Source organism: Agrobacterium sp. rho-13.3, assembly GCF_033957765.2.
Lineage (GTDB): Bacteria > Pseudomonadota > Alphaproteobacteria > Rhizobiales > Rhizobiaceae > Agrobacterium.
The window spans coordinates 843562-897880 of sequence record NZ_CP192774.1; the positions used below are offsets into that span (position 1 = coordinate 843562).

Consider the following 54319-nt stretch of genomic DNA (forward strand, 5'->3'; position numbering starts at 1 on the left):
CAATGTCGGCGATTGCGCGGGCATGGCGGCGGACCTGTTCGAGACCTACGCAGTCTCGGTGGTCGCAACCATGGTTCTGGCAGCCATCTTTTTCGCCGGTGCGCCGGTTCTCGAAAACGCCATGCTCTATCCCCTGGCTATTTGCGGTGTCTGCATTCTGACGTCGATTGCCGGAACGTTTTTCGTGAAGCTCGGCACCAACAACTCCATCATGGGCGCGCTCTATAAAGGGCTGATTGCCACAGGGCTGTTCTCGGTCGCGGGTATTGCCGTTGCCACATCCTTGACCGTCGGCTGGGGTTCCATCGGCACGGTTGCGGGCATGAACATCACCGGCACCAACCTGTTTTTCTGCGGCCTTGTCGGCCTTCTCGTTACGGCGCTGATCGTGGTGATTACGGAATATTACACCGGCACCAACAAACGCCCGGTCAATTCCATCGCGCAGGCCTCCGTCACCGGCCACGGCACCAACGTCATTCAGGGGCTTGCCGTCTCGCTGGAATCGACAGCACTGCCCGCCATCGTCATCGTCGGCGGCATTATTTCCACCTATCAGCTTGCGGGCCTGTTCGGCACCGGCATCGCGGTTACCGCCATGCTCGGTCTTGCGGGTATGATTGTGGCGCTGGACGCCTTCGGTCCTGTTACGGACAATGCGGGCGGCATTGCGGAAATGGCCGGTCTCGCCCCCGAAGTGCGTAAAGCCACGGATGCGCTGGACGCGGTGGGCAACACCACCAAAGCCGTTACCAAGGGCTATGCCATCGGCTCGGCTGGCCTCGGCGCGCTGGTGCTGTTTGCGGCTTATTCCAACGACCTGGCCTATTTCGCGGCCAATGGGGATACCTATCCCTACTTCAAGGACATAGGCGAGATTTCCTTCAGCCTGTCCAACCCTTACGTGGTCGCCGGTCTGATCTTCGGTGGCCTGATACCCTACCTGTTCAGCGGCATCGCCATGACGGCGGTGGGCAAGGCCGCGAGCTCCATCGTCGAAGAAGTCCGTCGTCAGTTCCGCGAAAAGCCGGGCATCATGCTCGGCACGGAAAAACCGGATTATGGCCGCGCCGTGGACCTTTTGACCAAAGCCGCGATCAAGGAAATGATTATTCCATCGCTGCTGCCGGTGCTGGCGCCCATCGTCGTTTATTTCGGCGTTTTGCTGATTTCAGGCTCCAAGGCATCCGCCTTCGCGGCGCTCGGAGCATCGCTGCTCGGCGTCATCATCAATGGCCTCTTCGTCGCCATTTCCATGACGTCTGGCGGTGGCGCTTGGGATAACGCCAAGAAAAGCTTTGAAGATGGGTTCATCGACAAGGACGGCGTCAAACACGTCAAGGGATCGGAAGCCCACAAGGCATCCGTCACCGGCGATACGGTCGGTGATCCTTACAAGGACACCGCCGGCCCCGCCGTCAACCCGGCCATCAAGATCACCAATATCGTGGCGCTGTTGCTGCTGGCGATTTTGGCTCAGTAAACTGGCCCCGCTACCGTCACCCCGGACTTGATCCGGGGTCCAGTCAACCCAAGTCCTTGGGTTGAAAGACTCGTTTGCACCGCAGACGCGGCGCTGCTGGATGCCGGATCAAGCCCGGCATGACGACAATGTGAAACAAAAAAGCCCGCGAGACACTCGCGGGCTTTTTGAATTGTCTGTCGGCTGTATCAGAAGCCGTTGCCGCCGCCGCCGCCGCCGGCGCTCTGGCCCAGAATGCTCTTGGCGATGCCTGCACCGGCTGTGCCGCCGGACAGAAGCTGCTGCAAGAAGGTGAGGTCTTTGCCGCCGGTTGGTGTGGTGCGCGAAATCGAATCGAACACCTTGCCGTCCTGAAGCGTGTAATTCGCCTTTTGCGAAACGACACCGTTCTTGTCGAAATAGATCGCCAGAATGGTCTGCTCAACCAGTACGGGTTTCAGGAAGGCGGCTTTGCGCACGCGCTTCTGGGAAATGTAGTAGAAAACTTCGTTGCCGAATGTCGCGGTGGTGGAGGGCGTTCCCATCGTCAGCAATACCTGTTCGCGGCTGGAGCCGACCGGGATGAGCTGGAGGGACTGTTCATCGGCCACATAACCATTGTGGAAAACATCGGTGGTGCTGGTGCAGGCCGTCAGCAGGCTGGATGCGATGACGATTGCAACGGCAGTCTTGCTCAGAAACTTGGTCTGCGTTCCGGACTTCTGCTTGCTCACCTGCGTTTCCCCGACTGCGATCATGAATGGCACCTTCCGGCATTGCGTGTTGTACCGCTTCTGTACACACGATTATGTCAATCCGGGGACAGGAATTCCCCGTTTCACAAAGGATTGCAACAGGTTTTCGAAAACATCACCTGCTGCGATGATTGCTCTCGACTGTTTCAGCCCGACAATGAACGTGACTTCAACGGCATTGCAATTCTTGGATGCTTCGGTAAACCAGCTTTCGCAATCATGCAACAAGTGCGATGGGCGAGACGTGATTTCGTCGGTCAATATTTGGAAGTTTCGATGGTGTTTGGGCTTTTCAGGAAGAAAAACAACAATCGCGCCATCGTCGACAGGCAATATGCCACGCTGACCTCTGCTGCCCGCCAGCCGGATTTCTATCTGCATCTGGGTGTGCCGGACACGGTCATGGGCCGTTTCGAGCTGCTGTCCGTGGTGATGATTCTGTATTTCCGCCGCACGAAATCCTCCGCCACCAGCGGGCAGGAGATTGCGCAGGAGATTGTCGACGCCTTTTTTCAAGACCTGGATCACTCCATGCGCGAACTGGGTGTCGGCGACCAGAGCGTGCCGAAACGCATGAAGAAATTCGCGGGTATGTTCTACGGCCGGCTGGAATCCTATGCCGCCGCTCTGGATGCGGCAGACGGGCAAGCCCTTGCGGCAGCCCTGTTGCGCAATATATACCCGCAAACAGAAGCGTCCGCGCCGGATATGCGCGGGCTTGCCAATTGGATGATGACGGCGGCGCAAGCATTGTCCGCGCAATCGGAAGACCTGATTGCGACGGGACATGTCACGCTGCCCATCCCGGACTTGAGAGGCTCCAATGAATTCGACTAACGCGGCCAATGACGACGTACCTTTTTCCTATCCCGTGAAGGTAGGCCATATTTCCGCCAATCCCGTGAGGATTGGTCTCGTCGCAAGCGCGGACGAGTTGAATGCGCTGGCGAAATTATGGAATGTTTTGTCCGTCGAGTACCTGAAAAGTGAATTGCAGGTCACACGGTGGAAACGAGATGGGATTAAGGTTGCAGGCACTGTCAACGCCGCTCTCACACAGGCATGTGTGGTAACGCTGGAGCCGGTGCCGAGCGTCATAGCCGAGACCATCGAGCATATTTTTGTGCCCGAAGGCTCAAAGCTGGCGCGTTTGATGACCAATGACGACGGTGAGATCGTGCTGGACCCGGATGGACCGGATACGCCCGATCATTTTACCGGCGATACCATCGATGTCGGTGTCGTCGTGGCGGAGTTTGCAGCCCTCGCCATTGATCCATACCCCCGCAAGCCGGACGTGGATTTTGCCGGTTACGGAGAGGAAAAGGCTGAGGCCGATAAAAAGCCATCGCCTTTTGCGGTGTTGAAAGACTGGAAAAAAGACTGAATGTGGTTGGTAAATACCAACAATTCAGTTGTAAGCCTGCGCGGAAACGGTATTTTCGCGCAAAATTCCACCGCAAAGCGGTAAGAAGGATCAGGGACGAGTGATCAGAATAGCAATTGACGTCATGGGTGGAGACTTCGGCCCTGATGTTGCCATACCCGGCGCTGCCAAGGCACTGGAACGGCATAACGATGTGACCTTCCTGCTTTACGGGCAGAAGAGCAGATGCGAACCTATTCTGGCGCAATACCCGAAGCTTCGCGAAAAATCGGAGTTTTTCGATTGTGAAGTTTCCGTCGCCATGGACGAGAAGCCCAGCCAGGCGCTGCGCCGTGGCCGTTATGTTTCCAGCATGTGGCGTGCCCTTGAGGCGGTGAAGGTGGGCGAGGCGGATGTTGCCGTTTCCGCCGGCAACACCGGCGCGCTGATGGCAATGGCGAAATTCTGCCTGCGCACCATGGCGCGCATCGAGCGTCCAGCGATTGCCGGCATATGGCCTACGCTGAAAGGCGAAAGCATCGTTCTGGACGTCGGCGCAACCATTGGCGCAGATTCGCAGCAGCTTCTGGATTTTGCGATCATGGGCGGTGCCATGGCCCGCGCGCTTTTCGATATTGATCGTCCGACGGTCGGGCTTCTCAATGTCGGCGTTGAAGAGGTAAAGGGCCAGGAAGAGGTCCGCGAAGCAGGCCGTCTCATCCGCGAGGCTGACCTTGCCACGATCCACTATCATGGCTTTGTGGAAGGCGACGATATCGGCAAGGGCACGGTTGACGTCGTTGTCACCGAAGGTTTCACCGGCAACATCGCGCTCAAAGCTGCGGAAGGCACGGCAAAACAGATCACCACGCTTCTGCGTGAGGCGATTTCCCGCAGTTTCATTGCCAAGATCGGCTACATTCTGGCGAAAAGCGCGTTCGACGTGCTGCGTGAGAAGATGGACCCGCGCAAGGTCAATGGCGGCGTGTTTCTCGGCCTGAACGGCATTGTCATCAAAAGCCACGGCGGCACAGACGCCATGGGCTTCGCCTCTGCGGTCGATGTCGGCTACGACATGGCGCATAATGGCCTGACAGCCAAAATAGAAAACGATTTGAAAGCTTACCACGCAAGACGGCTTCCGCCTCCGGAACCCGAGGCGCTTGTGGCTGATGAGGAATAACAGATGATCCGCTCTATTGTACGCGGTTTCGGGGCAGCGCTTCCGAAGCGGGTGATGACGAACCAGGACATCGAAGGCGTCGTTGAGACCTCGGACGAATGGATCGTGCAGCGCACCGGCATCAAGCAGCGCTATATTGCCGGTGAGGGTGAAACGACAGCCTCTCTGGGCGAAGCCGCAGCGCGCGCCGCGTTGGAAAACGCAGGCATCAAGCCGGAAGACATCGATCTCATCATCGTGGCCACGTCCACGCCGGACAACACGTTTCCGGCCACCGCCGTCAACATTCAAAACCGCCTCGGTATTACCGGTGGTTTCGCGTTCGACGTGCAGGCCGTCTGTTCCGGCTTCGTTTATGCCATGGCAACCGCTGATCTTTATATTCGTGGCGGCATGGCCAAGCGTGTTCTCGTCATCGGCGCGGAAACCTTCTCGCGCATTCTGGACTGGACCGACCGCACCACCTGCGTTCTTTTTGGCGATGGCGCTGGCGCTATCGTGCTGGAAGCGGGCGAGGGCGAGGGCACGACCTCGGATCGCGGCATTCTGACATCCAACCTGCGTTCGGATGGTTCGCACAAGGACAAGCTTTATGTGGACGGCGGGCCGTCCACCACAGGTACGGTCGGGCATTTGCGCATGGAAGGCCGTGAAGTTTTCAAGCACGCCGTTGGCATGATTACGGATGTGATCGAAGCCGCGTTCGAAGCAACCGGCACGACCGCAGACGATCTGGACTGGCTGGTGCCGCATCAGGCGAACCGCCGTATTATCGATGGTTCTGCCAAAAAACTCGGCATTCCGGGTGACAAGGTTGTCATCACGGTTGACCAGCACGGCAACACATCCGCAGCTTCTATTCCGCTCGCTCTTGCCGTTGCCGCCTCCGATGGCCGCATCAAGAAGGGCGATTTGATAATGCTGGAAGCGATGGGTGGTGGCTTTACCTGGGGCGCTGTTATGCTGCGTTGGTAAAATTTGCTTTATGATCATGTGTAACCCATTGTCACCATTGCCGGAAATCCGTAAATGATTCTGGAAACGGTGCTTGACCGGTCGCTCCAAGGGCAATAACCTTGGATGTCTTCAAGAACACAAAAGAGAGCGGTGCGGGGAAACATGACCGGGAAAACAGTGACACGTGCGGATCTAGCCGAGTCTGTGTTTCGTAAAGTGGGTTTGTCCCGAACTGAATCCGCTGAACTGGTCGAAACCGTCATCGACGAAATTTGCAACGCCATTACGCGTGGCGAGGTCGTGAAGCTTTCGTCTTTTGCGACGTTCCAGATACGCGAAAAGAACGAGCGCATTGGCCGCAACCCGAAGACGGGTGAAGAAGTTCCGATTTCTCCCCGCCGCGTCATGACGTTCAAGGCGTCCAACGTTCTGAAACAGCGCATTCTGAAAGCGCATTCGGCGCGCAAGGCAAAGCAGAAAAACCAGAAAGCAATTTCCTGAAACCCACCTGTGGGTGGGATTCATCTGGTTTCTGCACGCGGCAATTCCCTATCTCTTGTGAACATGCTTGAATTTCAACTGGCAAGCCGTTGAAACACAGGCGATTCGCATCATACCTTCTCATATATTTTGGAATCCTGCTTTAGAGCATTGGATCGAAAAGTGCGGAGCGATTTCGGGTCATCCGATGCTTCAAAAAGTAAGAGCGGTGGCACCAAGTCTGTTTTGCTACTGCTCTAGAGCATTTCCGCATTTCTCCGAAACGCGAAAACGCTCTATCTCTTTGTTTTAACGCATTATCCGGACGCAAAACCGCTGCGCACTTTTGCTGGAAATGCTCTAAGCCTTGGATGGGAGTTGAAAGTTGGATAAAAGCCCAGACGCCTTTCGAACGATCAGTGAAGTGGCAGACGATCTCGATCTGCCGCAGCATGTGCTGCGTTTCTGGGAAACACGCTTTCCGCAAATCAAGCCGATGAAGCGCGGCGGCGGGCGCCGCTATTATCGCCCGGACGACGTTGATCTGCTGAAAGGCATTCGCCACCTTCTGTATGACCACGGTTATACGATCAAGGGCGTGCAGAAACTGCTCAAAACCAACGGCAACCGCTTCGTTTCCGCCATCGCCTCCGGCGATCTTGCCACCATGGAAGCCATCATGGCCTCCAGCGGTGAGAAGGAAATAGCAGAACCCCGCATCGCAAACGCCGAAGAAGACGAAGTCGTCGGTCGTCCCAAAGCCAAACCCAGCGGTCGATTCTTCGGTTTCGGTGGCGGCTCCTCAGACGACACCCCGGAAATCTCCATCGGCAAATCCAGCATCAGCAAGGACGACCGCGCGCTTTTGCAGGAAGCGCTGTTTGATCTGTTGGAGTGCAAGCGGTTGCTGGATCAGGTGCGGTAAGTTCGCGAGTCATCGAACGGTGTTGGACGGTCGCAGATTCATGGCGTCAGCCAAATTTGGACGAGATACCTCGCACCAACCTCCGTCACCCCGGACTTGATCCGGGGTCCAGTGCGATCAAGTCCTTGATCGCAAAAGACTCTTCTCGCCGCAGACGCGGCGAACTGGATTGCGGCTCAAGGCCGGAATGACGGAAGGCGTGCTGCCAGACTTTTCAGTGCAAACTGCGCATTTATTTCAAATGCCAACCTTTCAGAAACTCCTTGGACCGATAATGCGATCCGTAAAAGGAGACGCCCCGTGCCGAAGAGAAAACCCACAAGCCGCCGTTCATCCTCAAAATCCAGTGGCTCAGGTGTATGGTCCTGGTTGCTGATGCTCGGTGTGGCTGTTGGCGGTATTCAGGTTTATGAGCATCGCGACAGCCTCCTGCCGCAGTTGAAAAGCACCGTCGCTTCGGTCTCCAGACCAGCGCCATCGCAGCCCAAACCGGCGACACGCGACGTCGCTGCCGAAAAATCTAGGACGACCCCAACGCAGACCGTGGCGCTTCCCGCCAGCGGCGCGCCTGTACCGCCGCGTTCCATCGCCATGCCTGTCGGTGGCACGTCCATGCAGACGGCGTCCGCCACCCTGCCTTCGCCACGACCCGACGTGCAAAACGTGTCGCTCGGCGCAAAGCCTGGCACATTCGCGTTCTGCGGACGCTCCGGCCTCAACAATTGTGTCGCAGATGGCAACACATTCTGGATGAAGGGCGTGAAGATGAAACTCGCCGGAATTCAGGTTCCGCAGACAGACAATGCCCGCTGCATGGAAGAACGTCAAAAAGGCTTTTCCGCCAAGGTCCGCCTGCGCGACATGCTGAACGCCGGTGGCTTTCAGGTGGCGTCTGCCGGTGACGCTTCCACACTCACAAAATCCGGCGTGTCCTTTTCTGACCAGTTGGTGCGGGAAGGGCTGGCCTTTCCGGCAGGCTCTACCAACCGCTCATGGTGCGGTTAATTCCCTCAACGGCCAATGCTTTGGTGTCATGTTAGGCGGGCAATTTATTCTGATGGAGTATTTGGTGCGGACGGCGGGACTTGAACCCGCAAGACCAAAGGTCGGCAGATTTTAAGTCTGCTGCGTATACCGATTCCGCCACGTCCGCTTGCAATTTCATCTACACAGTGCGAGCGGCTGCGGTCAACTATAAGATTTCCCCGCAACCAAAATCATGCTTTAGCTCTTCCAGAACAACGGCATCAACAGCACCAGAACCGTCAGGATTTCCAGACGGCCGAGCAGCATCATAAGCGATAGCAGGTAGAGTGCCGGGTCGCTGATGGTGGAGAAATTGCCGGCTGGGCCGATGATGGGGCCGACACCGGGGCCGACATTGGCCAGCGATGTGGCGACGGCTGAGGTGGCGGTGAGGAAATCATAGCCCATGGCGCTCATGATGAGGCTGCCGCCGATCCACAGTGTGATGAAACAGCTGAGGAAAAGGAAAACGTTGCGGATGGTTTCTGCGTCCACGACCTGATTGCCATAACGCACGGAATAGACCGCATCGGGATAGAGCAGCTTCTTCAGCCCGGTTTTCACGACGTTATAGACGATGACGAAGCGGTACGCCTTGATGCCGCCTGCGGTGGAGCCGGAACAGCCGCCCATGAAAGTCGCGAAAAAAGCGACGACCACCACGAACGGTCCCCACAGCGTATAATCATCGCTGGCAAAGCCGCCGGTCGAGAGAATGGACGTCATGTTGAAGAAGGAATGGCTGAGCGCGATATTGAGCGGCACACCGTTCGTCATGTGGTGATAAATGCCGACTGCCAGCGAGATTGCGCAGAGATATCCGATAAACACCCGGATTTGCGGGTCGTAGACAATGTCCAGCCGACCACGCAGCGCCAGCAGGATCATGACCGAGAAGGGCAGGCTTCCGAGAATGAGGAAAAAAGTGGCAATCCACAGCAGCGCGACATTATCTCCGAAAAACGCAAAGGATGCATCATGGGTGGAAAAGCCGCCGGTCGCGACCGTGGACATGGCGTGGTTCAGCGCATCGAAATGCGTCATGCCGGCAAAGTCGAAAGCGATGGTGCATGCGATCGTCATCACCACGTAAATGCCGACGAAGGCTTTGGTGAAGCTGGCCAGCCGCGCAAACGGGCGGTCATTGGCGGTGTCGGATGATTCCATGCGGAAAAACGTCATGCCGCCAACCCGCAACAGCGGCAGGATGAAAAGGCCGAGCGCCACGATACCGATACCGCCGAGCCAGCACAGCAGCGAGCGCCAGATGAGAATACCCTGCGGCGCCTGATCCAGCCCGAAAATGGCGGTGGAGCCGGTGGTGGTGATGGCTGACACCGATTCGAACAGGGCCTGCCCGAAGCTCAGTTTCAGTTCGGAGAGATAAAGCGGCACGGCGCCAATCAGCGAGAACACCATCCACAGCACGTTGACCAACAGAAAGCCGAACCTCTTGTTGAATGTCGGCATGGGTGCGCGGGTCGCAAAGGCGCAGGCCAGCGCCAGCCCGCCGCACATGAAGCCGGATGCCGCAAACACCACCCAGTCATTGTTTCCATAATACAGATCGGCCATGGCGGGAATGAACATGGCCGTTGCCATATAAAGCCCGAATACCGAGGCAATGTAGAGGACTGCGCGCAGAAGGTTGGCGTTCAATAAATGGAACCTTGATTGATTAGAGAGTCTTTCCAACCCGGAAAGACTCCAAGGCGTACCGAAGTTGCGCAAAGAGTCTTTGTGTCCAGCGTTTTCATATGGCATAGCGGGTGCCATCGTGAATTTCAATGGATTGAAAATCGTGGACAAATTGCTTGTAGAAGCCGCACGGCGTGAAGTTCGGGAATTGTTTCCCGAAACACCTTTGCAGTTGAATGAACATCTTAGCCGTCGTTACGGCGCCGAGATTTGGTTGAAGCGTGAAGACCTCACGCCTGTTCGTTCCTACAAGATTAGAGGCGCGTTTAATTTTCTCCGCAAGGCCGTGGCCCACTCGGGCAAGGACAAGGTTTTCATCTGCGCATCCGCTGGCAACCACGCACAGGGCTTCGCCTTCGCGTGCCGCCATTTTGGTGTGCATGGCGTGGTGTTCATGCCGGTGACGACGCCGCAGCAGAAAATCGAGAAGACCCGCATTTTTGGTGGGGAGTTCATCAAGATCAAGCTGATCGGTGATATTTTCGACCAGTGTTATGCGGCGGCCCGCAAGCATGTGGAAGAGACGAACGGCTATATGGTCTCGCCGTTCGACCACAAGGACATCATTGAGGGCCAGGCGACTGTCGCAGCCGAAATCGTCGATCAATTGCCGGACCATGATGCGCCGGATCTGGTCATCATGCCGGTTGGCGGTGGCGGTCTTTCGGCTGGCCTGACGGGCTTTCTTGCTGGAAAAGTGGCCAGCGAGAACTTCATCTTCTGCGAACCTGTCGGCGCGCCAAGCCTCAAGAAAAGCCTTGAGGCGGGCAAGCCGGTGACGCTGACCAACGTTGATAATTTCGTGGATGGTGCCGCCGTGGCGCGCATCGGCGATCTGAATTTCGAGGCGTTGCAGCATTTTCCGCCCGAACAGGTCGAACTGATTGCCGAAAACGCCATCTGCGTGACGATCATCGAAATGCTCAATCTCGAAGGCGTTGTGCTGGAGCCTGCCGGTGCGCTGTCGATTGCGGCGCTGGAGAAGCTCGGGCGCGAGAGGCTGGAAGGCAAACGCGTCATCTGCGTGGTGTCCGGCGGCAATTTCGATTTCGAGCGTCTGCCGGATGTCAAGGAACGCGCCATGCGTTACACGGGCGTGAAGAAATACTTCATTCTGCGCCTGCCGCAGCGCCCCGGTGCTCTGCGTGATTTCCTTGATCTGCTGGGGCCTGACGACGACGTTGCGCGTTTCGAATATCTGAAAAAATCCGCCCGCAACTTCGGTTCGATCCTGATTGGTATCGAAACCAATGACCGGGAAAATTTCACCGGCCTGTTCCAGCGCATTGAAGCCGCGGGTCTTGGTTATGAGGATATAACCGAAAACGAAATTCTCGCGAACCTGATCATCTGATCGGAATGATGACCGGGCAGGGCGGCTTTGCATCGCCCTGCGAAAAGACAACTGGCCGAGCGGGAGGGGTAACCCTCTTGCGAAAAGACAACTGGAGGGTAACACCATGGCTTCGTTCTTCTCGAAACTCTTTTCCGCTTTCGGCTCGGGTCAGTCGGATGCCGCGCCGACGAAGGCGGAAAGCGCAGAAGCGCATCCCTACAAGGATTGCCTGATTTATGCGACACCGCTGAAAGAGGGCGGGCAATATCGCCTTGCGGGCCGCATTGAAAAGCAGGTGGCTGAGGAAACTTTGGTGCACGAATTCGTGCGCGCCGATGTTTTCACCAGCCTCGACGATGCGGTGGAATGCACGGTGCGCAAGGCGCAGCTGATCATCGACCAGAACGGCCCATCGCTGTTTTCCGACAAAAAATAACGGCCGCGAGAAGGCTCGCAGCCGTTACAAAAGCTCTTGAAAGCGGCGTCGCAAAACGCCGCTTTTTTGTTGGCATTAGGCAGCCTTGGCCAGTTCTTCAACCTTGGCAGTGGCGGCAGCAATTGCCTTTTCGGCAGCTTCCGGGCCGAATGCCAGACCTTCGATGCGGATCACTTCAACGTCCGTCAGGCCAATGAAGCCGAGAACGGTCTTGAGGTAAGGCACAGCGTGGTCGAGTGGTGCAGCAGGGCCTTCGGAGTAAACGCCAGCGGACGACAGAACGATGTAAACCTTCTTGCCTGTCGCAAGGCCAACCGGACCGGATGCAGTGTAGGTGAAGGTCAGGCCAGCGCGGGCAACGTTATCGATCCAGGACTTGAGGCCGGAATAGATGCTGAAGTTGATGAGGCCCGTGCCGATGACGATGGTGTCTGCATCCAGAAGTTCAGCAACGCGCTTGTCGGAATATTCGGCAGCAGCAGCTTCCTGCGCATCGCGCTGGTCTGCGGATTTGCGGATGGCCGACGTTGTGATTGTGTCCAGATGCGGGATCGGGTTTTCGCCGAGGTCGAGGTGCGTGATCGAGCCGTTGGTCTGGGACTTCAGCTTGTCTGCGAGTTCGCCGGCGAACTTGTTGGACAGCGATTCATCGCCGCGTGGGCTGGAGGTAACCAGAAGAATCTTCGACATCTAAAATATCCTTGTTTTACGTAATGGAGGTCAAACAGGGCAGGGATACCCGGTCGTTGCCCCCTATATCGCCCAATGTTCTTATCTAGGAAACTGTGATAATATGGAAGCCACCTATCGATGAAATGGATGGAACATGGACGCCAACCCCACTCTGGACCAGTTGCAAGTGTTTTTGGCCGTTGCCGAGACCGGCAGCTTTTCTGCGGCCTCTCGCGCACTCAACCGTGCGCAGTCCGTTGTCAGCTACACCATCGCCAACCTTGAAGCGCAGCTGGAAGTGACGCTGTTTGAGCGAAACGGCGTGCGCCAGCCGAAGCTGACGGACGAAGGTGCGGCGATGCTGGAACATGCACGCCGCATCGTTGCCGGTCTTCAGGACATGCGCGCCCGTGCCAAGGGGCTGCGACAGGGGCTTGAGGCGGAAGTCTCGCTCGCCATCAGCACCATGGTTCCGGCAGAGGCGGTGGTGAACGTGCTGCGTGATTTCCGCGTCGAGTTTCCCACCGTTGGGCTCAACCTCAATGTGGGGGAACTGGGCATGGTCATGGAAATGGTGCTGAACCGCAAGACAGGCATCGGCATTGGCGGGGCCATGTTCCATCAGGACGATGGCCTTGTCATTGAGAGGATCGGCCATTCCTTCATGGTGCCGGTGGCCGCTGTCGACCACCCACTCGTCCTGCTGAACCGCCCTTTGACGCTGGCCGATGTGCGTGAAGAGGTGCAGCTTGTGGTGACGGATACATCGGGGCTGACCAAGGGCAGGGACTTCAACGTTCTGTCCTACAAAAAATGGCGCGTCAGCGATATCGCCACCAAATATCAATTGATCAAAGGCGGCCTCGGCTGGGGCGGCCTTCCGGCATCGCTGGTGCGCAATGATATCATCACAGGGGATTTGAAGGTGCTGGAACTCGATGCGTATGAGGGCGGCGAATATCCGCTTTATGCGCTTCGCAAGGCCGACACCCCGGCTGGCCCGGCCGCAAAGTGGTTGATGGATGCGTTTCAGCACCGGCTGTCTCAGTGCCCGAACACCAAGAGCTTTCTTGAGGCGATGACGTCGATGACTGCGGACGGGGTCAGGGACGCTGCGGAGTAGGGTGGGTGGTGTGTTGCTGGAGCATCTTTGGCTCCGGAGCAAGCTCGCCCCCCTCTGCCCTGCCGGGCATCTCCCCCACAGGTGGGGAGATTAGCAGGATGCACGCTCTTCGCTTCATTCGCAGCGTTCAAGATGTTTGAAAGGCCGCCTCTAGCCAATCTCCCGACCTGTGGGGGAGATGCCCGGCAGGGCAGAGGGGTGTAAGCCACAGCCTCCATCGTTCAACGTTGCACGTCCCGCCACACCCTCCACCCTCATGCTGAGGTGGGAGCGAAGCGACCCTCGAAGCATCCGGCCACGCATTCTGCCCGCACGTCCCGTAACCCCCGTCCTTCGAGGCCCCTGCGGGGCACCTCTCCTTCGACAAGCTCAGGATGATGGATGAGGCTTACTACTGTCGCGCCCTTATCCACATCCGTTGCCGTTGCGTTGCACCCCTGCCACACCCTCCACCCTCATGCTGAGCAACCATGAGACAAAGTTTGTCTGTCATTGGGGAATTTCGGTCCACGGCTTGCGTCTTGCGAGGACAGCGTTTGCGAAGTGGACGAGCTTTCTGGCGCAGGCAATCACGGCGACCTTGTGGCTCTTGCCGGCATCGATGAGGCGCCTGTAAAGAATGCGCAGGGCCGGATTGTGTTTCTGGCTGCCGGAGAAGGCGGCCATGAAGACGACCTTGCGCAGCCGCACGCGCCCTCCGGCAATATGCCTGTCGGACGAGGACGCGCCGCTGTCCTTGTTGTAGGGCGCAACGCCGACAAGGGCTGCAGCCTCGGCTCGGCTGAGATGGCCGAGCTCGGGCATGCGGATGATGAAGGTCACCGCCGTTGCCGGTCCGATCGTGGGGATGCTTTGCAGCAGGTCCAGCTTTTCAGCCAGATCGGGATGGGCTTTCAGCCGTTTGGTCAGGTGCGCCATCCGCTTGACCTTGAGCTTGACCAGCCGCTTGATATTGTCATCGATGAGCTGCAGATTGGCCTTTGCACTGTAACGCTCGCGCCGTGTTTTGAGACGGCAAATATCCTCGGCAATCTGCTCGATCATGGTCAGATCCTCTGCAAACGACGGCATGCGCGGGTCCGGTGCCTGACGGTCGGGAGCCAGGAGGCTGACGGCAGCCAGAATGAGCTGGGCATCGATTCGGTCGGTCTTGGCCTTGCCATTGCGGAATTTGCGAAAGCCGTGGATCTGGCGCGGATCAAGGACAAGCACGGTAAAGCCCGCCCTTCGCAGGGCAGCAACAGCCGCTGCCTCATAATTGCCGCTGGCCTCAAGGCCGATGCGTGTGACGCCTTCGCTGGCGAAACGGTCAATCAGCCGCTGGTGACCGGCACTGTCATTGCTCTCGCTCAACACCGCTTTCATGCCTTCGATTGCAATATCCAGTCTGTTCTTGGAAACGTCGATACCAGAATGTTTCATGATCATGCGATCCTCTCCGTCGACCCCGCCTTGCGTTCATGCGAACCTAAAGTTCAGACAACCATTCGGGTCCTGTGGGAAAAGGCCAGTCCGATCCGGCTCAGCAACAGCCCTGAAGGCTAAGGTGGCAACGATCCGAAACCAGCCGCACCCAGGAAGCGGCCGCCCCCTCAGTGCGAGGCTATGTTACAACGGTTTTCTTATACAAGGTGGGAGCGAAGCGCCCTCGAAGCATCCGGCAACACGCTCAACCGCAAATCCAATCCTGTCAAAAATCCCGGCCAACTCGTCCCCAAGCTTCGCCGTTCACGCGGCAGCGTCTGCCCGTGGGTTGATCTTCATTCAGTGTCCACCGCCTGGTCGGCCATGGTATGTCGGACGGGGCGCAGAAAGTTGCCTCGTTGGGTAGTATAAAATGGCACCTCTCAGCGCCCCGCTCGGCTGTTGTTGCCGGACAGCAATCCACTTGCCATGGCTGGCAATCCCGGAGGGCGAAGGGGAAACCTTGCCGGAGAACCGGTCGGACATAGCCAAGGTCCAACCCTTCCCATCCGGGTGGCAATGTCCTGTTTCCAGAACACCGCCTGCCAGTTCGGCCCCATCTGCCTTCGATTTGCTCCCGCGCCGATAATCAAGGGGCGGGAGGATCGATCCGTTTTTCGCAAAGACGTCCCGCTGCACCAAAGGCTGCGGGTTGTCCTCGCGATCCGTCCGCGCCGTATCGCTACGGTGCGGGGCAGATGCAGCGTGTTCCTGTGTACCGCCTGACTTTCGCCTCTCACCCGATGGTCGCGTTCGACCACAAGACGATGAGCTGTCGGTACACCCGGCGGCGGTTAAGCCTTTCGGGCATCGGGAAGACAACGCCAGCCGGTCCGCAACCGGCGTCATCATCCTCCCGTTGCCGCCGGGGGGATTTGCTGCCCGGCCCCGGCGGTGAAGGTTTGCGTAACCCCTTCACCGCCAGCACCGATCCCGCCTCGCCGCAACGCCTTGCGGTGTATCCGAGGGCGGAACAGGGGTATTATCTCTCAGGTTTGGAGCGTGTGGAGAAAAGTGCGAAAATTTATTATTACTTCGGTGGTTATTTTATAAGGCATTGATTTTGATCAATTATTCATGAATTTTATGAGGGTTGATATGTGACAGCCCGCTTCCACTCTCTCCAATGTCATCATCGGGCTTGTTCCTGACATCTGCCAGGTTGCAATTTTGGAGAGGTGATTAGATCCTCGGGACAAGCCCGAGGATGACGGTGAGGGTGGGTGAGAAGGCGCATCCGTTCCGCATCCCTCGTCCTTCGAGTGTCGCTTCGCTCCCGCCTCTCCTTCGACAAGCTCAGGATGATGGATGAGGGATGCTACCGTCGTGCCCTTAGCCGCACCCTCGCTATTACGTCCCACTCCCCGCCACACCCTCGGCCCTCATCCTGAGCTTGTCGAAGGGGTGGAGGTGACGGAGGTGAGGTGGAGAGCGGCGGAACGTGGAGGTCTGTGGTGAGGGGGCTTGGCGCGACGATACCATCACCCCTCACTTGCGGTTCGCAATCACAAAATCAGTCTGAACTTCGCGAACCCTTCTGCGCCGTCGCCTGCTTCCTCAATTTTCGCGCCCTTTACGTCCTTGGCGTATTGGCGGGCCTTTGGTCCGGTTTCGAACACGGCTGTGGTGTTGGCAACCGGGGCGAAGGACCAGTTGTCGTCGGCGGCGGGGTTGATGGTGCCTTGCGCGATGATGTAGCGGACGATGACATCGCGGTTGGTGTCTGGGGCGACGAAGATGATTTTGTCGCTGGCGATGCCGGGGAATTTGCCGCCGCCGCTGGCGCGGTAGTTGTTGGTGGCGACGACGAATTTCTGGGCCGGGTCGATCGGTTTGCCTTCGAACTGGAGGTTGACGATGCGGTTGCTTTCAGGCGCTACGGCCTTGCCGTCCTTATCGAACCTGGCCGGTTTGGACACGTCGATCTGGTAGGTGACGCCGTCGATGACGTCGTAATTGTAAGACGGGAAATCATTGTTGAGGAGTGGGGCGTCTTTAGCGCCCGCTTCGACCGTGTTGAACATGCCCGCAGACATTTCCAGCCAGTCCTTGACCTGCGCGCCGGTGATGAGCACGGCCTGCACGGTGTTGGGGTAGAGGTAAAGGTCGGCGACGTTTTTGATGGCGATGTCACCGGTGGGGACATCGGTATAATAATCCGCGCCACCACGACCGCCCGCCTTGAAGGGGGCGGCTGCGGACAGCACCGGCAAGTCCTTATACGGCCCGTCTTTCAGCATGTCCTTGATGTACCAGGTCTGTGCGTTGGACACGATCTGCACGGATGGATCATCTGCCACCAGCGCGAAATAGGAATAAAGCGGCGCGGATGTTTTGCCGACGGGGCGGCGGACATAGGCCAGCGCTCCTTCGTGGTCCGTCTTCACGGCAGCGATGACTTCCGGCTTGTCTTTCACATCGGCGACAATCTTGCGGTTGTCATCGCGGTGATAGATCGGCCGGGCCTCAGAGGTGAAATCGACGATCTTCCAGCTCTTGCCGTCTTTTTCCAGCAGGAGGTCGATGAGGCCCATATGCGAACCCCAGAAACCGGCCATGACGGCCGGCTTGCCCATCAATGTGCCCTTGACCGGATCGGCACCTTCGATGCCATCCCATGTTTTGGGGCCGGGGAAAACGAGGTGCTGGTGGCCGGTGAAAACGGCATCGATGCCTTCCACGCCTGCCAGATACAGCGAGGCGTTTTCCATGCGCTCGCTCTGGCCCTTGCCTTCAATGCCGGAGTGGGACAGCGCGATGATGATATCGGCACCCTGTTCCTTCATGACAGGAACCCAGGCTTTGGCGGCTTCGACGATATCGCGGGTCTGGGCTTTGCCCTCGAGGTTCTTGGCATCCCACATCATGATTTGTGGCGGCACGAAGCCGATGATGCCTATTTTAACCGGGCTTGTGGCACCGGAGCCATCCTTGATCTGCTTTTCGAGGATGACGTAGGGCTTGAAGAACAGCTCGTCCTGCTTGGGATCGGACGCCAGTTGGCCCTTGGTCAAGTTGGCGCAGACGTAAGGGAAGCTTGCGCCGCCCAGCGTGTTGAACATGAAATCAAGCCCATAATTGAACTCGTGGTTGCCCAGCGTGCCGCAATCATACCCCAGCACGTTCATGGCGTTGATGACGGGGTGTTTGTCGCCCGCCTTCATACCGCGCTCATAGGCAATGTAATCGCCCAGCGGATTGCCTTGCAGGAAATCGCCATTGTCGACCAGCATCGAGTTTCCGGCTTCGGCGCGGATGGAATCGATGATGGAGGCGGTGCGGGCCAGACCCAGCGTGTCGTTGGGCTTATCGGCATAATAATCATACGGAAAAACGTGGACGTGAATATCCGTGGTTTCCATGATGCGCAGATGCGCCTGGTTGCCCTGCGCGCGCGCCGCAAACGGGTGCAGCATGACAAAGGCCGAAGAGGCAGCAATGCCTCCCAGCAGGGAACGCCGTGTGATGGGGTGAAGGCCGATAAGCGAAGACATGGAAACTCCTCGAATGAACTCTGGCTGCGTGGGAAGAGGGCAGCGTAGAGCGAATTTTAAAGGAGTCCATCATCAAAATGACAGGGTTGTGACTTGTCCAAGATTTTTAGACCGCCTGGTAAAATATTGTTTGCCAGCCAGTGTTGGGTGGGGATTGCGGGGTAGTTTTATGTGGGGGAGACAATAATCTCCTCCGTCATGTCGGACTTGATCCGGCATCCAGTAGCCTCGCGTCTGCGGGGCGAAGGAGTCTTTTTTCGATCAAGGACTTGATCGAACTGGACCCGGGATCGGGACCGGGGTGAGGGAGTATCGTGCGTTGCCGCCAGTTCAACCGGCCAGTGTTGGCTTCACTTCGGCGTGGAAAAAGCGGAAGTAGGAGGAGAGCTGGGCCAGCGTGTTTGTGGACAAATTGAGTTGCAGGCCAAGCCGGTTGGCGTGTTGCCACTGCACGGTGCCTTCGATGAAGCCGAGGTCGTCGCTCTGGACCTTGACGTGGCTTCCCTTGGCTGCGGCAAAGGCGCCATCCAGTTCCAGCGCCATGCCGGTTGCGGAAAGGTCGACCACGCGGCCTTTGACCGACTGATTGACGTATTGAACGGTTCCATAAATGCGCGTCTTGCTACGGCTGGCAGCGCGGTTCTGCATGTCGAGATTTCCGGTCATTTTTGGGCTTCTCCCGTTTTTATCTTTGTCTCAAAATTGCACAGAAGAATTGAAGTCCGTTTAGGCTATTCGCTAAAATTGTGTGGACTTGTCGTTTCAGATACGGTCGATCCGGCATTGGTAACAATTGTTGCGGGCAGAGCGGATGTGGACATAGGCGACGTCGTCGCGTGCCAGCAATTCCTGCGCCCGGTCCGTAATCTTCTCGGTCGGCGTCACGGCACCGGTGCCGTAGACGATACGGTTGTCGGGGCTATAACCGCGCACGATATAATCCGGGCTTTCCAGCATGGGTGGCAGATCGTCTTGCGCCTCGTAAGGACCGCAGGCCTCAGCGTGCATGAAAATCGGGCCGGTTTCGGCAAAGGGTTGCAGGCTGGGAAAGGGGCGATAGGACAGGAGAAGCATGGCCTCACCGTCTTTTATTTGGCGGAGGCAGCAGCGGCAGGGGAAGGAACCGTCAGCAATCATGCGTTCGGGTTTCTGGCCGTTTGCATCGTGCCCTTCATTGCGGAAGGCTTCTGCTTCATCGACGTCCATGGCGGTAAAAACGATCTTGGTCATAACGGCTCCTTTGCGTTGCTCGTTTGTCGCTATGCCTTTCAAAGATTCGTGTATCCACCCGTTTCTTGCCTTTGGAGGCAACCAGCCCATTGCTTGTATCGTTTAGTTTAGCAATCAATCGAACGTCCTCGATTTGGAAAGTTGACGTCTATGCTGCGCAGGTTGATGACCGCCACTCTGGTCACCGTGTTTTCTTGTCTGTCACCTGCCGCCCATGCGCAAACCGCGCCTGCGCTGGATAATCTTTCCGATGAGCAATTGCAGCAGACGGTGAATTTTGTCGTCGGAAACGCGATTTTCAGCCTTTATCATGAGGCGTCGCGCATGTTGATTTCCGATTTTTCGCTGCCCGAATTGGGTGCTGGCAAAGACAGCGCCGACCAATTGGCAGCGACGATGATGCTGGAAGCGAATGAGGAATGGCTGGACACGGCCATCGTCAATGCGACGGATAGCTGGTATCTGGCCCGTTCTTCCAAGCCTTTGCCGGAACACAATACGCCGCTCTATTCAGCGCTTGTTCCCGAACCATCGCGGGACAGGCAGATGGCCTGCCTGATGGTGGGCAAGGATGCCGGTGGTTATGGTGATCTGGCCGATATGATGGGTCTGCCGAAGGCGGATTGGAAGGGCTGCGAGGTTGCCTATTCGGACACGGTTGCCCATTGGAACGAGCTGATCGGGCCTCATGCCAAAACGGCGGGAACGACGAAATTCGTCACCCGTTATGAACCGGCGCGTGACCCGTTTCTGGATATTTACGCCAGCATCGTCAAGGAATCGAAGGTACTCGATCTGATTGCCCGCAGCTTCAACGCCTATGGCTTGAAGGGCGAGGTGAAGCTGACGGCGCGCACCTGCGGTCGGCCGGACGTTTACTGGTCTGCGGAAAAGCGCGAGATCACCTATTGCTACGAGATGGCGAAATTTCATGGTGAACTGATCGCTGCGCATCTGGGCAATGGTGGCAGTGAGCAGGAAAGCGATCCTGCGCAGGAAATTCCGACCGCCGTGAATCTCGGGCTGGAATTGTAAGCTGCCCGAACTCTGATACTTTGCGTCCTTGAAAAATGAGGAGGATCAGATGTCACGGGTCGTTGTTCGCAGTTTTTCAATCTCGCTGGATGGATATGGCGCAGGCCCGGATCAAAGTCTGGAGCATCCTCTTGGCGTGAAGGGTGAAACGCTGCACAGATGGGCGTTCGCCACACAAACCTTCCGCAAGATGTTTGGTCAGGATGGCGGCTCGACCGGCGTTGACGAAAAGTTTGCGGCGGCAAGCTTCGACAATCTCGGCGCGTGGATTTTGGGGCGCAATATGTTCGGCCCTATTCGCGGAGAATGGCCGGATGATGCGTGGAAAGGCTGGTGGGGCGAAGAGCCGCCGTATCACGTTCCGGTTTTTGTGCTGACCAACCATCCGCGAGCATCCTCGATATGAAGGGCGGCACCACGTTTCATTTTATTACGGGTGGCATAGACGAAGCGCTTCAGGCGGCGAAGGCTGCGGCGGGTGGCAAGGATGTGCGGCTGGGCGGGGGCGTGTCCACCATCCGGCAATATCTGCAAGAGCGGGTGATCGACGAGTTGCACCTTGCGCAATCGCCGCTTTTTTTGGGGAAGGGCGAGAACCTGTTTTCGGGGATCGATCTGCCGGCGCTTGGGTATCAGTGCAGTGAAACGGTGCGCGGGGAGAATGCGACGCATTTGGTGATTATGCGGGCAGATACGGTTTAGGGTGTTGTCTTTTCATTGTAGGCGGCGGAGCTTGCTCCGCCGCCTCCTGTGAGCTTTAACCCGCTTCAACCCCGTCTGGAAATTTCCAGATACTCGCTGTCCGTCAGGGGCTCTACCCATGTTTCATAGGTGCTGGCGGGGGAAAAGCCCATCATTTGGTAGAGTTGTAGCGCACGCGGATGGTCGAGGGTGTTGGTGGAGACGGTGATCTTTTTGGGGTTGTCCTGCCACGCGGAATAGAGGGCTTGCAGCAGGAACCATTTGCCGACGCCTGCGCCGATGGCTTCTTCCATCAGGCCGAAATAGGCAAGCTCGGTGACATCGTCGTTGAGCTTTTGCAGCTCGAAGAAACCGGCGGGTGCGCCGTTCATATAAAGCACGGTGACGGAGTTGGCCGGATCCCGCAGGGTGGCGGAAAGCTCGGCGTCGCTCATCCGCATCCGCTTTTGCCAGTGCCAGCGCTTGCCGACGCGCCAGTAGAGATAACGGTAGAAATGCAGCGGAATGTTCGTGGTGCGCATGATGGCGGTCTGGATATTGACCGGCACCGGCAGGCTGACCTTTGGTGCAGACGTCATTTCCAGCGTCGTGACATGGGCTTTGAGCGGGCCGTAAGGCTGTGGGGCGATGGGTTCGGCAGGGCCGGTGACGATAGCGGTATCCGGCTTGCTGCCCCATTCGGACCATGAGCCATCATACAGAGAATTGTCGGAATGGCCGAGCGACTCAAGCGCCAGCGTGATGACGGCGGCGGTGACGCCGGAGCCGCAGCTGGTGACGACTGGCTGGGAAAGATCGATGCCCGCATCGGCAATCATCTTGCGGATGGTGGGCAAATCCTTGAAGTGGCCGTCCTCGGAAAAGGCGGTGGCGGGCAGGCTGCGTGCGCCGGGCATATGGCCAGACCGCATTCCCGCGCGGGGTTCGGCTTCTTCGCCTGTAAAGCGGCCAGCGCCACGCGCATCGGCAATCTGCTCGCTGCCAGCGTCCACGATGGCGCGCATACCGGAAAAGGAGGTGACGCGCTTTGGATTGAAGTGTGCGTCGAAGATGACGGGTTCAATGTCGGGCCTGTCGGTTTCCAACGGCTTGCCCGCAGCTTTCCAGCCATCCAGACCGCCATCCAGCACATAAACCTTATCGGCACCCATGACGCGCAGCATCCACCAGACGCGGGGTGCGGAGAAGAAGCCGGGGCCATCATAAACGACGATGGTGTCCTGTTCACCGATGCCGAGTTCGCCGACCTGTTCTGCAAAGAACTGCGGTGAAGGCAGCGAGTGGGGAAGGCCGGTGTCGTGATCGGCAATCTTGTCCTGATCGAAGAAGACCGCGCCGGGAATGTGACCGGCGGCGTATTCTTCTTTTCCATTGCGCTTGTGTGCGGGCAGATACCAGGAGGCATCGACTAGACGAAAATGCGGGGTGCCAAGCTGCTGCTCTACCCAATCCGCCGAAACGACGAAACGGCTTTTATCCGTGCTCACAATTTTTCTCCCAGAAATCAGGCGGTATCACCGGATTGACCGAAACGAATTCGGAAACGGCGATTCTCCTTGCCCTTTTTTTCGATTTTGGCGATGTGGATTTCACCGACTTCGCTCGTCTGCTTAACATGAGTGCCCCCGCAGGGCTGACTGTCAACAGCGGAATTTTCACCGATGCAAACAAGGCTGACGCGCCCGAGCCCAAGAGGCGGGCGCACATTCTTGGATTTGACGATACCGGGATTGGCCGCAAGTTCCTCATCGGTGATCCATTGCAGGAAAACCGGATGGTCCGCTTCGACCAGCGCCATCAATTTTGCGGTGACCTCTTGCCTGTCGATGGTTTCCGCCATGTCGAAATCAACACGCGATTCGTCCTCGCCCACGGCCGCCCCCGTGATGGGCCATGAGCACACGACGGAAAGCAGATGGCAGGCGGTGTGCATCCGCATCAGCTTCAGGCGGCGCGCCCAGTCGATTTGCAGTGTGAGTTTTTCTCCAATGGTCGGGGAAGGCTGACCTTCCGCCGGTACATGGATGATGATGCTTTTATCAGCGCCGTGTTTTGCGACGCTGATATCGATCTTCGAGCCATCGGCCCGTTGCAGGACGCCGGTATCGCCCGGTTGCCCGCCAGAAGTGGCATAAAAACAGGTCTGATCCAGCTCTATGCCGCCATCTTCATGAACTGCCGTCACGACTGCTTCGCAAGTGGACAGGTAAAAATCATCACGAAACAGGGCATTCACAGGCATGTGGGCAGTGACCTCAGACGGTTTCGTACGGAACCGAAATCTGCCGTTTTTCCGTCAGCCATGCGGGAAGGGGAAGCCCCTTGGAGCGCAGGAAGTCCGGGTTGAACAGCTTGGACTGATAGCGGTTACCGTAATCGCAAAGTATTGTCACGATTGTATGCCCCGGTCCGAGGTCGCGGGCAAGCCGAATTGCACCGGCAATGTTAATGCCCGAGGAACCACCGAGGCAAAGTCCCTCTGTCGTGACCAGATCAAACACCACCGGCAACGCTTCCGCATCGGAAATCTGATAGGCGAAATCCGGGGTGAAGCCTTCCAGATTGGCGGTGATGCGGCCCTGGCCGATACCTTCGGTGATGGACGAGCCTTCCGATTTCAGCGTGCCGTTCTTGTAGAACTCATAAAGGGCTGCACCTTCCGGGTCGGCAAGGGCGATCTTGATGTCCGGGTTGAAATCGCGAAGGCCATCGGCCACGCCAGCCAGCGTGCCACCGGAACCGACGGCGCACACGAAACCATCCACCTTGCCGTCCGTCTGATCCCAGATTTCAGGCGCGGTGGTTTCGATATGGGCCTGACGGTTGGCGATGTTGTCGAACTGGTTGGCCCAGACGGCGCCGTTCGGATCAGTCGCGGCCAAATCCCGCGCCAGGCGCCCGGACACCTTCACGTAATTGTTCGGATTGGAATAGGGGGCGGCTGGCACTTCGACCAGCTGCGCGCCGAGAAGCCGCAAGGCGTCCTTCTTTTCCTGGCTCTGGGTCTCAGGAATGACGATGACCGTTTTATAGCCCAGCGCGTTGGCAACCACGGAAAGCCCGATGCCGGTGTTGCCAGCCGTGCCTTCGACAATGGTGCCGCCGGGGCGCAGCAGTCCGCGGCGTTCCGCATCACGAATGATATAGAGCGCGGCGCGGTCCTTGACCGACTGACCCGGATTGAGAAATTCCGCTTTGCCGAGAATTTCGCACCCAGTCGCCTCTGACGCGGAGTTGAGGCGAATGAGCGGTGTGTTGCCAATGGTTGTGAGCAAAGAGGTATGAATGGTCATGATCGGGCTTTCTTGTCCAGTCAGCGAGTGGGATGCCGTTATGTCCTTGTCTATGCGCGTTGTGACAAGAAAATATGTTCTGGTGAATAGGGTTCGGAAGCAAAATCTTGCCGATACCCAATTTTATGCGCCTTTCTTGATGTCCGAATAGGTCTCCAAGGCTCGCTGGCGGGCGTCAGCGTGGTTGACGAGCGGTTTGGGATAGGTCTTGCCAAGTTCGATGCCTGCGTTGCGAAGCACGTCTTTGGGCGCATCGAACGGTTTGTGAATGAATTTTTTATCGAGGCGCGCCAGTTCCGGCACGAAGGTTTTGACATAACCGCCATCGGGATCGAATTTTTCACCCTGAAGGATGGGGTTGAAAATGCGGAAAAACGGCGAGGCATCTGCGCCCGAACCCGCCACCCATTGCCAGTTGGCGGCGTTGGAGGCCGGGTCGGCATCCACCAGCGTATCGCGGAACCACTTTTCACCGTCGCGCCAGTCGATCAGCAGATGTTTGATGAGAAAAGACGCGGTAATCATCCGCACGCGATTGTGCATGACGCCGTGCTTCCAGAGCTGGCGCATTCCCGCATCGACGATGGGATATCCCGTCATGCCCTTGGTCCACGCGGTGAACTTGGCGTGATCGCTGTTCCACGAGAAGGCATCGAAGCTGTCGTTCCAGTTCTTTTCATCCAGCTTTGGAAAGTGGAAGAGCAGGTGGTAGCAGAATTCCCGCCAGACGATTTCCTTGCGGAAACGGCTGAGATCATTGGGGGCGATGGTGCGAGAAAGACCGCGTGTGGCGTGCCAGACCTGCGCAGGCGAAATTTCGCCCAGCGCCAGATGCGGAGACAGCATGGAGGTGGCGGGTTTTGCCGGAAAATCGCGGCCTTCCTCATATCCCTTCAAGGCACCGTCGATGAAGTTTTCGAGGTTTTCGGCAGCGCCCGCTTCACCCGGTGTCCAGACTTCTGCAAAATCCTTGGCCCAATCTGGCTTGGTGGGCAGAAGTTTCCAGTCCTTCAGCGCTTCGGATTTCGGCCAGCTGGAGGGCGCGGACAGCTTTTTGGGCGCGGCTATGGGTTCGGCCGGCTCATCGCCTGCCTCCAGCGCCCGCCAGAACGGCGTGTAAACACGGTAAGGACCGCCGGTTTTGGTTTTCAGCTTGGAAGGTTCATGCAGCAGATGCCCCGCGAAACTTTCGACCTCCAGCCCGGCATCGCGAAAATTCTTTTTGATCTCGCTGTCGATGTCCATGCCTTGCGGATCATACCGCCGGTTCCAGAAAATCGTGCCGGCACCGGTGTCGTCCAGAAGCTTTTGCAGCACGGTTTCAGCCTTGCCACTCAGCAATATCAGGCGGCTTCCGGCCTTGTCCAAGGCTGTGGACAGCGCCTCTAAAGAGTGGTGCAGCCACCATTCCTGCGCACCGCCCAAAGCCCCGGTCGTGCCGCCATTTTCCTCGCGGATGTAGACCGGAATAACCGCGCCGCCATGGTCTTTCGCAGCGGCAAGCGCACGGTTGTCCGCCATACGTAAGTCTTTGCGAAACCACAGGATAACGGGATTGTGTTGTTCAGCCATGGTCCACTCTGTTCACTTACGGTTGAATGATTGTTGAGGAGCTTTGTTCCCGCCGGAAGCCTATAATAAAGGCGTTACATAACATGGTTTTCGATTGGTGAATTTTTGTATCTTGGAAAGTGCCTGAGCCGGAACCATATGCCGGGTCCAACGTTAGAGGCGAGTTAATTGAGTATGGAAGTCCAATCAATGATGCTGAACGACGTCAAGTGGGAAGCCCCCGTGGTTATTTCTCTGGAAAACGGCGCACCCCGAATCTTCAATGGCGTTTACGAGGCTTTTGATTTTTTGCAACACGAATGGCCGAGCCGTCACGGCAAGGTCTATGAGCAGGCATTGAGGCTTTGCAGAGCCTCACTCTTGGGAAGTGTCGCAGGCGAAATCGCCCGCACTGCCTTTGTAGAAGCCAGCCGTGATGCACATTGCCTCGTGGACGTGAAAAAGGTGGAAGCGAAAAAACTCGCCTCCTGAACGACCCACCAGATTGAGAAAACAAGCCACCCGCCGCGTCCTCGCCGGGTGGCTTTTGCGTTCTGAAATGCAAGACCAGAAGCAAGAAACGGATTGCCGGAGCGGATTTTATGGCGGAAAATCATGAAAACCGTTCCAAATGTGGCTAAATAAGATGCACCACCCGCTTCAGTCTCACGTCTTTTCCACCGCTGCCGGATATTGCGCCATTGCCTGGCACGAAGGCGGTATTATGCGCTTTCAATTGCCCACCAAAACGGCGGATGAGGCAGCGCGGCTGATGCTGCGAAAGGTGCCCGCCGCAAAACCGACGGAAGCGACCGCCGATATTCGCGACCTCATCGACAGGGTGAAGGCATATTTTGCCGGGGAACGGGTTGAGTTTTTGGGTGTAGCGCTTGATCTGGGTGAACAAAGCGATTTCTTTTCAAAGGTTTATGCCTCAGTGCGCAGCCTGCCATGGGGCCATGCGACAACCTATGGCGCGCTGGCGAAAGAACTGGGGGCAGGGCCGGAAGCGGCGCGGGATGTGGGGCAGGCCATGGCGAAAAATCCGGTGCCGCTGATCATTCCCTGTCACCGGGTGCTGGCCGCCGGTGGCAAGCTGGGCGGGTTTTCGGCGCCGGGTGGCGTGACGGCAAAAGTTCATATGCTGGAGCTTGAGGGCATAGTCTCAAAAGCGCAGGATGAGGCTCAAGCTTCGTTGTTTTGAAGCAATGTGAGAGGGATTTTGCGCAGCTTGTTCCAATTTTCGCCGATATCTCGTCAAATTCTCGCTAAATTGGAGGAATAGATCACCGCTCGTCAGCGCGCAGCGTCCCCGAAAACAGGACATGCTGCCCGCGACACTTTGAATATGCGGACATGACTTTGTAAGGAGCTGGAGCAACGTCATTGTGCGCTTCTAAAGGGCGAGAATTTGAAAGTAACTGCGTTCGTTCTGGCCGCTGCTGTTTGCGCGGCTATCACCACCCCTGTCTCGGCGGGGATGCTCAATCAAGCGGAGCGTTATTCCGGGCTTCACGAGGGTAAGAATAACCAGACACTCAAAGCTATTTTGGGTGTCAATCCGCGCAAAACACCGTGGTGCGGGTATTTTCTGAGTTATGTCGCTGAAAAATCCGGCAGGCAGCCGCCAAAGTCTTCTGGCTTTGCAAAATCCTGGACATCATTCGGTTATGCGGTGCCAGTTGGCAGTGCAAAGCCCGGTGATGTGGTCGTCGTGCGCAGCGGGAAACGCTACCACGCAGGCATTTTGAAGAGCATGGAAGAGGGTACCGCCCAGATTTTGGGCGGCAACCAGTCAGGCCGTGTTCAGGTCTCGAATTTCAGCCGCAAATCCATCGTTTCGGTTCGCCGCTAAACGCTACGGCTGCTCCCTCGTGCCGGAGGCGGCGTCGCGCTGATCATCGTCTTCCAGATCCGTCGCCACAATAAACGCATCCTCGTGCTGACGCGCCGCCTGGCGCCGTGCGCGCAGGTTGATCGATTCATCAGGATCGATTTCATCCGGCACGCCTTTCAGTTCACGCTCCGTGTGGAACGTCGCGACGTCTTTTTCTTCGATATCCAGCGGTTTGTTTTGCTTCTCGATCATGTCGCATCTCCTTCTTTCAGTACAAGAACGGCCAGCTTGGCCATGAGGTTCCGAAAAGGCCCGCAAGTTCTGAACCCGTAAGTTCTGAAAAGGATTGTTGTGTTGCGCAGGAACCAAATATTGCGCACGACTGTTTCTCTGACAATCATGCAAAGGGAGAAACGCCATGTCTGTCGATCGCGAAGCCGAAATCCGCAAAAAGGCCTATGAAAAATGGGAGCGCGAGGGTCGCGTGGAGGGCGACCACCAGCGCCACTGGGCAGAAGCCGAGCAGGAACTGGATACCGGCCCGAACGACGTTACGGACGGCGATACATCCCCCGCAGCCCAGTCTGTCAAGCAGGAGCGCGCCACGGCCACATCAGGCAAGGATGACGACTTGGAAGAGGGTCTCGAAGACAGCTTCCCGGCCAGCGACCCGGTTGCCGCAACGTCGACAACTGTTTCCGGTGGCGCTGCCAAAAAGCAGACAGTTTCCGGCGGTGCTGCCAAAAAGAAGTCACGCTGACATTGAGAAGGTCAGTGGCACGGAATTATTGCTTTCGTGCCACCCACCAGATGAGGCCGACACACAGCAACGCTGTCGGCCAGAAGTCCGTGGCATTGTCCCACGACCAGTTCCAGAGATAATAGCCATCCAGATGGGGCGGTTTCATATGCACCGAGACTTCATAGTCCCGCTTCTCACGCCCGTGGAAGTGACCCGCAGCGAAGGCAAGCCCCGCAATGCCCGCCTCCCGCCAATTCAGCAAGAGCCGCAGCAGCACCGCAACCACAGCCGCCATAATGACGGCTTCCAGCATGTGGCCAGCCCAATCCCAATATCGCTGAATATAAGCCCAGTCGATGTTCATGGCGATCCGTCGATGATGTATATGTGGGGAGGTTGCCGTGACGGCAGCGCCAAATCAAGCCTGATTTTCAAAAGGGGATTTCAGCGGTATATAACCATTTTATCTTTAAAAGAAGAAATGGCTCCCCGGGCCGGATTCGAACCGGCGACCTGTCGATTAACAGTCGAATGCTCTACCGCTGAGCTACCAGGGAACGTCCACCGCTTGTCGTGGTGTGAGCGGGGTAATACAAATGCTTTTCCGATTTGCCAAGCGGTTTTTTCAAAAAAAATGCATTCCTCTTGTTTTATCCACCGAAGTTCCCACGTTTCCGGGCATGTTGATGCATAAAAAAATTCAGGCCATGGCTTTTCGCAGGGGTGTTTCACAATGACTTTTGGTCTTCATCCCAAAACGGGCCGACTTCATATCGGAAAATGGAGTGTCGCAATGCCGCGTTCGAGAGTCGGACGCATCATTGTCGGCGTTGCGCTCGTCATTGGCGGTATTCTCGGGTTTTTGCCGATTCTCGGTTTCTGGATGGTTCCGCTCGGTCTTCTGGTTCTGTCGCAGGATCTGCGGGCCGTCAGGCGCCAGCGCAGGCGCCTGAGCGTGTGGTGGACGAAGAGACAGCGCGCCAAGCAGGCGAAGCGCTCTACGTCCCTGTGAGGGAATTGCTGATGCCCTGTCCCGCCCAGAATGCGCCGTAGGCAAGAGCCGCGAAATAGATGGTCGTCAAAGCCAGAAACAAATAACCGCCCAAAACGGTCACGCCGTCCCGTTGGATCATGCCTGCGGAAAACAGCAGAATGGCCACGCCCGGCAGGGTGTTTGAGAACGGAATGAAACCAAGCGGCATCATCAGCAATATGCCTGCCGCCATAATCGCAATTCCGTTCACACGACCAATGACGGCACCCGTGGTGAGCGCGGGCAGGCGAGGGCGCATGTAGCGATCCAGCTTAGACACAATCGTCACACCCTTTTGCAAAGCGGGGACGAGGCGGGCGGTTTCCATCTGCTTGTCTAGAATACGCTTCGGCAGCCATGGCAGCCGGTTCAACGTAATCGCCAGACTGATCATGACGATCGCCGCACCGAAAACCGTGCTGACGCCGGGGATGGACACGGGAATAAGAAAGGGCAGGCAGGCGATGGCACACATCAGCAGAAGCCCTTGCTCTCCAATCGCCTCCATCAATTCCCGCAAGGTAATCGTTTTGCCGCTTAGCTTTCCGATGAGCTTTTGCAGCACGGAGCTGAGATTTTCGGACGTATCCGTGAAGGCGAAATTCTGCGTCATGCTTTATCCCGAACTTATTTCAATGCCGGGATTGATAACATTCGATAAATGTCATGCCTATGGCAAACCGTGTTGATTGCCTCTGTGACGCAGGCATGCACGCGCAAAGCTTTGCCTTTCTGGCTCTCATCGATCTCATCGAACCAACAGAAGCCGCGACAAAGCTGACGATAAGAATATCAATCGGGGCGCGTGTTGCCATAATGCTACATATTTTTCTGGATTCTAATATATGGCTATATTGGCCAAAAACCAAATTGGCCAATTTATTGGGTTTAGGGGGGAACTATAGTGAATATCAGGTCTGTTTTGCTTGCATCAGTCTTTGCGATGTCTGGAATTTCGGGCGTTAATGCCGCCGATACTTTGCCGTATGAAAAGCCAGCCGTGGCCGTTGATGCACCTGAGTTTGCGTGGTCGGGTGGTTATGTTGGTGGCCAGGTGGGTTATGGCTGGGGTAAATCCCACTTCACCAGTCGAGGTTTCTCTCCCGAGAACATTGAACCCGATGGCTTTGCTGGCGGGTTTTATGCTGGCTATAACTTCGACCTCGGCAATAATATTATTTTGGGTGTTGATGGCGATGTCACATACAACACCATGAAGGATCGCTACACCGAAGACTTTGGAGGAGTCTTGGATGGAGCTGAAAACGAGTTGCGTTGGTCAGGTGCGGTGCGGGGCCGTGCAGGCTATGCTGCCGGTCGCTTTTTTCCCTACATCGCGGGCGGTGTCGCATTTGGCAGCGTGAAGAATGTGCGTTATTTCCATGATGTTGTTAACGCAGAGTATTTTTCTGCATTGCAAAGCAAGACTTTAACTGGCTGGACTGCGGGAGCGGGCATTGATTACGCAGTCACCGACAATGTCATCCTGCGACTTGAATATCGCTACACTGACTACGGCAGCAAGGATTTCAGTGCTTCGAGAGGTTTTGTGAATTTCAAGACCGGTAACGATTTTAAGACCAGTGATGTCCGTCTCGGCATTGGCTATAAGTTCTAGTCCTTCGCAGACCTCATCGATAGTGCCGAGCCAGCCAAGGCTCGGTGCTCTTCAATCTCACGCTCCGATCGACGCAGCCTGAACCTAATGCGATACCCATGTGCTGTAGGCGCCTGCCAGAAGCACAAGCAATAGAATTCCGATGATAAACGGGTTTATTGAAGTAACGAAGCTAAGATAGTCCATCGTCATTTCCTCCTCCATGTGTCCCGCCTTCATTTTACATTAGGTGAGGAGAATACACTAGGAAAAAGAGTTTTCTGTTTGCGTTGCAACATAAGGTTTTACGAAATGCCGGGAATTGGGCACAAGTAACATGGTGCGGTGCGGCATTGTGTGAGGATCAGTGCCTCAATATTGCGCCGCAACATTTGCCATAGGCGTCAAGCGCGGTTAAATCACTCGCTTGAAGAGGTGCTGAATGCTCAAGGGAATATACAATTGGACGATGGCGCTTGCCGCCAGAAAAACCGCCGTGTGGTGGCTGGCCATCGTTGCTTTCGTGGAAAGCTCGATTTTTGTCGTGCCTGCCGATGTGCTGTTCATACCCATGGTGCTGGCTAAGCCGAAACGCGCCATGTTTTATGCCACGGTGGCGACGGTGGCATCCGTCTTGGGCGGTATTGCTGGGTGGTACCTCGGGCATTACGCCTTCGAAAGCCTTGCGCGGCCCATACTGGAATTCTACGGCAAGCTGGATAGCTTCGAGCAGTTGAAGGCATCTGTCGATTACGAAACGATCCTGTTGCTGCTCGTCACCTCCGGTTTTGCGCATCTTCCGCCAATCAAGGTGGTGACGATTCTCTCCGGTGCAGCCAATATCAGCCTGGGCATGTTCATCATTTCGGCCATCGTCACCCGTGGTGCGCGCTTTTTCATCCTCGCTGGATTGTTGCAGCGTTATGGAGAGCCGATTCGTCACTTCATCGAAAAACGCCTTGGCGTAATGGCCGCCGTGGTCGCAGCGGCACTGATCGGCGTTTACGCAGTCTATGTCTTTGTGCGGTGACATCATGCCAGGCGATTGAACGGGGCTGACAAACCTCGTTCAGCTTGCTGTCAGTATCCTCATTCATTTTTCCGTCAAACAGACAGGAAAGATGAATAATGCGCAGAATTTTGCTTCGCGGTGTGTTGCCAATCCTCAGTGTTCCTTTGGTCTTCTTCGCCTATTTCGGCATTCTACTTCTCTCCGGAAATTTTCATGAGGTCATTCCGGGGCAGCTTTATCGCTCCAGCCAATTGTCCGATGCGCAGCTTTCTGACTATGTAAAAGCGAACGGCATCAAGACCATCATCAATCTGCGTGGCGAAAACGGAAGATCCGCGTGGTATAAATCTGAAACAGCCACAGCCGAAAAGCTCGGTGTTCAGCATGTGGATTTCGGAATGTCGGCGCGCAAAGAGCTTTCACTGTCCCGCGTGGCGCAGCTGATACAGATCATGCGTGATGCGCCCAAACCCGTCCTCATTCACTGCAAATCCGGCGCAGACCGTACCGGCCTCGCATCCGCCATTTACGTCAACCGGGTGGCAGGGATGGACGAAGAGACAGCGGAACAGCAGCTATCCCTGTGGTTCGGACATCTGAGCATTCCTTATTTGTCGTCGGCCTACGCCATGGACAAAAGCTGGGAAGATATTGAACGCGCCAATACGATCACCAGCATGGCAGGCAACCCGGACCATCTGATCTAATCTGATTGGATACTTGAAAATCTGAAGAAAATGGGAGACCTGCCGCTGTCCCACCCAGCATATGGCAGGTCTCAACCTTTTACCCCTCCAGTCAGGGCAAGGTGAGAGAAACACACTGATTAAAGCATAGCAAGGTCGTTATTATGATTTTTGCGTAATATTTGTTCAAGCTGCATCCAAAATGGATGCTCTGGTGAAAATCCTGACATTTAAGGGGCTTTTCACGATGTGGGGGATGGCGCCTTTTTCCAGCGCCAATAATGTTCTTGTGTGGTGTCGAGTCAACAGAACTCTTTATCAGGTTGCGGCTACAGTGATTTTCACGTTAGGTGCGCAGTCTGATGTGGAGATAAGACTTGCATTGAACAGTTCGGAAGATCCTACTGAAGCCAAACAGCGACGAGGGCGCGCTATCTGGCCCTGGCTGGTGTTGCTCGCTGTCACGCTTTTGGCAATCTATGCCTATGGACAGGCCGTTGCTGCTTGGGAAGATACCGTCAGGATGTGGAGGGATCTCGTCCAGTTGTTCTGGTGGATTGTTCCCAATGGACCGTCGAAGAGTTAAGTCTGGCAGACAAAATTATTTAAAATCGTCGTACGAGAACGCACCCGGAACACCTGGTGGGAATTTGGTGAGACTGTTTGTTCCCGCTAAAGCTTTTCTACCCTGTTTGTTCCTTTTTTCAGGAAATGAGCTTTTTTTGCTTGCGCCCTAAGATGCCAGTATATAAACGCTTTTCCTGTGTCGGAGTGTAGCGCAGCCCGGTAGCGCACTTGACTGGGGGTCAAGGGGTCGTGGGTTCGAATCCCGCCACTCCGACCATTGAACTCAATGAGTTAGCCACATTCCCCCAGGGTGTGGTTCGTGTAAAAATCAATGGTTTACACGTCTCGTCATTTTGAGTGTGTTTTTGAAACTCTGCGCTTATCTTGGAAGCGCCTATGTCACTCCCCGCATATCGTCACAATTTTCTAATGGACGTTGCCGTTTGATGCCGACGCGATTGCGTGTTTGGCGGCACGCGCAAGGAACCCGGAACGGGTGAGGCCGTTCGCTTCGGCAAATGCATCGATCTCTTTCAGAACATCCTCCGGAATGGTGATGTTAAGCCTGACTGCTTTTTTGCTTTCGATTTTAAGTGAGACAAGAATGGCAACGCTGTCCTTGTGGTCTGAGTCGGTCATAACAGCTTCCAGTGAAGAAGGTTCGGGAATCATATCGCCATCCTCGACCATGCCTTCAACATGCAAAGCAAGGGCTTCCTCAGCCATCTGGCGAGCATCATCCAAATCTGTTCCGGCAGTTACGACGCCGGGGAAGTCGGGAAAAGAGACGCCGTAATCGCTATCAGCGTCCTTGTGGATCAATCCGATATAGTTACGCATCGTTACACCTCAGTTTCAGTCCCGATTGCTTTTCTATGCTCTTGAGAGTGCCAATAGGCAAATCTCTCTTAGGATGAGGAACGGTAACGTGGCCCGGTTTTGTTGGATGCTTGAACTGGACGTGGCTGCCTTTAGTGCTAACCTCGTTCCAACCGTCCGCCTTGAGAGCCGATATAATGTCACCACTCTTCATGTGTGTATTTATACACATCATTCACCGATATTCAATCCCTTACTGAACCGGCTTAATATCAGTCATATAAGAGTAGTGAATCTGCTCGCTTATCTGGGGATTCAACCCGGCAGCCTCAAGCCGCCACGGTGGCCTTATCCGCGCCACCAGTTCGCGACCAGGTGAAGTAATAATATTTGCTGCCCACGGTTTCGAAGTAGGCGCTTTCGCCGGAGATGGCGTCTATGTAGTTGCCGCTCTCGTCTTTGGCATAGGCTGCGCTTTCGTCACGCTTGACGTGCTGCTTGAGGAACTGGCTCCAGCCGATGGCGTTGATTGTCGTGCTGTGTGCCTGCTGCCCGTCGGCGCTGGCGTCCCATGCTTTGACGGCGATGCCTTCAATGGGATCGAAGACCTTCAGGGTACCAGCGTCCAGCGCGTGCAGCATGGCTTTACCCTGCGCTGCCGAGCCGGGATTTCTGGATAGCTCTATAAGCTGTGCTTTCAGGCTGTTCATGAAATCAGACGTCGCGATGTCGCTGGAGATTTCCGTTTCCGGGATGTCTTTGTTTTGAACCAGTATGAGTGGTGTGTTGTTTGTGGAATCAGTGGCTGCGGTGTTGTCGGCTTCCATCTTGTCGACGGAGCTTACGCAGTCGGAACTGGCTGCTTGCTGTTCCTCAATGGCCTTAAGGGCGAGTTGTGTTGCGGTAAGCTGTACGAAAGAAACGATTCCAGAGACCATTGCTGGCGATATCCCTGATTTTCAGTCCATCGCAGATCATTTGCGGCAGGACCATCGCTCCTGGTTTTGAGGAGCGAGCATTCTTTTGGTCGATTCTCATAAAAAGACCGGTTTGTATGAGGCAACTCTCGCCTTATCCAAACCGGTTTATGTAATTTAGCCTGTGCGAAACTTAAGGCTATCAATTCTCCTGAACGGAAACGCCGTTCGGGCCGATCTTCATCTCGATACCCTTTGGTTTGCTCTCTTCATGCCAGACGTAAACGCCAAGGCTTGCGACTGCGATGATCAAAGCGCCGATGATGAGATAGAGATTGTTGGTCTGCGTCATGTGGTTCCCCTGTGGATCAAGATTCGGGAGCCAAACGCATGAAATCATAAGAAGTTCCGTGCTGTTTAGTAAGCGTTCTCAGATTTTAGCAGCCGGATCGGCGTGAGGACCAGAATTTTGAGATCGAGCAGCAGGGACCAGTTTTCGATATAATAAAGGTCGTGGGCGGTGCGGTATTTGATCTTGTCGCCATGGTCGATTTCGCCGCGCCAGCCATTGATCTGCGCCCAGCCGGTCACGCCGGGTTTTACCTTGTGGCGTGCAAAATAATGCTCGACGACTTCGGTGTATTTCAGGTCTCCCGTCTGCGCATGGACGGCATGTGGGCGAGGCCCAACCAGCGAGAGATCACCCATCAGCACGTTGATGAGCTGTGGCAATTCATCAATAGAGGATTTGCGCAGGAAGCGGCCAACCGGGGTCACGCGCGGATCGTTTTTGGTGACGGCTTTCATCGCTGTCGGGTCGCTCATCTCCGTGTACATGGAGCGGAATTTCCAGACATTGATGGTTTCGTTGTTGAAGCCGTGCCGTTTCTGTTTGAACAGGATGGGGCCTTTCGAGGTGCTTTTGACGGCAATGGCTGCGCCCAGCATCACCGGCCACAGAATGGCAATGCAGATGATGCTGAACACCACGTCGAACAGGCGTTTGGCGACCGAATCCCAATCGCGCAGCGGCTTGTCCATCACATCCAGCATCGGCACTTTACCGATGTGGGAGTAGGAGCGGGGGCGAAAACGCAGCTTGTTGGCGTGGGCGGCAATGCGAATATCGACCGGCAGCACCCAGAGCTGGCGAATAAGTTCCAGGATGCGGGCTTCCGCGCTCATGGGAATGGAGATGATCAGCATATCCAGCTTGGTCAGTCGGGCGAATTCTACCAGTTCCGCAAAAGTGCCGAGCTTCGGATATCCTGCGACGACCTCTGGAGAGCGTGCGCTTTTGCGATCATCGAAAATGCCGCAGATGCGAATGTCATTGTCGTGCTGTTCAAGAGAACGGATGAGATCTTTCGCCGCCTGACCGCCGCCGACGATAACGGCGCGGCGTTCCATGACGCCGTTTCTGCCCCAATGGCGGATGGCGAGGCCCACGATGATGCGCTCCAGCAGCAGGAAAACAGCGCTGATGCCATACCACAGACCCAGAGTTTGCCACGTATAGCTGCCTGTCGGCAAAAACACCGAGGTCAACACGAAGGAGGCCAGCAATGAACCTTGAATGCGGGGCAGCGTGTCCAGAGGCCGCCGAAGCGATGGAAGCTGGTAGGAATCAGTCAGTTGCAGGAGAATGGAGCAAAAGGCGCCGTTCCATACACAAATCGCCAGAAGTGCGATGCGAGACATGAAGGCGTCTGGCACTGCGAGCGCGCTGATGAGAATGCCGATCACGGTCAATACGACGAATTCGAAAAGGCGCAATTGCCCGATGACGATATTGGGGGAGTGGCTGGTGCCCCGAAGCTGGTTGGCAACCTGCCGCGCCAGCGGGTTGAGTGTGACCGGTTCGCGCTTTTGCGGGGCAGCGTCGGTGTCCTTGCGGGCGAGCTGTTTGCGCAAAGCATCCAGATCGATAGGGTCTCTGTCGCCGCCAGCCTTACTCATTCTATTTTTCGCCAGTTTCGAATGCTGAGGAGAGTACGAAGAACTTACTAAGAAACGCTTATTAGGAGTTTCTTTCTTTGGTTGATCTTATGTCAGTTTTCACAATAACACATCTTATCTTTGTAAATATTCCGCGAAAACACGCGCTTCGCGTGTGAAATCGCGCAGGAGTGACATTTGGAGCATGGGGAGCGGGATACGCAATACATGTTTACCCGCAGAGGTGAGCCGGAGCGGACACGATGATGTGTCATCGTGGCCTTTGACCGGCTGCAAACTGTGTTGTGCTGAACCCTTTCAGAGTGGAGCGCGAAATCTGAGATGAGGTGAATTGGGACGCTTAGAAGAAGCGTTCGCGAACATATATCGTGTCACCTGCAATGACGGGTGCGGAGATGATGATCCGGCCCGTCATGACATTGGCGTTGATCTTGCGGGTCACATCCACATCGCGCTGGTTTGCGCGAGAGGTAAAGCCGCCCGCAATGGCGATGGCGTTTTGCGCGGTCATGCCGGCAACGTAGGAATATTGGCCCGGTCTGCCGACTTCACCCATGACGAACACGGGGCGGTAGCGGTCGATCTCGATCGTGACGTCCGGGTTTTTAAGAAAGCCCTTGCGAAGCTGCTGGGCAATGCCCGCCTCAAGCTGGGACACCGTCTTGCCGCGTGCAGCAACCTGTCCAACCAGCGGGAAGGCCACGTAACCGGCCTGATCGATCGTGTAGGTGTTGGTCAGCCCGGCCTGATCGAAAACATTGACGCGCAAGCGGTCTCCGCTATCCAGCCGATAGGGCTGAAGCGCGGCCTCGTTAAAGGCACGAGGGGCTGGCTGATACGCGGAACAGCCAGCGAGCGTCGTGGCGATCGCGACGACAAATGCGGATATCAGGCGTGGGGCAGCGAACGTCATCCGCAATCATGCTCCGAGTGAAAATTCTTAAGTCCGTTATCGGGCAGTCATGGTTAATGCCCGGTAAACAAATGTATTTTCAGGGTTGCTTTTATTATAATTTGCCAACCAGCCGCTGTTGCTTAACGCTTGTGTTACCTGAAACTCATAAAATCATGGCAGATAACCCCAAGACATTGAGAAAAGCCTTGAGAGAAAACGCTACTCATCTGGATGATATCGATGACGTGACAGAGGAAGGTTTCAGCCTGTCTGTTAACGGCGTTGCGGATTTTCTGTCCATGCGCGGTGCAAAGCCCACCGTTGCCCTGCTTTCACCCAGTGGCGATGATGGCTCGACGGCGACGGTGATGCTGGCCAGATCCATCGCGGAACTGGGCCGTTCCATCGTGCTGGTGGATATGACCTCATCCGGCTGCCCGACGCGGTTGATGGCGCCTGAGCCGGGCTTGCCGGGCGTTGCGGATTTATTGTTTGGTGAAGTCACATTCGGCGAAACGATCCATCATGACCGCCTTTCGAACGCGCATATCGTGCCACAGGGCAGCGCGCAGGCGCTTTATGCCGTCGGCATCATCGAGCGTCTGTCGATGGTTCTGGGCGCACTTGCGGATACGTATGACACGGTTTTGCTGGAATTCGGCTCTGCCGACATCGAAGGCGTGACGCGCCTGTTGAAATATGTCGATGCGGAAATCGTGGTGTCTCTGCCGGATGCGGACGATGCGGTGTTTGTTCACACACTTTCGCAACTGCGGGCGCTTGGTTACGCGGACGTCGTGACCATGGGTGGTCCGCAGACGGGTGATCGTTCGGCAGCTTGACCCTACTTCGGCTGTTTTGCGCCCGCCATCCATTTGATGACCAGCATGGCAGGCAAAATCCACAACACGCCTGAGATCACGAAATAGGCCAGATGCACCCACCACGGCTGCTGCGCAAGCGCTGCGGTTGCGAAGCTTGTTGCCAGCACCGCATATGCGACCACCAGAAAAATGATGATGATGGTGCCGATGAATGATCTGAGGCGAGGGTGCATGCCGTTTTCCGTCTGCTGAAATTGAGCCGCCACTATACAGCCGCGACCCAATGCCGCAAAGCTTTATGCCAAAGTGCGAGGGGTTGAGGGCTTGTTTTGCACGGACCATTGTTGCAAACCAACGCAAAGACTTGTGGAGTGTCAAGAATGCAGTCGAACACGGTGGCTACGGCTGAAACCTCTGTCGAGCAGCGCCGGGTCGGTGCGCTGAAAGTGCAGGAAAAGAACCGCCGCCTTTTGCGCATCTGGCTGCGCGTCGTGCTGTTCACGCTTTTCTGTCTCGTGCTGGTGGGTGGTGCAACGCGTCTGACCGAATCTGGCCTGTCGATCACCGAGTGGAAGCCACTCCACGGGGCCATTCCGCCGCTGTCCGTGGCGGAGTGGGAGGAGGAATTCCAGCTTTACAAGCGCATTCCGCAATATCAGGAAATCAACAAGGGCATGTCGCTGGACGATTTCAAGACCATCTTCTGGTGGGAATGGGCGCACCGGTTGCTGGCGCGTGCCATTGGCGTGATCTTCGCGCTGCCCTTGGCCTATTTCTGGCTGACCGGGCGTGTTGAGAAACGTCTGCGCCTGCCGCTGGTCGGTCTGCTGGCACTAGGTGGCTTTCAGGGTTTCGTCGGCTGGTGGATGGTGTCTTCGGGCCTCGTCAACCGTACCGATGTGTCGCAATATCGTCTTGCCACGCACCTGACGATTGCCTGTCTGATCTTTGCCGGCTGCATGTGGATTTTACGCGGCCTTTCCCTGCATTCATCGCAGGCCAACCAGCGACAGGGCAGGGGTTTTGCCGCACTTCTGGCCGTGCTCTGTCTTTTCCAGATTTATCTCGGCGCGCTGGTGGCAGGTCTCAACGCCGGTCTGTCCTACAACACATGGCCGTTGATGGATGGCTCGGTCATTCCGGGCGATCTTTTCCTGCAACAGCCATGGTGGATCAACCTGTTTGAAAACCCCAAAACCGTGCAGTTCGTGCACCGTCTTGGCGCTTACCTGCTGTTTGCAGCCACGCTGTGGCATCTGTTCAGCATGTCGCGCCTGCTGCCGAATTCACCGCACGCACGCCGCGCCGTGGTGTTCTTCGGGCTGATCTGCATCCAGGCCACAATCGGCATCACAACGCTGCTGATGCATGTGGATATCCACGTCGCACTCGCGCATCAGGGCATGGCTCTGCTGGTCCTCGCCTTCGCCATCGCCCACTGGCGCGGGTTTATCGGGGAGTATCCTTTGCCGGTGGCAGCGGACGCGCAGCGATGAATTTAGCGCAGCAGTGAGCGGGCAACGTTGAGGAATGCCAGTCGTTCCTTGGCGTTTTCACTGTCTTCGAAACGCGTACCGTCTTCCAGAGACCAACAGATGGAAAGACCGGCATGCGCGATGGCGTAGCGCAAAATCTTGTCTTTCGGACACCCCAACACATCGGCAAATAATGTGCACAGGGTCTGAATGCGTGCCGGATTGATGATGTCCCTCAAGGCATTGAGTGGATTGCCGAAGATATTCGCAACGTCATAAGCAGGGTCGCCGATTAATCCCTGCGGGTCGATTGCCAGCCAGCCCCGCGATCCGCCACCGATGATGTTGTCGTGGTGCAAATCACCATGCAGCGGTTTGACATCTTCCTGTGACGCCAGAAGCCCAATGGCCAAATTGGCGCAAAACCGCAGTGGTTCCTGAAGGCGAAGGTCTGTTTGCTGATGTGCATTGTCTAGAAGTGTTTGGAAGTGTTGGTTGAGGTGGACCAGCTCCTGCGGAAAAGCAGCAACATGCCCGTGAAGTTTGGCAATGACGTCAACGAGGATGGCGTTCGCCGCATCTTCTCCCTCATCGGTCCGGTGCTTCCTGAGTGTCGTGTCCCCTGCGTCTTCCAAGAGACATGCGTTCCCGTGTCGCTCAATGATTTGAACCGCGCCTTCACCACGCCGCCATGCCAAAAAGCTCATGCCCGGCAATTCACCAAGGCCGCGTAGTTTCAGCCTTTTAAGGACGGCATTCGTGCCGCCATTTAAGGTGACGCGATGCACGACGCTGCTGGGTGTATCGGCAATAAGAAAGGCGGAGGAAATGCTCCACCGCCTTACAATTTCATCTGGAATGGTCGTCTGGACGAGGTTTTCGGTCATGCCGAAAGCATCAGTTCCATGTTCTGAACGGCGGCACCGGATGCGCCCTTGCCGAGATTATCCAGCACGGCGACGAGGTTGATGTGGTCTCCGCTGCCGAAGACGAAGAGCTTCATCGTGTCCTGATTGACCAGCTCTTCCGCATCGATCCGCGAAAGCGACTTGCTCTCCTCCAGCGGAACGACCGTGACGATGTTCTGGTCGGCGTAATGCTCGGAGAGAGCGGCGTGGATGGTCTCGACACTCGTGCCTTCCTTGAGGTCGGCGAGGAACAGCGGAACCTGCACGATCATGCCCTGTGGGAAACGACCAACGGACGGGGAGAACAGTGGGGAGCGATCCAGCAGACCGTGGATTGTCATTTCCGGCACATGCTTGTGCTTCAGCGTCAGGCCATAAAGGAAATTGTTGGCGCTGATCGAATCGTCGCGGCTCTGGTCTTCCATCTGGGCGATCATCTGTTTGCCGCCGCCCGTGTAACCGGAAACGGCGTTGACGCTGACAGGATAACCGTCCGGCAGCATGCCAGCGCTGCGCAGAGGGCGGATGAGGGCAATTGCGCCGGTTGGATAGCAGCCGGGATTGGCAACGAAACGGGCGGAGCGCACCTTCTCAGCCTGCGCCTTATCCAGTTCTGCAAAGCCATAGGCCCAGTCCTGATGAATGCGATAGGCGGTCGAGGTGTCGATGATCCGAACCTTGTTGTTGCCGGATACCATGGACACGGCTTCCCTGGAGGCATCATCCGGCAGGCAGAGAATGGAGATGTCTGCGTTGTTCAGCAGATCCTCGCGCATGGCCGCGTTGCGGCGCTCTGCCTCGGGAATAGACAGCAGTTCGATATCGCGGCGGTCGGCAAGGCGGGTGCGAATTTGCAAGCCTGTGGTGCCGTGTTCGCCATCGATGAAGATTTTTGCTGTCATGTCCTTATCCTGAACTTTCAAGAGGTTACGGTTATATGCGGAATCATTTTGCAAGGCGCTTGAATCAATCTGTCAGCCATGCTTTCGCAAGCTGCTCAGCGTGCAGGCCAAGCATATACAGTGCAACCGTTGCCCCGGCAATGGTGGTGAAAGCGTGTTCGATGGTCTTTGGTTTTCCGGTGTCGGCGCAGGAGCATCAATGTCCTATTAATGGGCTGGGTATAAACTCGGTGGCGATGATTTACACTGGGTAAGGTGTATTATAGTGAAGCCTATCTTTAGTTGCATCACGTTTGGTTTTAATGACATACAGACCCGAAATTGATGGGCTGCGCGCGCTTGCGGTGCTGGCCGTTATTTTTTCGCACGCGAATTTTACACTGCTTGGCGGTGGTTTCATCGGCGTCGATGTCTTTTTCGTTATCAGCGGCTACCTGATAACGAGCATTATTCTGGGTGAATACGCGGGCGGGGCGTTTTCGCTCATTCGCTTCTATGAGCGCCGAGCACGGAGAATTCTGCCGGCACTGTTTTTCGTTCTGCTCTGCACCATTCCGTTTGCCTGGATGTGGCTGCTGCCACCGGCTTATGAGGCGTTTTCCAAAAGCTTCATGATGGCAACGCTTTCCGTTTCCAATATCTACTTTCTGAAAAAGAACGACTATTTTGCGCCTGATGCTGCCGAGGTGCCGCTGCTTCACACCTGGAGCCTCGGCGTGGAAGAGCAGTTTTACCTGCTTTTTCCGCTGCTGTTTCTGTTCAAACTGAAAACCAGAACGATTTTCAAGATCGTTCTGATCGCCGCAATCTCCAGCCTCATCGCCAGCGAATTTGGCGCACGGCTTTATCCTTCGGCCAATTATTATCTGCTGCCCACCCGCGCATGGGAAATTCTGGCGGGCGCGCTCTGCGCCTTTTTGATGTTTGGCAGAACGCGGCCGGTCAATGGCATCTTGGCGGCTGCCGGACTTTGCATGGTCGTTGCGTCTGTATTTCTGTTCGACCCCACCACGCGCGTTCCCTCTCTTGCCGCATTGCTGCCGGTGGCGGGCACCTGCGCGCTGCTGGTATTTGCCTCTGCGCAGAGTTTTGCCGGACGTCTGTTGTCAGTTTCTCCGCTGGTCTGGATGGGGCGGATCAGTTTTAGCGCGTATCTGTGGCATCAGCCGGTGTTCGCCTTCTGGCGGATCAGAAGCCCTGAGCAACCCTCGCAATGGGCCATGTGCGGGCTGATTGTCCTTGTTCTTCTTCTGGCGGCGTTGAGCTGGCGGTTTGTCGAGCAGCCGTTCAGGCGCGGAAAGGCCGATATACGTCGGGTGATTGGCACGGTCGCAGCCTGCGCTATCGTTCTCGCGGGCTTCGGTGCCTGGGGCGATGTAAAGGAAGGTCTGCCATTTCGTCTTGCGCCGGATGTCCAGAACTTCATTGAAAAAACCACATGGAGCGACCAATGCCTGTTTCAGATTGAGGACGGGCTTCCAACGCTGCCAGATGAAAAATGCATGTTCGATAGGGGCGCTGGCAAGACATATGCGATGTGGGGCGATTCCATCGGCGCGTCCATGGCGCCTGCTTTGCGCGAGGAGTTGCAGCGCCACGATATTGGTTTGGTGCAGCTTACCCACGGTTTTTGCGCGCCGATTATCGGCGTTTCAACGGCGCGGGAAGAGGGGGCCGCCAATTGCGATGCTTTCAACGAACGGGCGATTTCCTATCTGAAATCCAGCAGCGTCGACACCGTGATTTTGGCGGCGTCATGGGTCAACTTTTTCAATGCCCGATATATGCAAATCGATGATGTCGAATATTCCGGCCGCAATGTCTCTGTAGCCGATATGGCAAGGCGCGTTCAGGAGACGATCAAAATGCTGGAGAACAGCGGCAAGCGCGTGGTGGTCATCTATCCCAGCCCGCGGTTCGACAAGCCTGTGATGGACATCATGGCGGGCCGTATCATCAAGGGTGATGCGACGCCGGATTTCGAGTTTTCCCGTGCGGATTTCAAAGCCAATACCGGACGTGCTTATGACGTGCTGAATGCGGCGGTACCGCAGAACATCACAAAGGTTTTGCCGGAGGCGATTTTCTGCGGGCCGTCCGCAAATGCGACGTGCTTTTTTGGCAGGGACGGCGTGGCCTACATTGCGGACAAGGGGCATTACACCCATGTCGGTGCGGCCATGGTTGTCGAGCGTATGATGAGCGAACTGGACAATCCCGGACACGGGTTGTCGACGGCGTTGAAGCTCAATTAATCCAGACACAAAAAAAGGCGGAGCCGAAGCTCCGCCTTTGTCGTTTGTCGTCCCGTAGCGATTAACGCTTGGAGAACTGGAAGCTACGACGGGCCTTCGCCTTACCGTACTTCTTACGTTCAACAACGCGGCTGTCGCGGGTCAGGAAGCCACCCTTCTTCAGAACCGAGCGCAGGGCTGGTTCGAAGTAGGTGAGAGCCTTGGAAACGCCGTGACGAACTGCACCGGCCTGGCCGGAAAGACCGCCACCGGCAACAGTTGCGATGATGTCGAACTGGCCAGCGCGCGCAGCAGCAATCAAAGGCTGTTGCAGGATCATCTGGAGAACCGGACGTGCAAAGTATGCAGAGAAATCGCGGCCGTTGATGATGATCTTGCCGGAACCGGCTTTGATCCATACGCGGGCGACGGCGTTCTTGCGCTTGCCGGTCGCGTAGGAGCGGCCGAGAGTGTCAACCTTGCGGACGTGCACGGGAGCCGAAGCTTCCGATGCCGGGGCGAGGTCTTTCAGGGAGGAAAGATCGGCCATTATCAGGCGCTCCTTACGTTCTTGCTGTTCAGCGTTGCCACTTCAAGAACGGCAGGCTGCTGTGCTTCGTGCGGGTGGTTCGAACCAGCGTAAACGCGGAGGTTCTTCATCTGGCGACGGCCAAGCGGACCACGAGGAATCATACGCTCGATTGCCTTTTCAAGAACGCGCTCCGGGAAGCGGCCTTCGATGATCTGGCGAACAGTACGTTCCTTGATGCCACCCGGATAACCCGTGTGCCAGTAATACTTCTTGTCGGAATACTTCTTGCCGGTGAAGACAACCTTTTCCGCGTTGATGATAATGACGTTGTCGCCATCATCGACGTGAGGAGTGTAAGTTGCCTTGTGCTTGCCGCGCAGGCGGGTTGCAACAACAGTGGCGAGGCGACCAACAACGAGGCCTTCGGCGTCGATGATGATCCACTTCTTCTCCACCTCAGCAGGCTTCTGAACGAAAGTAGACATTCTTTTAACTTTCTCTTGAACCCGTCACAGTTTTTTTAAAAAAACCATGCAGGCGTTTTTTGTTGCTTAAGGCTGTTCGCACAGCCGGAATGACCGTATTTCCGGGGAAATTCTGTCTGGCGCGCTTATAAGCCGTGCGCGAAATATCGTCAACGGGTCCGAATTGTAGGGCCATAAAAATTACCCTTTGAAAACAATGGCTTATTTGTGTGGTTTTATAATACCACAACAAAGTACCGGTGAAATCAGCCGAGTCGCATGATGAGGACGCCGCCTGCGATGATGCCGCCGGCCACATAACGCCAGATACTGGCCTTTTCCTTGAGGATGAGGACCGAGATGACGATGGCAAAAAGGATGGATGTTTCGCGCAATGCGGCGACCACGGCGACGGGGGCTTTCGTCATGGCCCAGAGCGCCAATCCATAAGACAGAATCGATCCGCCACCGCCCGCAAGGCCGCGCCACCAGTTGCGGCGCACATGGGTGGAAACCGGTGCCCAGCCGCGTTGAAACAGCGCCCACGAAAACAGAAGAACCGGCGGCAGCAGCGACATCCACAGCGTATAGGAAATGGGGCTTGTCGAAAGCCGCGCGCCGACGCCGTCCACAAAGGTGTAGCCAGCAATCACCACCGCATTGATGAGCGCCAGAATAATAGCCTGACGCCCGCCATGCCGCGCTTCAAAGGCAAGCGTGAGGATGCCAGCGGAAATGACGGCGATGCCGGCAAGGGCGGCGGTGCTGAGGGCTTCGCCGAGAAACAGATTGCTGCTGGCCGCGACAATCAACGGCGCGACACCGCGCATCACCGGATAGACGAGGCCGATATCTCCCACCGTGTAGGCGGCGGCGACCAGCCGGAAATAGGCAAATTGCAGAATGGCCGACGCAATGAGAAAGGGCAGGGCCACAAGGCCGGGAAGCGGCAGGAAGGGAAGAAACGGAATGGAACAGGCGGCAGCGCCAGCCGCAATCAAAGTCGCGTCGAGCGCCTTGTCCTTGCCGGACTTGACGAGCGCATTCCACCCGGCGTGCAAAAGGGCACCCAGCAATACCAGTAAGAGCACGTCAATCGGCACGGTCGACTCGCAAGCAATCGTTGATGTTCCATCTCTAGTCTTTCCGGGTTCAAGTTGCACCGGGCAAATGGAAGATATTTTAGACGATGGGCAGCCTGCCTGATTATGTGGAAAACGCATAAATCGGAACTTTTATGCAACTCTTGAACGATTTTGAGAGTTCGAGTGATTAGCTGCAAAATCAGATTTTTCACGCAAACCAGCCGGAATAAAACGATTAAATTCTTCTATTATGGAAAAATCTGCTGATTTTTGGAATTTATCGGTCAGTTGGCGCCTCTTTTTGAAGAATAATCATTTTGGGTTAAATTCGTTTTCATTAGAAACATCTTTCTCTAATGTAACTATAAGTAGATGCTAAAGTGACCGAGAACGGATAAGGAACGAAAAAAGTACGATTGCGCATTGTCGGGAAAGTTAGCGCAAACATGACTGACGGGAAGGAGAACAATAAAAACCGGAAAGGCTTCTTTCGTCAGCGCCAGCACCTAGATATTAGTCGTAACCAGACCGATGCGGAGGACGACCATGAACCACGATGCCTATGACGATGACGACATCAGGCGGATTTTGACGACCGTAAAAACCATCGCTCTGCTGGGCGCTTCACCCAATCCGGCCCGTCCAAGCCATGGGGTGATGCGATTTCTTCTCTCGAAAGGCTACCGCGTTTTCCCGGTCAATCCGGGGCAGGAGGGCAAGGACATTCTCGGCAGACAGGTCTATGCGAAGCTGGCGGATATTCCAGAACCCATCGATATGGTCGATGTATTTCGCGCCGCGGAATTTCTTCCTGCTATCGTGGACGAGGTTATTCTCTTGACTCCAAGGCCCAAGGTCATCTGGGGGCAGCTTGAGGTCAGGCACGACGATGCGGCTGCAAAAGCCGAAGCTTATGGCGTGGAGGTTGTGATGGATCGTTGCCCGGCAATTGAGTATCCGCGTCTCAATATTCAGCAATAGTTAGAAAACTTGCACTTATCATTTGCCTGCGAGACTTTATGATCCCTTCAGCCGCAGCAAAGCGGAAAGAAAATATTGGAGGGATATATGTCAGAGAGCAATCCGGGTTTTTCGACGCTGGCCATTCACGCCGGTGCGCAGCCTGACCCAACCACCGGCGCACGCGCAACACCGATCTATCAGACCACGGCCTATGCGTTTCGTGACTCGGATCATGCCGCGGCACTGTTTGGGCTGAAAGAATTCGGCAATATCTACACGCGCATCATGAACCCGACGCAGGCGGTGCTGGAAGAACGGGTTGCGGCCCTTGAAGGCGGCACGGCGGCTCTGGCTGTTGCTTCCGGCCATGCGGCGCAATTCCTCGTATTCCACACGCTGCTGCAACCCGGTGACAATTTCGTTTCGGCGCGCCAGCTTTACGGTGGCTCCATCAATCAGTTCGGCCAGTCCTTCAAGAGCTTCGACTGGCAGGTGCGTTGGGCCGATGCGACAGATCCGGGCAGCTTTGAAAGCCAGATCGATGATCGCACCAAGGCGATTTTCATTGAAAGCCTTGCCAACCCCGGCGGCACCTTCGTGGATATCGCCGCGATTGCCGACGTGGCCCACAAGCATGGCCTGCCGCTGATTGTCGATAACACCATGGCCAGCCCCTATCTGATACGGCCTATTGAACACGGCGCGGATATCGTCGTGCATTCCCTGACCAAATTCCTTGGCGGTCATGGGAATTCCATGGGCGGCATCATTGTCGATGGTGGCACGTTCGACTGGTCGGCGACGGACAAATATCCCGCCTTGTCGCAGCCACGCCCTGAATATTCCGGCGTCGTGCTTCACCAGACATTCGGCAATTTCGCCTTTGCCATCGCCGTGCGCGTTCTGGGCCTGCGTGACCTTGGCCCATCCATTGCGCCGTTCAACTCCTTCCTCATTCTCACGGGCATCGAAACGCTGCCGCTGCGCGTCCAGCGCCATTCGGACAATGCATTGGCGGTGGCGACGTGGTTGAAAGCGCATCCGAAAGTCAGCTGGGTCAACTATGCCGGTCTTGAGGACAGCGACAATTACGCGCTGCAACAGCGTTATTCGCCCAAGGGCGCAGGCTCTGTCTTTACCTTTGGCGTGAAGGGCGGATATGCGGTGGGCAAGGCGCTGGTCGAGGGGCTCCAACTGTTTTCGCACCTTGCGAATATCGGTGATACCCGCTCTCTGGTCATCCACCCGGCATCCACCACACACGCGCAGCTGACACCGGAACAGCAGACCGCTGCCGGCGCAGGTCCAGACGTGGTGCGTCTGTCCATCGGCATCGAGGATGTGAAGGACATTATTGCAGACCTTGAACAGTCACTTTCCAAGGTTTGATGAAATTCGCCGACTCCATCCGCGTCGTGGCTCCATTTTTTCTTTGGCCCAGACAAGTCTGGGCCTTTTTTCGTCCCGAAGTTACCTTTTCGGAGCCCTCCATTAGCCTTCAACAGAGCAATTTCCTCGACTGCGGGTGCAGAGGTACCGAGGCATGATGCCGAGGAAGAACCCGTCCGTTCCGGCGGCATGACGGCAATGATGCTCACTCCGTCGGAGCTCTGATCAGGTCAAAGCAGGTTTAACGAAAGGCGTTGCATCCTTCGCGTTGGCGCGTCGCCAGTGGTTTGGTGTGACCTCTTCCCACTCTCGAAATGCCCTGTAGAACGAGTTGGTATCCTGATATCCGAGCAGGTACGCCACCTCTTCCAAGGCGATGGACGGATCGGCGAGAAGTTGACGGCCAAGTTCCTGTCTCGCTTCGGTGAGAAGGGTGCGGAATGTCTGCCCCCTTGCCGTTATCCGACGTTGCAGGGTGCGTTCGCTCATCCCCAGCTCACGTGCCACGCGCGAAACCTCGGGGCGGCCGCTGGCCATTATGCGCTTCAAAGTCGTTTTGATCTGTTCTCCGAGCGTGGCGCTCGCCTCGATCTCCTGCGTCGCGGCCGACAAAGCGGGCGTGAGCATTTGCAGCAGTTCGGGATTGTGACCGGGAAATGGACGGTCGAGGTGCGCTGTGTCCAGCACCATCCGATCACACTGCGCGCCGAACTGGATGGCGCAGCCGAAAAACGCAGCATGAACGCCCGAGCATTGATCCGGCCTTCGCAATTCGACCGCCAACGGCACGAGACGTTCGCCGGTGCCACGTCGGCCAAGTTCCAGCAGCAGAGCAAAGCTCGCCTCCACCGATTGGTACGGCTCCGGTGCCGTGCCGGTGGGCCACTGACTTGTCACTGCCACCTTTCCGTTTTGCTCGGCAAAACAAATCCGATCTGGACTGCACAAGCGCTTGAAACGTACGAATCTCGCGAGTCCGTCGCGAAAGTCCGCCGCGTAAGAAGCCGCCAGAAATGCAAGCATGTGTCTCGCGGTGCTGGTTTCGCAAACCATTCTGATAGCAAACGCAGGGTCGCCAGAAAGCGCTTCAATGGCGTCCCAGATGGCGAAGAGTTGTTCTGTACTGATCGTCGCTGTTTCATCAAGGTGGAGCGTCGCGGGAAGCCTCGCTTGCCGAAGAACCATTGAAGGTCTGAGCCCCAAGTGTTCAAGCGACTGCCAGAACGACGCTGGAAGTCTGCATCTGTCGTACTTTTCACCTGTGGCTGTCATTTCGATTGCGTCCCGAATTGCGCTTTCTGCTGCCGCCACCTTTAACTGCCCAATGGCGTGACCAACGGCCAGTACCGATCATCGCCGTTCCAGTATTTGGCATACTTTGCAAGTTAAGTGGCGTACCTTGCCGATACAAGCATAACCATTCGCTCTATGAACGTTGCCGAAGAAACCGACTAAGGAAGTGCAACGATGACGATGACATTTTACACGAATCCGAATTCTCGGGGGCGTATGGTGCGCTGGATGCTGGAGGAGGTTGGCTGCGCCTACGAAACAGTCGTTCTTGACTACACGCCGTCAAGCCAAACCGACAAATGGGGCGGTGCGGCTCTAGCGAGGCCGGACGTGGCAAATCCGCGCGATGAGCGCGTCCGTTTCTTCAATGAGATAAACCCCATCGGCAAGGTTCCCGCAATCGAACATGATGGGCGGACAGTGACGGAAACTGCGGCGATCTGCGCCTATCTCGCTGACGTTTTCCCGTCCGCCGGTCTTGCTCCCATGTCTGACCAACGGGCCAACTATTATAGATGGATGTTTTTTGCAGCGGGTCCGTTGGAGCAGGCCGTGACCAATTATCGGGCGGGTTTCAGCCCTGCTCCCGAGCAGGAGTTCTTTTTCGGCTACGGCAGCTACGAGCGGACCGTTGACCAGCTGGAGAGGGCGGTGATGGCCAATCCCTACGTCGCAGGCGATCGTTTCACCGCCGCGGATGTCTATGTCGGCTCCCATATCGGTTGGGGCCTTGGGCTGAGGACGCTGCCGCCGCGAGAAGCATTTCTGTCTTATGCTGGAAGATTGATAACGCGCGATGCCTACAAGCGTGCTGCGGCGAAAGATGAGGAACTGCTTGCGCAAATTGATCTTCAATCCCGCTAAAAATCTATGTGAGCGGCCAAGTTGATTGTATTGGGCGTTGGATCGGAATGTGTCGATACGTGCAGGCAGGAGCGTATGGTTATGTCGATCTTGGGGGAGACATCTGGAGGAGCCTGATATAGTCGTAAAGGAAATCAGACTTGCGACAACCGGTGGGGTTGGCGAACCGCATCCGATCTAGCAGCCAGATAAACAGGAAAGTCGCTCATGACGAACAGTCTCAACTTCAAGTCAGATGGCGACCTTGCCACTGTTCAGCCGGAAGAGGGTGCACCCGCACCCGACCGGCTGATTTCCGGCGATCCGAAATTTACCACATGGAATCTTGAGGAAGCCTCTGGCGGTATCTATGCGGGCATATGGCAATCCACGCCCGGCAAATGGCGCGTGGAATATGACGAGTGGGAATATTTCAACATCCTCGAAGGATATTCCATTCTGACCGAGGATGGCGGTGAGCCTGTCCATCTGAAAGCCGGAGATCGGTACATTATCCGGCCCGGTTTCAAGGGCACATGGGACGTGGTGGAAACGACCCGCAAGGATTATGTGGTGCGGCTTTAGTCCGCAGCATCCGCACCTTGACGAAAGGCGGCTGCAAGTTCTCCCGAGCCGACGAAGGAGAGGGCGGCGCGTAGCTCTTTTGATTTTTCCTCACCGACAATGTGATCGAAACGGGATTGTGCCTGTTTCCACAACGGCAATGCCTCTGCCAGTTTCGCTTCGCCCAGGTTTGTCAGGATGGCGCGTTTGACACGTTTGTCTTTATCGTCTTGCACAAGCGTCACAAAACCATCGCGGATCAGCGGCTTTAATGTGTGGCCAAGGGCCGAAAGGTCCATCACCATCAGCTCGGCCAGATTTTTGAGCGATGCATTGCCACAATAATGGATCTGCACCATCAAAGTGAACTGTGTGGTGCGAAGGCCGCACGGCTCCAGCATGGTGTCATACAGTTGGCCAAGCTGGCGCGCGGCACGCCGCACGGAACTGTTGCTGCACTGATTCCAGACGAATTCCAATTTTTGCATCGCTTTCGTAGGTCTAAGGGTGATGCTTGAGATAATGCCTGCGAAGGCTATTATCCAGATGAGAAAATCCCTGCAAAATTTCTGACCGCGCCTCTTGTACGAAAAAACCTGCGGTCCATATAGTGGTATATACCAGTAAATACCATCAAAGGGACAAAACGATGAGTGAAATTTCAAAAGCGGGAACTGCACTTGTAACCGGATCGTCGTCGGGCATCGGTGCCGCCTATGCCGAACGGCTTGCAGGCCGCGGTTATGACCTTCTGCTGGTCGCACGCAATGAGGATCGGTTGAAGGAACTGGGCGCGAAGCTGGAGGCGGCGCATGGCGTGAAGGTGGAGACGCTGAAAGCCGATCTTTCGGACGCTGCCGATGTGCGCAAGGTCGAAAAGCGCGTGCGGGACGACGAAGCCATCACTCTCATCGTCAACAATGCCGGCATTGGCCCCAAGGGCAAGCTGCTGGACGACGATGTCGATTATCTGGATGACATGATTGCGCTGAACGTCGTGTCGGTAAACCGCTTGGCCATCGCGGCAGCGCAGACCTTTGCGGCGCGGGGCAGGGGTGCGATCATCAACATCGCCTCGGTTGTGGCGTTCATCCCTGAAGTGTTTAACGGCACCTACAGCGCAACGAAATCCTTCGTGCTTTCACTCACGCAGTCGCTGGCGTCTGAGCTTAAAGACAGCGGTGTAAAGGTACAGGCGGTTCTGCCCGGCCTCACACGCACCGAGATTTTTGACCGCGCGGGCGGCTCCATGGATCATCTCGACCCCGAAATGATCATGGACGTGACGGATATGGTCGATGCGGCGTTGGCCGGTTTCGATCAGGGAGAACTCATCACCATCCCGTCACTGAGCGATACGACGCTGCTGGATGCGGCCAATGCGGCACGCGGCGCGCTCGGTCCTCATCTCTCTCTCAGAAAGCCCGCATCGCGGTATGGTGTCGGGGCTTAACAGCCGCTCACCAGACGAGATCAAGCCGCTCAAGGCCATGGAAGTGATACACATTCTTGACCTGGGGCGGCTCTGCAATGCGCAGGTTCGGCAGGCGGGCGAAGAGCAGCGGCAGGGCGATGTTGAGTTCCAGTCGTGCCAGCGGCGCGCCGATGCAGAAGTGAATGCCCGCGCCGAATGACAGGTTTGGCGCCTCTGCGCGATCCGGTTTGAAGGTCAGCGGATCGGTGAATTTCTGCGGATCGAGATTGGCGGCGGCGAGAATGAGGCTGACCTTGTCGCCGCGCTTGAATTCGATGCCGTCGATTTCGACAGGCTCCAGCGCCCAGCGTTGGAAAATGTGAACCGGTGCACCGACGCGCAACGTTTCTTCCACGGTGCGTTCCGTTGCCTTCTCATCGCCAAACAGCGAGGCGGGATTAAAACCGCTTTCGAGGATGACGCGCACCGAATTGCCGATCTGGTGAACGGTCGCCTCATGGCCTGCGTTCAGCAGCACGATGGTGGTGGAAATCAACTCGTCGTCGGTCAGATATTGGCCCTTATGCTCCGTGTGGATCATGTGGCTCAAAAGATCGTCTTTCGGGTCCGCACGCCGCTCGGCGATCACCGTGCGGACGTAATCCGCAAATTCCTTCGCGGCGATGTCTGCGGCAAACTCATCCTCGCGGCTGCGCTTGAACATATACATGCCGACATAGGCGTGCGACCATTTCAGCAGTTGTGGGCCCATCTCTTCGGGAATGCCGATCATCCGTGCAATCATCGTCACGGGAATGATATCGGCGAAGGAAGACAGCAGTTCCGTCTGGCCGTCTTTTTCGAAACGGTCGATCAGGCCGTGGGCCAGCGCTTCGATTTCCGGTTTCATCTTCTCGACATGGCGAGAGACGAAAGCGCGGTTCACCAGCGTCCGCAGGCGCGTATGTTCCGGCGGCTCTATCTCCAGCAGCGAGTGGCGCTCTGCCGCATCGAAATGGCGGACGTGGTCCAGAGGCTCTAGCAGGCCCAGTTCTTCGCGCGTGGCAACATGCAGAATTTGCCGCCCGAAGCGCCGGTCACGCAACAGCGCATTCACATGGTCATAACCGGTGAAGAACCATTGCTTCTGTTCTTCCCAGTAAAAGGTAGGACATTG

The 54319-nt window shown here is 56.2% G+C and carries 60 protein-coding genes, 3 tRNA genes and 1 pseudogene (2 of these 64 running past the window's edge); 32 read left to right on the forward strand and 32 right to left on the reverse strand.

What is annotated here, in order from left to right; translation table 11 throughout:
• Positions 1-1483 carry the 3' portion of a sodium-translocating pyrophosphatase gene (locus RMR16_RS04195; protein WP_320199472.1) on the forward strand. The gene continues 656 nt to the left of window position 1, outside the view, so the window shows 1483 of its 2139 coding nt (coding positions 657-2139); its start codon lies beyond the left edge, outside the window; it ends in the stop codon at positions 1481-1483.
• A 188-nt stretch (positions 1484-1671) separates the two neighbouring features.
• On the opposite strand, the gene RMR16_RS04200 is transcribed toward RMR16_RS04195, so the two are convergent.
• Together RMR16_RS04200 and RMR16_RS04205 are read right to left on the reverse strand one after the other, a co-directional pair.
• On the reverse strand, positions 1672-2220 hold the full coding sequence (locus tag RMR16_RS04200) for an outer membrane protein assembly factor BamE (RefSeq protein ID WP_320199473.1): 549 nt from the start codon (positions 2218-2220) through the stop codon (positions 1672-1674).
• Between the two features lie 48 nt (positions 2221-2268).
• Positions 2269-2478 carry a hypothetical protein gene (locus RMR16_RS04205; protein WP_320199474.1) on the reverse strand — a complete coding sequence of 70 codons (210 nt, stop codon included), beginning with the start codon at positions 2476-2478 and terminating at the stop codon, positions 2269-2271.
• 15 nt (positions 2479-2493) lie between these two features.
• Here RMR16_RS04205 and RMR16_RS04210 point away from each other — a divergent pair, with 15 nt between their 5' ends.
• From RMR16_RS04210 to RMR16_RS04240, 7 genes are all read left to right on the forward strand, one after another.
• Positions 2494-3054: a ubiquinol-cytochrome C chaperone family protein gene (locus tag RMR16_RS04210; RefSeq protein WP_320199475.1), complete on the forward strand. Its 561-nt coding sequence runs from the start codon at positions 2494-2496 to the stop codon at positions 3052-3054.
• Positions 3041-3604 (forward strand): YceD family protein, encoded by a 564-nt coding sequence (locus RMR16_RS04215; RefSeq protein WP_320199476.1) that lies wholly within the window; start codon positions 3041-3043, stop codon positions 3602-3604. The genes RMR16_RS04210 and RMR16_RS04215 overlap by 14 nt, the downstream gene beginning before the upstream one ends.
• A 100-nt stretch (positions 3605-3704) precedes the next feature.
• Complete coding sequence (gene plsX, locus RMR16_RS04220; RefSeq protein WP_320199477.1) at positions 3705-4766, forward strand: phosphate acyltransferase PlsX; 1062 nt, start codon at positions 3705-3707, stop codon at positions 4764-4766.
• Positions 4767-4769: 3 nt separating this feature from the next.
• Positions 4770-5741, forward strand: a complete 972-nt coding sequence (locus RMR16_RS04225; protein WP_320199478.1) for a beta-ketoacyl-ACP synthase III — start codon at positions 4770-4772, stop codon at positions 5739-5741.
• 144 nt (positions 5742-5885) lie between these two features.
• Positions 5886-6224, forward strand: a complete 339-nt coding sequence (locus RMR16_RS04230; RefSeq protein ID WP_320199479.1) for an integration host factor subunit alpha — start codon at positions 5886-5888, stop codon at positions 6222-6224.
• Positions 6225-6588: 364 nt separating this feature from the next.
• Positions 6589-7128: a MerR family transcriptional regulator gene (locus tag RMR16_RS04235; RefSeq protein WP_320199480.1), complete on the forward strand. Its 540-nt coding sequence runs from the start codon at positions 6589-6591 to the stop codon at positions 7126-7128.
• Positions 7129-7428: 300 nt separating this feature from the next.
• Positions 7429-8133, forward strand: coding sequence for a nuclease (locus RMR16_RS04240; RefSeq protein WP_320199481.1), 705 nt, complete (start codon positions 7429-7431; stop codon positions 8131-8133).
• 62 nt (positions 8134-8195) lie between these two features.
• Here the strand turns inward: RMR16_RS04240 and RMR16_RS04245 are convergent.
• A tRNA-Leu gene (locus tag RMR16_RS04245) sits at positions 8196-8281 on the reverse strand.
• Between the two features lie 71 nt (positions 8282-8352).
• Entirely contained in the window at positions 8353-9813 is a 1461-nt protein-coding gene (locus RMR16_RS04250; protein WP_320199482.1) for a TrkH family potassium uptake protein, read from the reverse strand.
• Between the two features lie 118 nt (positions 9814-9931).
• Here RMR16_RS04250 and ilvA point away from each other — a divergent pair, with 118 nt between their 5' ends.
• Together ilvA and RMR16_RS04260 are read left to right on the forward strand one after the other, a co-directional pair.
• Positions 9932-11206 carry a threonine ammonia-lyase gene (ilvA, locus tag RMR16_RS04255; RefSeq protein WP_320199483.1) on the forward strand — a complete coding sequence of 425 codons (1275 nt, stop codon included), beginning with the start codon at positions 9932-9934 and terminating at the stop codon, positions 11204-11206.
• Positions 11207-11312: 106 nt separating this feature from the next.
• Positions 11313-11624, forward strand: a complete 312-nt coding sequence (locus RMR16_RS04260; protein ID WP_320199484.1) for an HlyU family transcriptional regulator — start codon at positions 11313-11315, stop codon at positions 11622-11624.
• 75 nt (positions 11625-11699) lie between these two features.
• Here the strand turns inward: RMR16_RS04260 and RMR16_RS04265 are convergent, their stop codons facing one another.
• Positions 11700-12314 carry an FMN-dependent NADH-azoreductase gene (locus RMR16_RS04265; RefSeq protein WP_320199485.1) on the reverse strand — a complete coding sequence of 205 codons (615 nt, stop codon included), beginning with the start codon at positions 12312-12314 and terminating at the stop codon, positions 11700-11702.
• Positions 12315-12450: 136 nt separating this feature from the next.
• On the opposite strand from RMR16_RS04265, the gene RMR16_RS04270 reads away from it, so the two are divergent.
• Complete coding sequence (locus RMR16_RS04270; protein WP_320199486.1) at positions 12451-13419, forward strand: LysR family transcriptional regulator; 969 nt, start codon at positions 12451-12453, stop codon at positions 13417-13419.
• A gap of 489 nt (positions 13420-13908) precedes the next feature.
• On the opposite strand, the gene RMR16_RS04275 is transcribed toward RMR16_RS04270, so the two are convergent.
• Positions 13909-14847 carry an IS110 family transposase gene (locus RMR16_RS04275; protein ID WP_320202252.1) on the reverse strand — a complete coding sequence of 313 codons (939 nt, stop codon included), beginning with the start codon at positions 14845-14847 and terminating at the stop codon, positions 13909-13911.
• A 734-nt stretch (positions 14848-15581) separates the two neighbouring features.
• On the opposite strand from RMR16_RS04275, the gene RMR16_RS04280 reads away from it, so the two are divergent.
• A complete protein-coding gene (locus RMR16_RS04280; protein WP_432354296.1) occupies positions 15582-15944 on the forward strand; it encodes a hypothetical protein in 363 nt (120 codons plus the stop codon).
• A gap of 444 nt (positions 15945-16388) precedes the next feature.
• Here the strand turns inward: RMR16_RS04280 and RMR16_RS04285 are convergent, their stop codons facing one another.
• The 3 genes from RMR16_RS04285 to RMR16_RS04295 form a co-directional block, all read right to left on the reverse strand.
• The gene (locus tag RMR16_RS04285; RefSeq protein ID WP_320202009.1) at positions 16389-18377 is read right to left on the reverse strand and encodes a bifunctional 2',3'-cyclic-nucleotide 2'-phosphodiesterase/3'-nucleotidase; all 1989 of its coding nucleotides are present in this window, start codon (positions 18375-18377) and stop codon (positions 16389-16391) included.
• A 330-nt stretch (positions 18378-18707) separates the two neighbouring features.
• Positions 18708-19043, reverse strand: coding sequence for a PilZ domain-containing protein (locus tag RMR16_RS04290; protein WP_320202008.1), 336 nt, complete (start codon positions 19041-19043; stop codon positions 18708-18710).
• A 96-nt stretch (positions 19044-19139) separates the two neighbouring features.
• Positions 19140-19607: a DUF1203 domain-containing protein gene (locus tag RMR16_RS04295; RefSeq protein ID WP_320202007.1), complete on the reverse strand. Its 468-nt coding sequence runs from the start codon at positions 19605-19607 to the stop codon at positions 19140-19142.
• A gap of 150 nt (positions 19608-19757) precedes the next feature.
• Between RMR16_RS04295 and RMR16_RS04300 the strand changes: the two genes are divergently transcribed.
• Together RMR16_RS04300 and RMR16_RS04305 are read left to right on the forward strand one after the other, a co-directional pair.
• Positions 19758-20642 (forward strand): DUF4344 domain-containing metallopeptidase, encoded by an 885-nt coding sequence (locus tag RMR16_RS04300; RefSeq protein ID WP_432354299.1) that lies wholly within the window; start codon positions 19758-19760, stop codon positions 20640-20642.
• A gap of 49 nt (positions 20643-20691) precedes the next feature.
• Positions 20692-21344 (forward strand): annotated as a pseudogene (locus tag RMR16_RS04305) (dihydrofolate reductase family protein).
• A gap of 65 nt (positions 21345-21409) precedes the next feature.
• On the opposite strand, the gene sseA reads toward RMR16_RS04305, so the two are convergent.
• From sseA to RMR16_RS04325, 4 genes are all read right to left on the reverse strand, one after another.
• Entirely contained in the window at positions 21410-22831 is a 1422-nt protein-coding gene (gene sseA, locus RMR16_RS04310; RefSeq protein WP_320202005.1) for a 3-mercaptopyruvate sulfurtransferase, read from the reverse strand.
• Between the two features lie 17 nt (positions 22832-22848).
• Positions 22849-23586: an alanyl-tRNA editing protein gene (locus tag RMR16_RS04315; RefSeq protein ID WP_320202004.1), complete on the reverse strand. Its 738-nt coding sequence runs from the start codon at positions 23584-23586 to the stop codon at positions 22849-22851.
• 13 nt (positions 23587-23599) lie between these two features.
• Positions 23600-24637, reverse strand: coding sequence for a cysteine synthase A (locus RMR16_RS04320; protein ID WP_320202003.1), 1038 nt, complete (start codon positions 24635-24637; stop codon positions 23600-23602).
• Between the two features lie 123 nt (positions 24638-24760).
• Positions 24761-26209: a cryptochrome/photolyase family protein gene (locus RMR16_RS04325; RefSeq protein WP_320202002.1), complete on the reverse strand. Its 1449-nt coding sequence runs from the start codon at positions 26207-26209 to the stop codon at positions 24761-24763.
• A gap of 189 nt (positions 26210-26398) precedes the next feature.
• Between RMR16_RS04325 and RMR16_RS04330 the strand changes: the two genes are divergently transcribed.
• The 3 genes from RMR16_RS04330 (at position 26399) to RMR16_RS04340 (ending at position 28043) form a co-directional block, all read left to right on the forward strand.
• On the forward strand, positions 26399-26680 hold the full coding sequence (locus tag RMR16_RS04330) for a DUF982 domain-containing protein (protein WP_320202001.1): 282 nt from the start codon (positions 26399-26401) through the stop codon (positions 26678-26680).
• 154 nt (positions 26681-26834) lie between these two features.
• Entirely contained in the window at positions 26835-27392 is a 558-nt protein-coding gene (locus RMR16_RS04335) for a methylated-DNA--[protein]-cysteine S-methyltransferase (protein ID WP_320202000.1), read from the forward strand.
• A gap of 276 nt (positions 27393-27668) precedes the next feature.
• Positions 27669-28043, forward strand: coding sequence for a TIGR02594 family protein (locus RMR16_RS04340; protein ID WP_413786052.1), 375 nt, complete (start codon positions 27669-27671; stop codon positions 28041-28043).
• 3 nt (positions 28044-28046) lie between these two features.
• Here RMR16_RS04340 and RMR16_RS04345 read toward each other — a convergent pair whose 3' ends face one another.
• On the reverse strand, positions 28047-28277 hold the full coding sequence (locus tag RMR16_RS04345) for a hypothetical protein (RefSeq protein ID WP_320201998.1): 231 nt from the start codon (positions 28275-28277) through the stop codon (positions 28047-28049).
• Positions 28278-28443: 166 nt separating this feature from the next.
• Between RMR16_RS04345 and RMR16_RS04350 the strand changes: the two genes are divergently transcribed.
• Positions 28444-28785, forward strand: a complete 342-nt coding sequence (locus RMR16_RS04350) for a DUF2934 domain-containing protein (protein ID WP_320201997.1) — start codon at positions 28444-28446, stop codon at positions 28783-28785.
• Positions 28786-28810: 25 nt separating this feature from the next.
• On the opposite strand, the gene RMR16_RS04355 is transcribed toward RMR16_RS04350, so the two are convergent.
• Both RMR16_RS04355 and RMR16_RS04360 read right to left on the reverse strand, forming a co-directional pair.
• Positions 28811-29131, reverse strand: coding sequence for a hypothetical protein (locus tag RMR16_RS04355; RefSeq protein ID WP_320201996.1), 321 nt, complete (start codon positions 29129-29131; stop codon positions 28811-28813).
• 118 nt (positions 29132-29249) lie between these two features.
• Positions 29250-29324 (reverse strand) — tRNA-Asn (locus RMR16_RS04360).
• Positions 29325-29500: 176 nt separating this feature from the next.
• On the opposite strand from RMR16_RS04360, the gene RMR16_RS04365 reads away from it, so the two are divergent.
• Complete coding sequence (locus tag RMR16_RS04365) at positions 29501-29779, forward strand: hypothetical protein (protein WP_320201995.1); 279 nt, start codon at positions 29501-29503, stop codon at positions 29777-29779.
• Here the strand turns inward: RMR16_RS04365 and RMR16_RS04370 are convergent.
• A complete protein-coding gene (locus RMR16_RS04370) occupies positions 29766-30413 on the reverse strand; it encodes an exopolysaccharide biosynthesis protein (RefSeq protein ID WP_320201994.1) in 648 nt (215 codons plus the stop codon). The two genes, RMR16_RS04365 and RMR16_RS04370, sit on opposite strands and share 14 nt — an antisense overlap.
• A gap of 291 nt (positions 30414-30704) precedes the next feature.
• On the opposite strand from RMR16_RS04370, the gene RMR16_RS04375 reads away from it, so the two are divergent.
• From RMR16_RS04375 to RMR16_RS04395, 5 genes are all read left to right on the forward strand, one after another.
• On the forward strand, positions 30705-31418 hold the full coding sequence (locus tag RMR16_RS04375) for an outer membrane protein (protein WP_320201993.1): 714 nt from the start codon (positions 30705-30707) through the stop codon (positions 31416-31418).
• A gap of 421 nt (positions 31419-31839) precedes the next feature.
• Positions 31840-32427, forward strand: a complete 588-nt coding sequence (locus RMR16_RS04380; RefSeq protein WP_320201992.1) for a YqaA family protein — start codon at positions 31840-31842, stop codon at positions 32425-32427.
• A gap of 98 nt (positions 32428-32525) precedes the next feature.
• On the forward strand, positions 32526-33116 hold the full coding sequence (locus tag RMR16_RS04385; protein WP_320201991.1) for a dual specificity protein phosphatase family protein: 591 nt from the start codon (positions 32526-32528) through the stop codon (positions 33114-33116).
• Between the two features lie 193 nt (positions 33117-33309).
• The gene (locus RMR16_RS04390) at positions 33310-33681 is read left to right on the forward strand and encodes a hypothetical protein (RefSeq protein WP_320201990.1); all 372 of its coding nucleotides are present in this window, start codon (positions 33310-33312) and stop codon (positions 33679-33681) included.
• A gap of 181 nt (positions 33682-33862) precedes the next feature.
• A tRNA-Pro gene (locus RMR16_RS04395) sits at positions 33863-33939 on the forward strand.
• A 149-nt stretch (positions 33940-34088) separates the two neighbouring features.
• Here the strand turns inward: RMR16_RS04395 and RMR16_RS04400 are convergent.
• The 6 genes from RMR16_RS04400 to RMR16_RS04425 all read right to left on the reverse strand — a co-directional run bounded on the left by RMR16_RS04400 (position 34089) and on the right by RMR16_RS04425 (position 38270).
• Entirely contained in the window at positions 34089-34502 is a 414-nt protein-coding gene (locus RMR16_RS04400) for a type II toxin-antitoxin system HicB family antitoxin (RefSeq protein WP_320201989.1), read from the reverse strand.
• Positions 34495-34695 carry a type II toxin-antitoxin system HicA family toxin gene (locus tag RMR16_RS04405; RefSeq protein ID WP_320201988.1) on the reverse strand — a complete coding sequence of 67 codons (201 nt, stop codon included), beginning with the start codon at positions 34693-34695 and terminating at the stop codon, positions 34495-34497. Before RMR16_RS04405 ends, RMR16_RS04400 begins: the two co-directional genes overlap by 8 nt.
• 115 nt (positions 34696-34810) lie before the next feature.
• Positions 34811-35419: a hypothetical protein gene (locus RMR16_RS04410; RefSeq protein ID WP_320201987.1), complete on the reverse strand. Its 609-nt coding sequence runs from the start codon at positions 35417-35419 to the stop codon at positions 34811-34813.
• Between the two features lie 181 nt (positions 35420-35600).
• Positions 35601-35750, reverse strand: coding sequence for a hypothetical protein (locus RMR16_RS04415; protein WP_320201986.1), 150 nt, complete (start codon positions 35748-35750; stop codon positions 35601-35603).
• A 65-nt stretch (positions 35751-35815) separates the two neighbouring features.
• Positions 35816-37357, reverse strand: a complete 1542-nt coding sequence (locus RMR16_RS04420; RefSeq protein WP_320201985.1) for an undecaprenyl-phosphate glucose phosphotransferase — start codon at positions 37355-37357, stop codon at positions 35816-35818.
• Positions 37358-37697: 340 nt separating this feature from the next.
• Positions 37698-38270, reverse strand: a complete 573-nt coding sequence (locus RMR16_RS04425; protein ID WP_320201984.1) for a polysaccharide biosynthesis/export family protein — start codon at positions 38268-38270, stop codon at positions 37698-37700.
• Between the two features lie 155 nt (positions 38271-38425).
• Here RMR16_RS04425 and RMR16_RS04430 point away from each other — a divergent pair, with 155 nt between their 5' ends.
• Positions 38426-39094 carry a tyrosine-protein kinase family protein gene (locus tag RMR16_RS04430; protein ID WP_320201983.1) on the forward strand — a complete coding sequence of 223 codons (669 nt, stop codon included), beginning with the start codon at positions 38426-38428 and terminating at the stop codon, positions 39092-39094.
• A 2-nt stretch (positions 39095-39096) separates the two neighbouring features.
• Here RMR16_RS04430 and RMR16_RS04435 read toward each other — a convergent pair whose 3' ends face one another.
• Entirely contained in the window at positions 39097-39309 is a 213-nt protein-coding gene (locus RMR16_RS04435) for a DUF2842 domain-containing protein (protein ID WP_320201982.1), read from the reverse strand.
• 147 nt (positions 39310-39456) lie between these two features.
• Between RMR16_RS04435 and RMR16_RS04440 the strand changes: the two genes are divergently transcribed.
• The gene (locus RMR16_RS04440; RefSeq protein WP_320201981.1) at positions 39457-40572 is read left to right on the forward strand and encodes a COX15/CtaA family protein; all 1116 of its coding nucleotides are present in this window, start codon (positions 39457-39459) and stop codon (positions 40570-40572) included.
• Between the two features lie 2 nt (positions 40573-40574).
• Here the strand turns inward: RMR16_RS04440 and RMR16_RS04445 are convergent, their stop codons facing one another.
• Positions 40575-41438: an aminoglycoside phosphotransferase family protein gene (locus RMR16_RS04445; RefSeq protein WP_320201980.1), complete on the reverse strand. Its 864-nt coding sequence runs from the start codon at positions 41436-41438 to the stop codon at positions 40575-40577.
• Positions 41435-42361 carry an N-acetyl-gamma-glutamyl-phosphate reductase gene (gene argC / locus RMR16_RS04450; RefSeq protein ID WP_320201979.1) on the reverse strand — a complete coding sequence of 309 codons (927 nt, stop codon included), beginning with the start codon at positions 42359-42361 and terminating at the stop codon, positions 41435-41437. Before argC ends, RMR16_RS04445 begins: the two co-directional genes overlap by 4 nt.
• A 302-nt stretch (positions 42362-42663) precedes the next feature.
• On the opposite strand from argC, the gene RMR16_RS04455 reads away from it, so the two are divergent.
• A complete protein-coding gene (locus RMR16_RS04455) occupies positions 42664-44616 on the forward strand; it encodes an acyltransferase family protein (RefSeq protein ID WP_320201978.1) in 1953 nt (650 codons plus the stop codon).
• A 61-nt stretch (positions 44617-44677) separates the two neighbouring features.
• Here the strand turns inward: RMR16_RS04455 and rpsI are convergent, their stop codons facing one another.
• The 3 genes from rpsI to RMR16_RS04470 form a co-directional block, all read right to left on the reverse strand.
• Entirely contained in the window at positions 44678-45145 is a 468-nt protein-coding gene (gene rpsI / locus RMR16_RS04460) for a 30S ribosomal protein S9 (RefSeq protein ID WP_320201977.1), read from the reverse strand.
• Between the two features lie 2 nt (positions 45146-45147).
• Positions 45148-45612: a 50S ribosomal protein L13 gene (gene rplM, locus RMR16_RS04465; RefSeq protein ID WP_067643588.1), complete on the reverse strand. Its 465-nt coding sequence runs from the start codon at positions 45610-45612 to the stop codon at positions 45148-45150.
• Positions 45613-45857: 245 nt separating this feature from the next.
• Complete coding sequence (locus RMR16_RS04470) at positions 45858-46694, reverse strand: EamA family transporter (RefSeq protein ID WP_320201976.1); 837 nt, start codon at positions 46692-46694, stop codon at positions 45858-45860.
• A 528-nt stretch (positions 46695-47222) separates the two neighbouring features.
• Here RMR16_RS04470 and RMR16_RS04475 point away from each other — a divergent pair.
• Positions 47223-47657, forward strand: coding sequence for a CoA-binding protein (locus tag RMR16_RS04475; RefSeq protein WP_320201975.1), 435 nt, complete (start codon positions 47223-47225; stop codon positions 47655-47657).
• Positions 47658-47744: 87 nt separating this feature from the next.
• A complete protein-coding gene (locus tag RMR16_RS04480) occupies positions 47745-49028 on the forward strand; it encodes an O-acetylhomoserine aminocarboxypropyltransferase (RefSeq protein WP_320201974.1) in 1284 nt (427 codons plus the stop codon).
• A 225-nt stretch (positions 49029-49253) separates the two neighbouring features.
• Here the strand turns inward: RMR16_RS04480 and RMR16_RS04485 are convergent, their stop codons facing one another.
• On the reverse strand, positions 49254-50300 hold the full coding sequence (locus tag RMR16_RS04485; protein ID WP_320201973.1) for an AraC family transcriptional regulator: 1047 nt from the start codon (positions 50298-50300) through the stop codon (positions 49254-49256).
• Positions 50301-50495: 195 nt separating this feature from the next.
• On the opposite strand from RMR16_RS04485, the gene RMR16_RS04490 reads away from it, so the two are divergent.
• Positions 50496-51185 (forward strand): glutathione S-transferase family protein, encoded by a 690-nt coding sequence (locus tag RMR16_RS04490; protein WP_320201972.1) that lies wholly within the window; start codon positions 50496-50498, stop codon positions 51183-51185.
• Positions 51186-51392: 207 nt separating this feature from the next.
• Positions 51393-51749 (forward strand): cupin domain-containing protein, encoded by a 357-nt coding sequence (locus tag RMR16_RS04495; RefSeq protein ID WP_320201971.1) that lies wholly within the window; start codon positions 51393-51395, stop codon positions 51747-51749.
• On the opposite strand, the gene RMR16_RS04500 is transcribed toward RMR16_RS04495, so the two are convergent.
• Positions 51746-52171: a MarR family winged helix-turn-helix transcriptional regulator gene (locus RMR16_RS04500; protein ID WP_432354313.1), complete on the reverse strand. Its 426-nt coding sequence runs from the start codon at positions 52169-52171 to the stop codon at positions 51746-51748. The genes RMR16_RS04495 and RMR16_RS04500 overlap by 4 nt on opposite strands.
• Positions 52172-52377: 206 nt before the next feature.
• Here RMR16_RS04500 and RMR16_RS04505 point away from each other — a divergent pair, with 206 nt between their 5' ends.
• A complete protein-coding gene (locus RMR16_RS04505; RefSeq protein ID WP_320201969.1) occupies positions 52378-53181 on the forward strand; it encodes an SDR family NAD(P)-dependent oxidoreductase in 804 nt (267 codons plus the stop codon).
• Between the two features lie 7 nt (positions 53182-53188).
• Here RMR16_RS04505 and RMR16_RS04510 read toward each other — a convergent pair whose 3' ends face one another.
• Positions 53189-54319 carry the 3' portion of a cytochrome P450 gene (locus tag RMR16_RS04510; protein WP_320201968.1) on the reverse strand. It continues 117 nt past the right edge of the window, so 1131 of the gene's 1248 nt are visible here — the last part of the coding sequence; its start codon lies beyond the right edge, outside the window; its stop codon occupies positions 53189-53191.

What these genes read in the sequence shown, in the direction of transcription:
- RMR16_RS04295 (WP_320202007.1), bottom strand. Translation starts at nt 19,607, where the DNA reads ATGACCAAGATCGTTTTTACCGCCATGGACGTCGATGAAGCAGAAGCC.
- RMR16_RS04385 (WP_320201991.1), top strand. Translation starts at nt 32,526, where the DNA reads ATGCGCAGAATTTTGCTTCGCGGTGTGTTGCCAATCCTCAGTGTTCCT.
- RMR16_RS04400 (WP_320201989.1), bottom strand. Translation starts at nt 34,502, where the DNA reads ATGCGTAACTATATCGGATTGATCCACAAGGACGCTGATAGCGATTAC.
- RMR16_RS04475 (WP_320201975.1), top strand. Translation starts at nt 47,223, where the DNA reads ATGAACCACGATGCCTATGACGATGACGACATCAGGCGGATTTTGACG.
- RMR16_RS04300 (WP_432354299.1), top strand. Translation starts at nt 19,758, where the DNA reads ATGCTGCGCAGGTTGATGACCGCCACTCTGGTCACCGTGTTTTCTTGT.
- RMR16_RS04290 (WP_320202008.1), bottom strand. Translation starts at nt 19,043, where the DNA reads ATGACCGGAAATCTCGACATGCAGAACCGCGCTGCCAGCCGTAGCAAG.
- RMR16_RS04355 (WP_320201996.1), bottom strand. Translation starts at nt 29,131, where the DNA reads ATGAACATCGACTGGGCTTATATTCAGCGATATTGGGATTGGGCTGGC.
- RMR16_RS04350 (WP_320201997.1), top strand. Translation starts at nt 28,444, where the DNA reads ATGTCTGTCGATCGCGAAGCCGAAATCCGCAAAAAGGCCTATGAAAAA.
- RMR16_RS04415 (WP_320201986.1), bottom strand. Translation starts at nt 35,750, where the DNA reads ATGACGCAGACCAACAATCTCTATCTCATCATCGGCGCTTTGATCATC.
- RMR16_RS04455 (WP_320201978.1), top strand. Translation starts at nt 42,664, where the DNA reads ATGACATACAGACCCGAAATTGATGGGCTGCGCGCGCTTGCGGTGCTG.
- RMR16_RS04280 (WP_432354296.1), top strand. Translation starts at nt 15,582, where the DNA reads ATGCAGCGTGTTCCTGTGTACCGCCTGACTTTCGCCTCTCACCCGATG.
- RMR16_RS04380 (WP_320201992.1), top strand. Translation starts at nt 31,840, where the DNA reads ATGCTCAAGGGAATATACAATTGGACGATGGCGCTTGCCGCCAGAAAA.
- RMR16_RS04445 (WP_320201980.1), bottom strand. Translation starts at nt 41,438, where the DNA reads ATGACCGAAAACCTCGTCCAGACGACCATTCCAGATGAAATTGTAAGG.
- RMR16_RS04330 (WP_320202001.1), top strand. Translation starts at nt 26,399, where the DNA reads ATGATGCTGAACGACGTCAAGTGGGAAGCCCCCGTGGTTATTTCTCTG.
- RMR16_RS04275 (WP_320202252.1), bottom strand. Translation starts at nt 14,847, where the DNA reads ATGATCATGAAACATTCTGGTATCGACGTTTCCAAGAACAGACTGGAT.
- RMR16_RS04365 (WP_320201995.1), top strand. Translation starts at nt 29,501, where the DNA reads ATGACTTTTGGTCTTCATCCCAAAACGGGCCGACTTCATATCGGAAAA.
- RMR16_RS04325 (WP_320202002.1), bottom strand. Translation starts at nt 26,209, where the DNA reads ATGGCTGAACAACACAATCCCGTTATCCTGTGGTTTCGCAAAGACTTA.
- RMR16_RS04215 (WP_320199476.1), top strand. Translation starts at nt 3,041, where the DNA reads ATGAATTCGACTAACGCGGCCAATGACGACGTACCTTTTTCCTATCCC.
- RMR16_RS04370 (WP_320201994.1), bottom strand. Translation starts at nt 30,413, where the DNA reads ATGACGCAGAATTTCGCCTTCACGGATACGTCCGAAAATCTCAGCTCC.
- RMR16_RS04505 (WP_320201969.1), top strand. Translation starts at nt 52,378, where the DNA reads ATGAGTGAAATTTCAAAAGCGGGAACTGCACTTGTAACCGGATCGTCG.
- RMR16_RS04230 (WP_320199479.1), top strand. Translation starts at nt 5,886, where the DNA reads ATGACCGGGAAAACAGTGACACGTGCGGATCTAGCCGAGTCTGTGTTT.
- rplM (WP_067643588.1), bottom strand. Translation starts at nt 45,612, where the DNA reads ATGTCTACTTTCGTTCAGAAGCCTGCTGAGGTGGAGAAGAAGTGGATC.
- RMR16_RS04340 (WP_413786052.1), top strand. Translation starts at nt 27,669, where the DNA reads ATGCTCAATCAAGCGGAGCGTTATTCCGGGCTTCACGAGGGTAAGAAT.
- RMR16_RS04285 (WP_320202009.1), bottom strand. Translation starts at nt 18,377, where the DNA reads ATGTCTTCGCTTATCGGCCTTCACCCCATCACACGGCGTTCCCTGCTG.
- RMR16_RS04225 (WP_320199478.1), top strand. Translation starts at nt 4,770, where the DNA reads ATGATCCGCTCTATTGTACGCGGTTTCGGGGCAGCGCTTCCGAAGCGG.
- RMR16_RS04315 (WP_320202004.1), bottom strand. Translation starts at nt 23,586, where the DNA reads ATGCCTGTGAATGCCCTGTTTCGTGATGATTTTTACCTGTCCACTTGC.
- RMR16_RS04440 (WP_320201981.1), top strand. Translation starts at nt 39,457, where the DNA reads ATGCAGTCGAACACGGTGGCTACGGCTGAAACCTCTGTCGAGCAGCGC.
- RMR16_RS04260 (WP_320199484.1), top strand. Translation starts at nt 11,313, where the DNA reads ATGGCTTCGTTCTTCTCGAAACTCTTTTCCGCTTTCGGCTCGGGTCAG.
- RMR16_RS04480 (WP_320201974.1), top strand. Translation starts at nt 47,745, where the DNA reads ATGTCAGAGAGCAATCCGGGTTTTTCGACGCTGGCCATTCACGCCGGT.
- RMR16_RS04435 (WP_320201982.1), bottom strand. Translation starts at nt 39,309, where the DNA reads ATGCACCCTCGCCTCAGATCATTCATCGGCACCATCATCATCATTTTT.
- RMR16_RS04270 (WP_320199486.1), top strand. Translation starts at nt 12,451, where the DNA reads ATGGACGCCAACCCCACTCTGGACCAGTTGCAAGTGTTTTTGGCCGTT.
- RMR16_RS04320 (WP_320202003.1), bottom strand. Translation starts at nt 24,637, where the DNA reads ATGACCATTCATACCTCTTTGCTCACAACCATTGGCAACACACCGCTC.
- RMR16_RS04495 (WP_320201971.1), top strand. Translation starts at nt 51,393, where the DNA reads ATGACGAACAGTCTCAACTTCAAGTCAGATGGCGACCTTGCCACTGTT.
- RMR16_RS04485 (WP_320201973.1), bottom strand. Translation starts at nt 50,300, where the DNA reads ATGACAGCCACAGGTGAAAAGTACGACAGATGCAGACTTCCAGCGTCG.
- RMR16_RS04200 (WP_320199473.1), bottom strand. Translation starts at nt 2,220, where the DNA reads ATGATCGCAGTCGGGGAAACGCAGGTGAGCAAGCAGAAGTCCGGAACG.
- RMR16_RS04345 (WP_320201998.1), bottom strand. Translation starts at nt 28,277, where the DNA reads ATGATCGAGAAGCAAAACAAACCGCTGGATATCGAAGAAAAAGACGTC.
- RMR16_RS04265 (WP_320199485.1), bottom strand. Translation starts at nt 12,314, where the DNA reads ATGTCGAAGATTCTTCTGGTTACCTCCAGCCCACGCGGCGATGAATCG.
- RMR16_RS04210 (WP_320199475.1), top strand. Translation starts at nt 2,494, where the DNA reads ATGGTGTTTGGGCTTTTCAGGAAGAAAAACAACAATCGCGCCATCGTC.
- RMR16_RS04420 (WP_320201985.1), bottom strand. Translation starts at nt 37,357, where the DNA reads ATGAGTAAGGCTGGCGGCGACAGAGACCCTATCGATCTGGATGCTTTG.
- RMR16_RS04430 (WP_320201983.1), top strand. Translation starts at nt 38,426, where the DNA reads ATGGCAGATAACCCCAAGACATTGAGAAAAGCCTTGAGAGAAAACGCT.
- RMR16_RS04405 (WP_320201988.1), bottom strand. Translation starts at nt 34,695, where the DNA reads ATGAAGAGTGGTGACATTATATCGGCTCTCAAGGCGGACGGTTGGAAC.
- RMR16_RS04490 (WP_320201972.1), top strand. Translation starts at nt 50,496, where the DNA reads ATGACGATGACATTTTACACGAATCCGAATTCTCGGGGGCGTATGGTG.
- RMR16_RS04410 (WP_320201987.1), bottom strand. Translation starts at nt 35,419, where the DNA reads ATGGTCTCTGGAATCGTTTCTTTCGTACAGCTTACCGCAACACAACTC.
- RMR16_RS04335 (WP_320202000.1), top strand. Translation starts at nt 26,835, where the DNA reads ATGCACCACCCGCTTCAGTCTCACGTCTTTTCCACCGCTGCCGGATAT.
- argC (WP_320201979.1), bottom strand. Translation starts at nt 42,361, where the DNA reads ATGACAGCAAAAATCTTCATCGATGGCGAACACGGCACCACAGGCTTG.
- RMR16_RS04425 (WP_320201984.1), bottom strand. Translation starts at nt 38,270, where the DNA reads ATGACGTTCGCTGCCCCACGCCTGATATCCGCATTTGTCGTCGCGATC.
- rpsI (WP_320201977.1), bottom strand. Translation starts at nt 45,145, where the DNA reads ATGGCCGATCTTTCCTCCCTGAAAGACCTCGCCCCGGCATCGGAAGCT.